This window comes from Paraburkholderia sp. 2C, from assembly GCF_054589215.1.
The window spans coordinates 529,814-578,380 of the sequence record NZ_BAAILL010000032.1 but is presented as its reverse complement, the minus strand read 5'-3'; the positions used below and the strand labels follow the sequence as shown (position 1 = coordinate 578,380).

Sequence of the window (48,567 nt, the reverse complement as noted above, 5' to 3'; positions counted from 1 at the left end):
ATTCAGGGACATCACGCAGACACGGCAGGATATTGAGCGGCTGGCGCTGACGCGTGCAATGCGTCGCCGGGACGTAGAGTGGGAAGGAGAACTGCTTGCGGCGCATCACCGGTTACAGCAATTGCCGATATTCGAGTCTGCAAACCCGGTGCGTCTCAACGCGGAGTGGGAACTGGCGCATAGCCGCTTTCATGACAAGCTGATCTCGGGCTGCCAGTCGCAAAGCCTGATTCAATTTGCAGCCGCGCTGCGGGACCGCGGCTCGCGTTACAGGCATCTTATGGTTGCGACGCTGGAAGGAGACCTTCAGGATGCCGCGCGGGAAGCCACGCGCGAACACGAGGCAATACTCCATGCCGTGCTGTCGCATGACGTCGAACTGGCCGTTTCGCTTCTAATCAACCATCTCGGCGCAACCGCAAGCACACTGGCCGATCCCGCTTACCGCCTTTCGGAGAAACAAGAAGGAAACCGAATGATCTCTCAATTTTCGGTTTCACATTAAAAATTGCTGACTGAAATCGAATGCAAATAGCTTTCTTTCGGGGGCTCAGAGCCGACAGATGTGCAAAACCGTTTTACCGCCGATCGGCGTCGCATTCGGTTGCGCAGCGGTGAGCATGCAAGACCAGGTCGCCGGGGTTCCATGGGCGTTGCTGCCCAGCGGCCCGGAATGATGTCATCGGAGCGCTCACGGGGATACGAGGAGCTTCGCATGGTGAAGCGCTTGCGCAAGCACTGCTCATCGCCCCGTGTTGCTGTCGCGCGGCATCACCCGCGCGACGGGGACCTATGAATCGAGGTGAATCGACGCAGTTCCATTCGCATAGACAGGCCGGTCCAGGTCGAAGGCGTGATGGCCGGAAACGAACCGACCGCGGGCGCCGTGACACCTGCGTCGACAATTTCCGTCAGTGGATGCCAGAGATCGAGAAAGCGCGACGCGAGGCGCACACCAGCGTTGGTGTCCAATGTTGCAAAGCGGGCGTCGCCGCGTTGATTAGTCGCAATGTTATCGACGAACGCAGGCACATCCGGAACGGGCGCGCTATCGACGACGTTCCGGTTCGCCGGCGGCGCGGGCGGCACCGACGTATTTGTAACGACACTGTGATCGTCGCCCCCACCGTTGCAAGCAACGAGCGCCATGGCGAGCAGTGTTAGCGACGCATATATCGTAGGGCGTGGCTTGAATAAGAACATGTAGTGCGACTCCCGTTCCAGTGAGGACGTTAAAAGAGAACCCGGAGTCTATGAATGCCACATGACCGCTACGTTACCGAATTAACCAGGTTAATCGGATTTAATGTTTATTCTCTATTTATAAATATGAGAAACATGCCTGTTTCAATGTTAAAGATCGTACGTAATTTATATGACAAGATTCGAGAATAGTCCATGCAGCCGATAGCGGGCTTGGGGAGGCCTCAGAACGGGAAGTATTGCGGGCCAAGGCTTGCTGGACGTGGTGCCGGTCGACCTCCGCAGGCATCACTGCCGCGTGTGTTCCTTCTCGACGTTACAAGCTAAAAAAATTGCAGCAAACAACGAATTGTCAATATTTGCTGTATACCGACAGTAGTGAAGAACAGGCTCGGACGAATACGACCTGTAGTTCGAAAGATCCAGCTCGTGGAATAAGCCAATCTCGTGATTGAGTAAGCCCACAAAAGAAACACGTCGAACGCACGAGGCTCACCGGCTATCGCGAGCACTAAAGACAGCACATAAAAGAGCACAGGAGCCTCAAGGGAGCGGCTGAAATCATGTCCTGCCCACGACGCATCTTTGCGCGCGCCCGTCATCATGGACGAAACAGCGGTCCAGTTCACTACCCTTCTCAAGGGAACGCCGATGATGACGGAAAGCAAAAATTGGAGGAGCGCCGGCCCCCAAAATAAGAAGGAGGTACATGATGCGAGGAAGACCGCTGGTGCCAGGATGCTGTTTTTCATCGTAATTGGTAAATGAGTAGCTCCTATTTACCGGATTGTCTGCAACGAAGGCGAAGCCTAATCGCTAGTCGCGCCCTACCGTTGTCGTCCCTCACCGTTTGCCAGTCCGAAAAGTGGGCGGGGCAGCACGATTCGAACTCACGTCAGGCCGGCAGGCGTGGAGCTTGCAGCCGTCTTAGCACCTTAGCGTTGACGAAAATGGTGAGGCGCCGGTGCGCGAAGTCCATGACGATTTGGCGAACAAATCGACACCTTTAAACGTGCATGACAAGGGTTAAGGCTGCCGCTTCATCGACGGATGAGCGCGAGCAGATGCATTCGCGACGATGTCCTGGCCGCTTGCGTCAGCATCACGACTGCGATAACCGGGTTGAACCGCTAATCGCAGACGACTTGTTGCAATTTCCGCTCATTTACTACGAGTGGACGAATGGCGATCCTGAAGCGCCATCGTGGTCTCACTGGTTCGCCGCTGCTGGCATCGCAACCGCGGGAAGCGCGCCGCTTTGCATCAAGCATGAACTGATTTTTCGGGAAGAGCTTCAGGCGAGCGATGCCGCACTCGCTGGTCCAGGCATCGCCTTATGCAGCGACATCGTGTTCGACAAGTTCTGCTCGACGGAAAGCGCCTGAAGGTGGTTCGTTCGCATTTGCGGCGCTACGGGCTCCATATCGCACATGGGCATGCGCCATCCGCGCGTCGGCGCGGTGCGGACCTTCGCCCAGTGGCTGTTGGCCCGCTCCCATTCCCGAATCGTTACGCCAGGCGTAACGATTCGCCATCCGCTTGATTGATCGCCGCTGGCCGCCGCCCTAATGTGCGTGACATACACCAGCCAGCCCGTACGCGACGTCGATTTCCTGCGAAGCAGAACGGGGTGGGGGGCCAGGCAACCACTTCTCTGAAAGGCAAGGAAAATGACGCTCCGCAAGCTGATACCCGACAAATTCACGTTGGCGCTGGTATGTACCGTTGTGTTCGCTACGCTACTTCCGTGTCGAGGCTCCGCGGCCACGGCTTTCAACTGGCTGACGGATGCCGCGATCGCTGTGCTGTTCTTTCTGCACGGCGCGAAGCTTTCCCGCGAGGCGATCTTTGCCGGCGCGACAAACTGGAAGCTTCACGCGGCAGTGTTTTGCAGCACCTTTGTACTTTTTCCGCTTCTTGGCGTCGCGCTGCATCCGGTGCTCGGCGAATTTGTTAAGCCCTGGCTGTACCTCGGGGTGCTGTTTCTGTGCACACTGCCGTCCACTGTGCAATCTTCGATTGCGTTCACGTCGATGGCAAAGGGAAACGTTCCAGCGGCGGTCTGCAGTGCCTCCGCGTCGAGCCTGATCGGCATCTTCCTGACGCCTGCGCTCATTAGCCTGATTGTGAGCAATCACGCGAGCGGCGGCGCTTCGGCGTTTAGCACGGTGGGCGATATTGTGCTGCAGCTCTTTGTGCCGTTTGTTGCCGGCCAGCTGTTGCGCCCCGTTATCGGTCGCTGGATTGATGCGCGCAAGGAATTATTGCGCTTTGTCGATCAGGGCTCGATCGTTCTGATCGTCTATGTCGCATTCAGCGAAGCAGTGAACGAGGGTATCTGGCATCAGGTTTCCGTGAGCTCTCTGCTTGGCGTCGTCATCGTCAATATGATCCTGCTTGCTATCGCGCTTGTATTGACGACCTATGCGAGCAAGTGGCTGGGCTTTTCAGACGAGGACCGGGTGACGATCATCTTCTGCGGTTCCAAGAAAAGCATGGCATCGGGTATTGCCATGGCAAAGATCCTGTTTGGCACCCATGCCGGACTGATTGTGCTTCCCGTCATGCTGTTTCATCAGATCCAGTTGATGACCTGTTCCGTCCTGGCGCAACGCTGGGCTTCACGCGCGCAGATTGAGCCGCTTCGCCATGGCCCGGCAAACCACGCCAAGCTTCAGTAAGGCCGGGTCCCGTTCGCGAATGCTCAGGAAGGTCAACCCGATCTGCTGTTTCATCTGGAAGCGCGAATCGAGAGGAATGAAGTGAACCCGGTCTTTCAGAAACCCGCGGATTCGTCCCGGTAAAAGCGTGTACCCGACGCCGCCGCTCACCAGACTGGTCAAGGAGAATACGTCGCCGACCGTCATCGCGACGGTCGGCGTCGTGCCGGCCAGACGAAACGCGCGTTGGAATCCGTGATACGTGGCGAACCCTTCATGCAGCGAGACAAACGGTTCGTGCGAACAGGCTTGCAGATCGATGGTCTTGTGTTGCGCGTACTTCGAGCCGGCGGGCGCGGCAAAGAAGATTTCGTCTTCGAACAGTTCAATGGTCTGGAACTCCGCACCAAGCTCGGAGACGGCCAGCAGCGCCGCGTCCAGCGCGCCGTTCGACAACCGTTCGAGCAGTTCCGTATTGGAACCGAGCGTAAGGTCGACATCGAGCGCCATCTCGCGCGCCTTCAGTTCGCCGATCATTGCCGGGACGGTTTCGAGCGTGAGCGAGTAAAGAGAGCCTAACCGAAGCACGGACGAGCCGTAGCCAGCTACCTCGCGAGTCGTGCGAATTCCGGTGGACAGGCTCGACAAGACTTCGCGCGCGGTCGCGGCCAGCGTTCTCGCGGCTTTGGTCGGAATCAGTTGTCTGCCTTGATGCAGGAACAGTTTGCAGCGCACGCCTTCTTCGAGAGCGTGCAATGCGCGGTGAACACTGACGGTGCTGGTGTCGAGCATCTCCGCGGCTTTCGCTAGGCTGCCGCCTTCCATGAAGGCGAGGAGAACTTCAAGCCGGCGGAAAGTGATTTGCTCGTCGATTCGCTCGTCCATGGGGGCGGCAATGGGTGGGCACCGCTTCGATCATACCTTTTCGCGAGCTTTACCGGATAGCTGCAGCCGGTGACGCTTGACTATCAAGCGCTCGAGGCGTGCGACGGGAGGCGCAAACCCGATTCACTGAAACGAGGCATCGGTTGGCGGTAACGGCGGAAGCGCCGCTGCCGCAAGCGCGCCCGCGCCCTTGCCCACGATAAAAATGCGCTCGGGCATCCGGAAGCCGCGCAGCTTCAACAGTTCGAGCGGTCCTGCGCCCACCTGCGTACGCATCACATAGCGCAGCGGCGCGGCATTCGGCTCGTTCCATGTCAATTCGTAGCGCGTGCTGTCGAGCGGTTTGATTTGCGCCTGCGCGAGCAGCCGCAGGAAAGCCCAGTCGCCGGTTGCGTCGAATGCCTGACGCAACCCCGCGTTGACCATCTCCCACATCAAGCCTGCGCGGCCGTTCAGGCCGTTGCCGGGCCATGTCAGGGCGGTCCACGATTCCTTCTGGTTGAAATAGGCGATCGGCTTGCCGTCGATAGTCAATTCTGTACGCGTCACATTGGCTGTTGGCAGCGCCATGATTTCGAAGTGGTAACCGGCGTCGCCCTGCGTGTAGGCAAGTGCGCCGAGGCTCGATAACTGACGGATCGCCGCGAGAAACGCGGGATCGAATCGCAGCGCCTGCGGCGCGAGCGGGTCCGGCCCCCACTGGTCGCCCTGACGTTTGAGCACGCCGGCCAGTTCGATTGTCAGAAAGCGCGTGATTAGGCCGGTGTCGGGGCGCACATAGCGGCCCAGTTCCGCAAACGATGCATCGGCGTTCGTATCGAAGAACGGATAGCGGCCATCGAACGAGGTCTTGAACGGCAGCGCAATGCTTGTCCGCCAGGCCTCGTTCAGGCTTGCCGCTGCCGGCTGAAGAATGGTTTGCCAGGCGGTGTCGAGCGGTCGGGCAAAGAGCGCGTCGCCGAAACCTGACCATTGCTTACCAAGGCTTGCGGCGATCAATGCCGCATCGTCGCGTGCCTGAGTGAGTTCGGAAAGCTTGCCTTGAAACACGGCCTGCGCGAGCGAGCGGGCCATCGCCTGCGCATCGGGACTCGCGGCGATCTGCTGCAGCTTTAAACGCATGGTCGTGGTTACGGTCAGGTAATGTGCGAGGCTTATGCCGCCCTGGATGATTGGTGCGGCTGTCCCATGGTCGCCGCTGTTCGCGCCTGAATTTACGCTGTTATCGCCCATCAATGCGAGCAATGGACCGAATGGTTTGTCGAGCGGGTTGGTGACGGATGTCTGCGTGTCGGCGCTGTTGCCGATCAGGCTTTGCGCATTGCGCACGAGCGTGTCGCCGAGCGCCGCCGAAGGACGGCCCGCCTGCGCCTCGTATTGAACGGACTTCATCAACGCGATTAGCGGTGACGTTTGCGCGTCGGCCAATCGCGCGAGCTGGTCGATCGCGTCGGTCAGATTCGCGGCCGGTTGCCATTGGATGCTGTTGAGCATGCGTTGCCATGCCGCCGTGTATTCGGCGAAGTAGCGCGCGGCGAGACGCTGTTTGAGGGCTTCGCTGGCGTGTTTTTCATCGGTTGCTGTTAGGGCGGTTGCGGTCTGGAGCGCGAAGGCTTTCGCGGATCGTGTCGGGGTGTCGCCGCTTAGCACCCAGTCGCCGCTCGTGCGCCGCTCGCTGGCCGCTTGCTCGATCGCGCCAGCGATCTTGCCGTCCCACGCGGCGCGCGTGTAGATGCCGGGGACCGTCTGCGTCGCCGTGAAAAGGCCGCGTGCGTCCGCGCCATCCAGCAGGGTGGCAAACGAGGCATCCGCGTATTTGCCATTTGCGTCGTCGAGAATCGAGCGGTACACGGTGTCGTCATCGTTTGCCAGGCCGATCTGGTTGATGAGCGTGTTGCGCGACGCGGCGATGATGGAGTCTTGTGAATGGATGCGCCATTCAGGATGCTCCTTCAAATGCGCTGCGTAAAAGCGGGCGAGATGTGGTGCAAGGTCGACGCGCTCGCCGGCGGACATGCCGGGAGGCAAGGCCCACGTTAACACCAGCATCTTCTCGAGAAAGCGCGCATCGGTACGCGGCGGATGCGAAAGCATCAGGTACGTCTTGAGCGTGTCGTAGCCGTTTTGCCTCGCGTGCTCGGATTGCAACGCATCGGCGCGCGTGCGATTCATGTCGTTCAGGCGGGCTTCGAGCGATGCGACGACCGGACGCTGCAGATTGCGTGCGGCTACTGTCGCGTAGGGGCGCCACAGTGCTTCGAGCAAGGCGTCGTTGCGGCTCAGGCCTGCGCGCAGGTACCACGGCGCGCCGTGTTGCCGGCGATATTCAAGGGTGTCGATCCGCAGTTGCAGTGCCCGTTGTGCGCGCAACGCGGCAGGTGTGGCGGGCGGTGCGTTGAGGGCGGTGCTGGCTATGGCTTGCGCGTCGCGAGTCAATTGCTGGTTGCCGATAAATGAAACGGTCATCGCGATGCACCAGGCTATCGACGCAAACATGACGCTTGCGGCCAATGCGTTCGGCCAGTGGAGACCCATGCGCCGGCCGCTGCGATGACGCAGGCGCTTACCGATTTCCTGCCATGTGGATTCGAGTGCGATTGGCTGCTTGCCCGATGCGACGGCGGTGGCGGTGTCTATCCCGATCGGCACTGGGGCGGTGTGCGTGCCACCGTCGAACACCGGAGCGAACATCACGCCCGCCAGCGGTGCGCGCAGCCATCCCGACGAGACGAGCGAGTGCCAGCTTTCCACGATCTTTTCGCGCTGGCCGGTGATGTACTCCGATACCTGCGCGAGATAGAAAAGCTGCTCAGGCGCACAACATAGCGGGACGCCGGCCTTTGCCGTACGGACTTCGAGTTCGGCAAGCTCATCTGGAAGCGCCTCTGCTGCGCGTTGCATCGCTCGATGCGATCTACCGGGAAGAAACGCGCCGACGGGCGCGTACTGTGTTGGCTGCGTGCCCGTGGCTTTGACCGCATGCAAAAGCGTGATCGGCGCGGCCCAGCCGAGATCCGCGGCGATTGTGGCGAGTGTGCGCGGTCTTTCGGGGTCGCGCGGCTCGTCTTTTCCGAGGCGCGTGATGTGCACAAGGCTATCGACGGGGCGTCGGCGACGCAGGCGCTTGATCTGGCGGCGCCAGTGGGCGGGGGCAATGCCGTCGGGCGCTGCGTGAAGCAGCACGGTGCCGGCAACCAGGATTGCGCCGGCCTGTTTGAGACCGGGTGCGACTTCGTCGATATGTTTGTCGTTGCCGGTGAGTATCAGCCATGGAAGGCGGTAGCGCCAGCGTATGCCGCGGGTGTGGCGGAGTTCGTCGCGGAGGTGTTGGAGGCGGGGGTCGCGTATTTGAGGCCGGGAGGTCAGTGGTTTATCGCCGGTTTGGCGAAAAATGAATCGTGCGGCGATGCTGTACGTACCGACCGCCAAGGCGACGAAATGAGTCACGACGATGATCGCCAGTGCGAAGCTGGTCCACAGGATCGCCGAGATGCGCATCTCTTTGGAGGGCAGGTCGAACAGTTCCCCTTTCGACCAGATCAACGCGGTTAGAAGTAGTGCGATGCTGAGAGCGGCGAACGGAAAGCCCCATGCGGCGATAAGTCGTTGACGTGAGGCGGCCGGTGTTTGTGAATGGGGCATCGACATGTTACTCGTTGGAGATGTCATGAGCGGAATGAGGGAAGACGTGAAGGACCGCTGCCCGGTCGCGGTCGACAATCAGGTGAGGGCCGTGCTCTGCGGACTCGATGGCCGCTGCGATTGAAAGCCAGCCATTGACTGCGCCGGCATCGCCGATAATCCGGTCGGGGCGGTGGCGCGCCTCTTGACTTTCAACCTCGGAAAGCGATGCTTCGTGCAGACCGGCAAGTAATGTGTTGTCCTGTTCCGTGGGTAGGCGCGTGATCCAGGCGTGCTTGATTTCGGGGCCTGTGACCTTGCCCCACATCATCGCGTTTGCGAAAAGGTCGCTCAATGTCGCGAGTTCTGCGACAGGGCGGTGCAGTGCGCCCATCACCTTTACCGCATCTGGAAGACGGTAAAAGCCGGGATTGAGGAGAATCGCAACGCAGCCTTCAGTGCTGCCAACGGGAGGATTGACGTCATGCCATGCGGTGGCGACGACTAGTAATGGTCGTTGCTCCTGCGCGTCAAGCCATGCGTCGACAATAAGAAGGCCATCGTTCGCAGGAATGGCGAGGCACGCGAGCTCGGGGAGACCTGCGATACGCAGTGCGTCGGAAACTTGCGATTCACATAGTGTCGCTTCTTGGCCTGCAGCAAGCACACGCACTCGCGGCCAGTATGCGGGTTCGTATTGCGTTAGTGCGTGGAGGCTAACGGCTAGCGGTTCGAGTGCCTTCGCGATTTTCAGTGTCAAGGGTGCGACGCTTCTGCGTTCGTCCAGCGGAAGATCATCTTCGACTTCAACGTCGACTGGTGGAATATTAGACGGATCGTCGACAGGCGCGTTTGCTTCTTCAAAGCGGCCGTGAACGATTACGCTTGAACCTTTGCGCGGAGCCTGCGGTTTCGGAAGTGTTTTTCCGTCGGCTATTGCAGCGATAAGGGTTGGGTTGCCGATCGGCAAAGCGTAGCCGATGGCTAGTACCTGCAAAGGCCGCTGCGCTGCGCAAACTTTCTCTTGTACCCATTTGTCTCGAAACTGATTCCGATAGTGCGCACGGAACCAAAACACTTCGTATGCGGAACGGTCCAGGCCGAGAAGGACGGCAAATACGAGGTTGGGAATGCCGAGCACGTATCCCCAAAACTCGATGCCGTGCGTAGGGGAACCCGCGGGCCACAGCAATACCACTAGCGGTGCGCCCACTATGTTGCATACGCAACAGATGCCCAGCCACGGCCAGAAGCGAGGACCATATTCCGGGTATGCGATCGATTGTCCCGCAGGAGAAAGATCGATTGGCATCACGCAATGCTGACGTTGAGCAGCGAGGAGATGAGGCGGCAACCACACGCACACCGGTGCTGATGCATTGCGACCAGTTTGCCGTCCCGGTCGGGGAACCGTTCGTGGCCTTCGCTGATGGTCGTTGGACCATGTAGCGCGCAGGTGGCGGCGTCGCCTTGGCGTGCGAGAGAGCGGTTCATGAAGACCATGAACGGGGAGCCCCCGGTTACTTCGCCGCCGCTTTCGAGGGTGTCGCCTTGTCGGATGGGGCAGGTCATGTTTAAGAGGTGAGTAGGATTATCTGGGATTGCATTGCTGCTTTGAGATTTTTGGTTCGGATTGCCATTAGAAGTGCCGAGTCTTTTTGTTTCAATACCCAAAACGTCAAGGCCATATTGAAACCTGACGACCAACAATTTCTGATCGGCGCTAAAGGGTCTCTACTTACGACTATGGTTGCGAGAGCGGTGGTGTGTGCGGATAATGCCCGGCCGCATGACCTGATGATCGATTTCTTGCACATGCGAATTTTATTGAAGTGATGCAAATGACCATGCAAAATATTTAAATTAATATAATTCGTGATCATTTTTGATAAAACAGTTCTCGACATGATTGCTCACTTGTAAGAACGATTTTATTCTTTTCTATATCCCATACACCTGGCGAGGCATAATCGCTGCAATCGATCTGTCCCGCAGGTGCCACGTAGCGACCGTCCGGGGATATGAGTGCTGACCCGGCATTGCCTAGACTCATAAAGCCAGATTCTCTCAATTTAGAAAATTTTCGCCCCGGGATATATGCACCGGGTAGCGTGACAAGGTTGCGAGTGCTATTTAGTCGTGCGACGGTCGCCAAGTAAGACATTGGGTTGACGGAAATAAAATCAACCGCTACATAAAGTCTTTTGTTCAAATTTATATCGGCTAACTGACCAACTCGGGCCGGGATCATTGAGACGTGGACAACCTTGTTCGGTACACATTCCTTTAAGCTATTGACCGGGACGTATCCTCGCTCAGATATAATCACAGCGCTTTTATCAAAGCTTTCTACCGCAAAGAATGCTTCCTTGTCTAGCAGGCAAGCATGAAGCGTATCTCTGTTCAAAACTTCAACGGAACGCCCGCGTGCGGAGTATGTTACGTCGGATGATGACGCAAATGAAGTCGAACAGGTTATCGTAAAAATTAACCATAAGATCATATGTTTCATGTCAAATTAATACCTTTTTTGCTATTCTCGTATAGTTGAATCGATTATCGGCATCGGTAAGGCCGCCATTAATTGCCTGGGTTACCTGTCGTGAGATTTTTTGCTGTGCAGTGCTCGCCATTGACGAGGCTGAAAGCGGTACATCATCATCCTTATCAATTTCTCTTACAACTTTTGGGCGCTCAAAGCGTAAGTAGAAGCCAGCACTGTCGATACAATTTTCCGCTAATGCGATTCGGTGCGGGTCATCAATTTGTGCCGGTCTTTTGATCATTCCATTAACGTTGTGCGCTATAAACGCTGGATCTGTCCACCAGTTTTCGGAAAACTCTGCTTTCGAAAGCCAGCCACGAAAGACCCAGTATTTTGCATAGTTACTCCGGCCGGTAAGTTGTTTAAATCCACGGCCTCGGAATTTTTGAGCATCGATTTGATCGCAGTTTCCATTGATCCAATCATAAGATCCGGCAATTCGTGCGCCTCTGCTACTAAATTTGACTGATCGAAACCATGCATCATCTTCCGACCGAAGCTCACCATACCAATGTCCAAGATCTGATTCGGATATCGTAGATGCTGGATTTTCTTTTTGACCGTGCATTCCTTTAGCATCCAGATTTCCCAGCATGCTCCTTTCCTGCATCAACTGTAGCCATGTGCTTTCCACGGCCCCTTGTCCAAGAAAATGCGCCTGTCTTATAGCTGTTAACATTCCAAATTTACGTAATGAAAAATTCAACGGCTTCAAATACAAATTTCTGACCGATTGCGCTTTTTCTTGCTGATTATTGCCGTACCATTTGTCATGGTAAATTTGCTTGAATTCGTCGGAGCTCAACCAGCCACATTTTCGGAAATGCCGAATAAACGCCAGCGCATGAAAAAACCAAAGCTTCTGCCCAGCCGGTAAGCCAGTTTTTTCCCAGAACTGAAACGACGTCAGCAGCTTGATAAACTCGACATACCCAGCTTCGTTCCCACAATAGAATTCACCTTCATTCTTCAGCTTCTGGTAACGCTCCTCGTTGTGCGTACTGTCCCATTCGGTCGGCGCCTCGCAAATAAAGCCCCGCAGTTGTTGGCGCACAGCATCGTTCGACTTCACATAGCGTGCGAGTACATCTTCCTTCTCATGTTCCTTCTTCAGCGCCACATCGTTCGGCGTTTGATGGTCGGCGGTGTCTTTGACAATCTTCTTCAGCGCGTCGATGTCGCACAACCCATCTGCATTGAACGGACTATTGCCTTCACTGATCTTTTGCCAGCCGGTAAAGTGCGGAAAATCCGCGTCAGATAGCTTGAGCACGGCTGGATCGTTCACATCGATGTAGCCCTCGCTGCCCTTGTCAAACGCGATGCGCATCCACGTCGTGCGTTGGCTCGATCGCTTGGTGGGTTTAGGATTGCCCTCAATCGCGGGATCGAATGACGGAGGCGTACTGCCTGAGGCCGACGTAAGCGCTACCGGTGTAGATAGAATCCGCCCGAAACGAAGCAGTTCATAGCCATCACTCGGGCAGTCCGGGTAAAGCTTGTCTGCGCGCTTATACATGTCGTACTCGTAGTCCACTTCGCAGATCGGCGGTGAGGTGAGCAACGTTCTGCTGCCATCGTTCGCCACGCTCCACACATTCGTGTACTTGCTTCCCTTGTGGAAATACATCTCAACAACGAGTGGCAGTGCGTTCTGCCCGGTCTGTAGCCGGTCAAATGCGATGCTGGAAAGCTTGCCGTGATCATCTGCATCCCGCGGCAGCGCGCGAAACCAGCTGTCCTTCGGGATCTTGTAATAGGAGTGCCCCCAGCAGTCGTTACCCGTCGCCGAACTCAACTCGGTTCGACCAAGCTGCGTTTTCCCAAAGTAGGCATCGAAATCCCCCTTCGTCATGAAAATCTCGAAGTGCAGGTGCCGCTGCCCCTGGCAGCCTCCCGTCCAACCCAGCACATCTTTGCGATATACATTGAGGCCGTCACCTGACTGTGCGGTAGGCACCGCCGAATCATCCCCGGCAGCGGGCATACGCAAGAACTCAGGCAAAAGTTTTGCGTCCGCGCCAACAGACTGATAGCTGGCCAAATCCAGCAAATGCATATAGAGCGAATAGAAGATCAACATGCGGCCATCGCCGGTCTCTGTCGTATGACGCAGCAACACGAACCCGGCGCAACTATCGTGGTGCCCGCTTCCGCCGTCGTACGCATGCTGACAAACGCGATAAGCCACCACAGCGCCGTCCGCAATTGCATGAATCGCCTCGTTTTGCATAGAAGGCATCAGATGCACGCCGCAATGCCACCTCCTGTCGAATGAGATCGGATAAATGCCATGCGCAAGCTCGTACGTGTCCACTAGATCCATCAGGGGATCGCATGTCGGCGGATTCGCGTGCGTATCGACGGAATTCAAACCTGCAACAGGCAGGTACGGAGGGCTGATGATCATGGTTCTAACGTGTGAAGGGATAATGGCCGCTCGGTTTGACGTTGCTCTTGGGCAGAAATGGGAGTGGCGTACTCGTGTTCTCCGGACCTTCGAACACAAATGAGGCAGCCTTGATACGAAATTCGCCGGGGCAGCGAACGACCACATTGCCGTTCTCAATCGTGATCGACGCGCCACCGCTCATCACCACGACCTTTTCCTTCCCGGCTATGAGTACATCTCCGCTAGCGCTGGCTATATGCAACTGTTTGTCCGAGAACAGATCGAGCGCATCGCTTTGTGCCTGAATTTCCACCTTGCCTTTCGCGGCAAACAGTTTCAGACCGAACTTGTGCGCGCACAGTGAGATCAATTCACCGGCCGCGACGGTAAAGCGCTTTATCACGCTGATATCCGCGTGCCGTCCCGCCGTTACGATCACGTTTTTTCCGGCCGCGTGCGCGATCGACTTCGGCGTCACGAGCGCAATACCGGCTGGTGCACTAGCGAGCAGGCTGGGTTCTTTCAGTTCGTCCAGCGCATCGGTGAGACGTGCGTGTGTATCCGCGTCCGCAGGCATAGCCTTGGCGCCTTCGGTGGCCTCTGCAAGCGAGGAAACCCGCTGCAATGACGACTGCAATTCACTGCGAGCCCCCGTCATCTCCCTTTGCGGCGCATCCTTCCCTGACAACCCATCAGCCGACAGGAACAGCCCCTTCGGCGCATGCAAGGTACCGAACCCCTGGGTATTGATCTCAAACCCTTCACCGCGCGGCCGCCGATTGCTATCCACCAGGAAACCAAGACTGACCGACGTCTGCATATAAACCGTCGACGCCTTAAATCCCTCTTGCCCCTTCTCATCCTCGAGGCGGACCTTCGCACCCCGCAACGGACTACGCCACATCGAGCGGCTATACCACCTTCGCAAGCCGTGCACGACGTCCGGATGCGCATAGTCATGGAGCGCCCCCGCGATAAACAGCCGGTCGATATCCCCATTGGTTGCGACGAGCCGTACCTCCGTATCCGGCAACAGCGGCGTGTGAAATCCGCCTTCATACGACGCAGACGGACGCAACAACCGCAGCGCCATCAAATGCGTACCGCGCGTGCCGCTCCGTCTGCTAAAGAGCGGCTCGACTTCGTAGCGGCCGTGCTCGTCGATGGAGGCATACGGTCCGTTGGAACCCGGCTTGATGACGCCGGTCAGCGCGCCCGTCACTCTGCGCCAATGCTGCGCGGCATCGTATTGCGGACGCCATGTCAAATGAGCGGGCGTCGCTTCGAACTCGTTGAACACCGGCACGCTGCGGCTACCCTTTGTCTTGAGCCGCGTGACGAGCAAGCCGTAGGGCGCCTCGGCCAGCTGACGATTGCTCAAGCGCACGACGAGCCCCGGCATCATCGCGATCGCGTTGCTCGTGCCATACAGCGTCTGTTGCTTCGCGACCAGCTCGTCGCGTCGCGCGTCAGCCAGCATCTGGCCGATTTCGACCGTGTGATGGTGCTCGGCGCTGCACTTGACGCTACCGAACACCGACCGGTCGTCGTCAGCCACCACCGTGCTTGCCTTCAGCGGGTCGGCAGGCGTACGGTAATCGCGGTCCCATAGCTCGACCGCGGCCGGCACCAGTTCGCGCACGCTGCCGATCGACAGCACGGCCTCATGCCAATTGGAATTCAGCCCCGCGTCGGGCATGAGCGGTAATTCCAGCGCACGCACATAGCCGCGCGGGTTATTGCCGAACACCAGTATGTCGCGCCAGGCTTTTTCACCCTGCTTGAAGTAGTAGTAGATTCCCGCGCGCCGGCAATGGCGTTCGATAAAAGCTTTGACCGTCTCCTCGTACATCACCGTCTGTTCGAATTTCTCTTCGAGGCCTTCGAGATGACACTCGATGTCGTGCGGATCGAACAGATTGCGATCGACGATGCATTCGCTGATCAGATCACTTACCGTCTTGTCGCGGAATACGCCCGAATCGTGCATATGCGCGAGCAGCGCGAAACGCGGTTCGATGCGCAGGGTGTAGGTCGTTTCATCGCGGCTCGACGAGCGGCGTTCCCAGCGTGTCACGACACCGTGTATGCGTCGCGCCGGTTCAATCACCGGTTCCATCACATCGGCCAGTGAAGGCACCGAACCCTCTTCGATAATCGTGAAAGTCGCACGCCGTCCGACGCAGGCGCCACCGTCTATTGCGTGATCGGACGATGTGGCAACGAGATCGAGCTTATACGTCGTGTTCAGTGCTTCTTCAAGCTCGAAGCGGACGACAGATAAGGATTGGTTGACTGTGGCAATCGATAATTCGAACTGTTGTCTTAAGCGTGCGCTTGGATATTGCAGAATGTCCTGGATCTTTCGCATAAAGGCGGAGATTGCGTGTGCTTTTCTTAGAGCGATTTAAGGAGCGCACGATATATGGTCGTGCACTGCTATTAGCCCGGAAAAACTAATCTCCGAATTACGCGGTGTCCATCGTATTTCTCGATGTTTGACAATTCTTTTCGATTGAGGCTATCGCATGATGATTGCTTAAATCAGCAAGGGGCATCAGATATTCGTCGATCCCTTCCTGATGCCCGACGCTATCATCGTCGCGATGTCTTCGCTGACGGCCGCGAGCGCCCTGCTATGCGCATCCACCAGCGCCTCGTAACCGTCGCGGTCGACTTGTTCAATGACGACGGATTTTCCGTTGAGCGCCCGATTCGAACCAGGCGTCAGCATTGACCAGAACACGACAAGCACGGTACCCGAGCCAGGCACTGAGTCGAACTTTTGCACGTTGATGGCCAGTCGGACCTTTAGCCGGTCGGTCGACTGCGAAGAGGTGGAAACGGAAGAGGTGGAAACGATGGCATCGCGAAAAAGCTGCCCGAGATCTGCCGCAATAACAGTCGCGATCTGGCTTTTCAAAGGAACACGCCATCGTGCAGCGTCGTCGACCCGAACCTGCGACTGCCCGACACGAAGCACGAACTGCGGTCGGTCGACCAGTTTGGGGATCGTCACATCATCGATAACGATGGCGAGCGGCATGCCGGCATCCGTGTTCTGGCGCAGGCTCTGTGCGTTCAAACTGTAGTGGCCCGTGCGTGGCGTGTTGGTGCATGCGCATACGAACATCCATAGCAGCATCGCGACAATGGGCAGCAAAAGGCGCTTCATCTTTCAACCTCCGTTTTGCCTCCACCGTCAAAAGCAGAGCAGGCTCATTCCTCATTGGCGCATTAAATATTCCTGGTTATCCGCACCTTTCCAGTTAAGTGCAACACGAGTAGTTATCCGAATTATTCGGAAACCAAGTACAAAATGACATAACCATCATATTTTTAGGTCTTTGGTCCAATAGCGAAAGCCACTTTCGCGTGCAATTCTGATCAGGTATTCACCCACGCGCGGGAGGTCAGGATGATAAAGGGAACGCACGCCAGTGTCTCCGCCATCGCGGTCGTTGTTCTGTTCGTCGCCGGATGCGCGAGCAGCAGCAACGCGCCGACGCAGTCGGAATACTCTGGCTTTCTGCCGAACTACTCGGACCTGCAGCAGACCACCGGTCCGGACGGGCAAACATTCTTGAGGTACATCAATCCGAAGCTCACCCCGGCGAACTACAACGCCGTCATCGTCGAGCCTCTTACGATGTATCCCAAAGCCGAGCCGACGGAGCAGTTGAGTCAGGCGACGATCGATCAGATACGCAACTACGGCACCACCTGCCTGAAACAGGCGATCGGTTCGAGAGTCAAGGTCGTGGACACCCCCGGGCCGGGCGTAATCAAGCTTCAAGTGGCGCTCACCGGGGTGGCCAGCACGCCGGAAGGACTCAAGCCCTGGCAGATCGTGCCGACGGCCTTTGTCGTCTCGATGGCGGTCGATAAGGTAGCCGGTGCGCAGCAGCAGGCGAAGCTGCTGGTCGAGGGGCTGGGTACCGATAGCGTCTCCGGAGAGGTGCTGTCCAAAGTGGTGCGCGCGCATACCGGCGAGAGGCTGGCCCGTGTTGCATCGAATGAGCCCGTTATTACGTTCGCTTCGGTCAAGCCGATCATGGACGAATGGTGCGACTCCGTTTCCAAAACGGTGGTGCAGTACGTCAAACCTAAATAAGCGGCCAAATAGGCGGCTAAAGATAAGCTGAATGGCAAAGCACCGGGGTGCGCAACGGGGAAAACTGGAAAACGCGAAAAAATTAACGCACTTAGACCAATTCAATCCGGTTCGCGCACCTTGCAAGTCCGATCGCTCGAAAATTCCTTGACGAAACGAGGGCAAATCATGATCAGGCGCATATTGCGGTTCGCGATAGTGCCCGCATTGCTGTTCGCCACTATCGCCACCGCACAGCAGTATCCGATGCTCGATGCCGTAGCGAACCGGCTTGTGCAGAAGTACCAGCAATCGAGCTGCGAACAGTTGTGGCAGGAGCGGGCGGCGAAAAAGGGCCAGCCGAAGCCGCAGGGCGAGCAGAACGCGATGGAGATGCTGAAAAGCGACCCGCAGATGCGCGCCGAGTTCATCAATCGGGTGGCCGCGCCGATCGCCAACAAGATGTTCGAATGCGGGATGATCCCCTGATCGTCGCGAAGGCTTGCCGCGACATTGGGTTCAACGCGTGAGGCTGCGATGATTTCCTGGAAACTGGTCGGGCGCGCAACAGTGTTCGTGGTGGCTGTGTGCCTCGCTTCCGGCGGCGGCGCACAGCAAACGAAAGCGCCGTCGAAAGCCGCGGCGAAACATGCGCAGTCCGCGGCCGTGCCCGATTACCAGCCAGGACTCGATCCGCACGCGCTTGCGATTATCAAGGCCGCGTGCGACCGCCTTGCCGCGGCCAGGTCGATGACCTTCACAGCGATCGTTTCGTATGAGAATCCGAGCCGTCTCGGTCCACCGCTCATCTACTCGACCCGGTCCGACGTCACGATGCAGAGGCCGGACAAGCTCAGGGTGATCACACCCGGCGACGGCCCGCGCACGGAGTTCTACTACGACGGCAAGACGATGACGGCGTTCGCTCCCGCGGAGAAGCTCGTCGCCGTCGCCGAGGCACCGCCCACGATCGACGCGACGGTCCGGAAAGCCTATGACGTCGGCGCGATCTATTTTCCGTTTACCGACGTGATCGTCGCGGACCCATATAAGGACATCGCCCACGGTCTGAAGATTGCCTTCTATATCGGCCAGTCGGTCGTGGTCGACAACACGACGACGGACATGGTCGCGTACGTGACCGGCGACGTGTTCGTGCAGGCCTGGATCGGCGCGGAGGACAAGTTGCCGCGCCGCATCTACGCGGTCTATATGAACGATCCGGCCCGGCTGCGCCATGTGCTGGCGCTGTCGAACTGGGTGCTGGATCCGCCCATTGCGGCGGACGCCTTCGTGCCGTCCGACACGGCCGGCGCGGCGCGCATCGCGTTCGAGCGTCCCGACGCCGCCAACGCGCCGGGACTGAAGCCGCCGCCAAAAGCCGCACAAGCCCGGCCTCAATGACGAGGAGGCGCATCGTGAGGACAATGTCGATCTATCTGGCCGGTTTGCTGATTCCGGCGTTCGCATCGGGACTTGCCGCCGCGTGGGAACACGCGGGCAGCTGGTCGCACGAGGACCTGCGCGGCGGGACGGCGTCGCACACGGCCGGTTCCGATTCGACGACCCGCACCAATGCGTGGGGCGGCAGCGAAACGCATACGTACGGACAGGGCACCACCGCGACCGGCCGCTATGGCGGCACGGCCACGCACACGGAAGGCTCGGGGCAGACCAGCTACTCCAATCCCGCTGGCGGCAGCGCCACGCGCACCTATGGGCAGGGCACCACCGCGACCAACCGCTACGGCGACACGGCCACGCACCAGGCCGGCTCCGGACAGACGACTTACACCAATCCCTACGGCGGCAGCGCGACCCACACGTACGGGCAGGGCACCACCGCGACCAATGCTTATGGAGGAACCGCTACGCATGTCGAAGGATCGGGCTACACGACCTACACGAATTCGTCGGGTGCGACCGCCTATCACAGCACCTACTACGGCGCGACGTACAACACGTACCATCCGCCCACCACCGTGAACGTCTACGGCTCGGGCTGCTACAACTGCGGCGGCTGGTCCACTGCAGGTGCGGCTGCCGCGGGCGCGGTCGTCGGCGCGGCGGCCGGCGCGGCGGTGGCCTCGGCCAACACGCAGGCGACCGCCGCGAATGCCTACAACGCCGGTTACGTTGCGGGCGCAACGACAGCCGCGCCTGTGCCGGTCAGCGCGAGCTACACGATGGGTGCGATCTACGCGACGCTGCCCGCCGGCTGCATCAAGCCCACGGTTCAGGGCGGCACCTACTACCTGTGCGGCAATACGTGGTTCAAGCCGTCCTATGGGGCGAACGGCGTCTACTACCACGTGGTGCCGGCCCCTTGAGGGACGTGTCGCGCGGCGACGGAGGATTGACCCATGCATCATCTGAGCGTCGCATTGATCGCGTTTGGCTGCGTCTTCGGGAGTGCGCTGCTCGGCTTGCATATCCGTACCTTGCTGCCGGGTCAGCATCTGTCCGACGACTCGATCGAAGTGGTTAAACTCGCGACCGGCCTGATCGCGACGATCGCCGCACTGGTGCTTGGTTTGTTGATCTCGTCGGCGAAGACCTCGTTCGACACCGTGAGCGCCGAGGTGACGCACGCCGCCGCCAATATCATCATCCTCGATCGGGTGCTGGCCCGATACGGGCCGGAAACGCAGGAAATCCGTGGCTCGCTCAAGCAGGTTCTCACTACCGGGGTGCAGAAGATAACGTCAGGCGATCCGGCACAGCTGAAAGATATGTATAGCGCGGAGGCTCACCAACGCGGCGAATACATCGAGCGCAGACTGTCGGAACTCTCACCGCAAAACGACTCGCAACGACGCCTTCAGGCGCGCGCAATCGAGATGGCCGACACCGTGCTGGCCGTGCGCGAGCTTGGCCTGCTGCAAGCAGTGAGTGCGACTCCGCCACTGCTGCTGGCCGCTCTCGTGCTGTGGCTGTGCATTATCTTCGGGACGTTCGGCCTGTTTACGCAGCTCAATGGGACAGTCGTGACCGCGCTGTGTCTAGGCGCGCTATCGACTTCCGTTGCCATTTTCCTGATCCTCGAGATGAATTCGCCGCTCGAGGGAATGATTACGGTGTCGTTTGCACCGATGCGCGCAGCAATTGCAATTCTGGGGCAGTAGGACTCTCGAAATGCTGTCTTGTGCGTGCGCCTGGAGTATTCAAAGTATTCGCAGCAATCCCCGCAACCTCCCCCGAAGCTTCACGCCTGTCGATTGAACCCGGCGTTTCCCTCGTATTCGACAGCGCCTCCTCATTCTGGCCTCACTCACACTCGATACGATGCCTCATCGACTTACGGCGCGGCTTTTCAGCATGACCACGTTGCGCCGACCCGCGTCACATTGAAACGGGGAGTCGATGTCCGTGGCCGGGCTGCTGGTGATCGGTCGATTGCCGGTACTGCAAGTAACCACGACGACTCGTCTAACTCTTCTCAAGGAAATGCCATGCAAGAATCGCAAATTGAACTGACCGAATGGTTCGACCAGACCACGCACCCGGAAGCGGTTGAAATGATGCAGGACGACAGCATCGTACCTTTCGGCACGGCGCTCTGGGCCGTTTAAAGTCATTTAGGAACGCTAAAGCGAGCATTCACGGCTACGTGAATGCTCGCATGGATCTTGACATGAAAAATCTTCACGACGCACTGGGCTTTCACCCGGCGGTTCGCGAGAAGGTCGCGAACGCTGAGCGGGTCCAAACGGTGATCGGCTATGACGATCTCAACCGCGAAACCGCGTTCGCGAGCCTTGCCGATCTGCCATCGCCGTTCGCCCCGGAGATGCTGTCGCTGGAACATGCGGACGCACGAACACTGATTGACCGCATTGACGGTTCGGATATTTTTATTTTGCTTTACGCCTCGTCCACGCTGCCATGCCCAAAACCTGAAGGCCCCGCGTTTCTCGATCCTATTAGATCGTCGATTGTTCAGCACTGGAAGAAATCCGTCCTGTTCAAGGACTACGGCATCCATCTGGACGAGGCCTTTTCCGAGCCGCTACACGAGATTGCCGCTCGCAACGCCTGTCTGATCGACATCGCGAGTGCATCGTCGGAAGTACGCTTCGAAGATGGATTGGGCAATTGCCTTGCCGGAACGCTCTCCCAGAACCAGCGGTGGACGAGCATCGATGGTATGGGCAACCTCGACCTGGTACCCGGAGAAATCGCCACGCACATTGAGGATCTCAGCGGAACCGTTGTTTTGGGCGGCACCTTTCTCAGTACCATTCCATTTGCGTCAAAGTACAAGGTCGTCGATGAAGGCTTTCTTGCGCTTCATGTCGACAGGAGCCGCATCGTGGGCTTTGAATGCGCGGATGTCGGGTTTTGCAGGGACTTTGAAGCATACCTGAATGCGCATCCGAACAACCGCCATGTGCAGGAGTTCGGCATTGGCACGAACCTCGGTGTCAAGGGCCTTTACGGGCGCAACGCCGGATTCGAAGAGCGCCATCCGGGATTGCACCTCGGTCTTGGCGGCGGCCAACTCGGCAGCCATCACCTCGACCTGATCTTTCGAAGCGGGCGCATTACGTTCGACGACAAGGTCGTGTTCGACAGGGTGTTCCTCGTTGGATAGCCAACGTGAACCCTATCGGCAATCCACCCCCATCGCAGATCAGTGAACGAGGTACAGCTATGAATCCACGTGCATCCATGGAGCGTTTCTTTCAGTCTCCTCTATTTTCGACAACCGAAGCCAACCCGGAGCAACTGAAGCAGTACGCCCGGGTCTTCTGGCCAATACAGGTCAATTTTATCGTCGGCTTGCCGGCGCTTACGAGCACGATCTGCGAACAGATCGGGAAGCTCGCGCTCGAGGGTTCGAATACCGGAGAAGAAAAGCGCCTTAAGGCGATCTTGCGTCACATGTTCCCGCCGACCGTCGACGAACTGGGCCACGGACGCGATCAGCCGCAATGCATGCATCACGACCTCTTTGCCGCCCAGGTGCAGGCGTGCACCGGACTTGCACAAAAGACGCTACGCGAAGACTGGATCCGCGGAACCGCGAATCAGCAACTCGCAAATACGATCAGAGAGTCGGTCCGTTCCGTCAGCGACGGTTTGCACATGATGTATGTGGTGGAATCGCTGGCGCCGAGGTTCTTTGTGCATCAGGAAGCACTCTTTCTGAGCTGCTCCGATCCACGCAAGGTCATTCATTCCACGATGCACAAGACGACGGAACTCGAGCATGCGGACGACGCGCAAAAATTCATGAGTTATGTCGACATGGACGACAATCTGATCGACATGCACTTCATGCTTTGGCGCGACGTCGCCGACCAGATGCATGCAGCAATGTATGCTTCTCCTTGCTCTGCTAACCCGACGCAGAGCGGCGTAGCGCTCCGTTCCGGAGATGCCTTGTCTGGCGCGCAAAGAATCGCGGCTGGGGCGTCAGCTGTTTAGCGGTAGTTCTTTTCCATGAGCGCGCTCAGCAGCGAATTCGCCAATCCTGGCCATGAGTGACGGGCGAATTGTCGACGATTTTTGGTTCGTCATCGAAAGACCGCTGCTGGGCGAACGCCGCGAAGCCTATTCTATTTGTCGATGCCTGCCCATTCGATCGATTTCGATCCGCGTGCCTGACGCTAACGATATATCGGCGGCGAACGAGCACGACTCAGCGTTCGACACCCGATCCCATCTTCCTGGTACCTCCAGCTGTTTGAGCCTCTTCCCACTCGTGGAGGAGGCTCCCCGACATCGACAGCAAGCTATCTGAACACTAATGCATCGCTAATTTTCAAATGCCTTAATGGTAATCGTGGTGGCGATGCTCACACTGACGTGAGCACCGCTTGAACCTACCTCGAGATCACTTAAGGAGTTTGAAAATGAAGCTGCTTGCCATGCTGACGATGTCTGCGGCCGTCCTTGCTTCAACGACGGTATTCACCAACGCGTTTGCGCAGGACGCGACGCGCATGAACGTCGATCCGACCCATCAGGAACAGGTTGTACGCAATAACACACAGCCCCAGGACAGCGGGGAAGGCGCCGACATGTCGGGCGCGAGCCAGAGCGGTCATCGCGCGATAACACGCGGCACTATGTCGAACAAACCGGCGCCATGTGTCGGTCCGGCCAGCTTTTGCAATATCTATTTCGGCAGCTGACGCCAGGCGATCAAGGACTTCAGCTTAAAAAGGCGGGTGGTTCGCGGGTCGGAGCAACGACGGTGTGAGTTTGCTGCTCCGATTGGCGAGCCGCCACAAATCGGCCGGATATTTCAAAGTCCACAGACGGAAGGCGGCGACGGTCAACACCTCACCCCTTCTTCCGCGTACTCCCCGGCGCATGCCAAGCCATGAGATCCTTCTCCACCCGATCCACCGCACACCCCCAATCCAGCCTCTCATCCTGATCAAACCGCTTCCCCAACTGCCAGGCGATTTCCGCGCGCGCAAGCTGCACGCCAAGGTAAAACGCATGCCCCCCATCATGTTCGACCTTCAACCGCGGATAAAACTCAAACGGATCGATACCCGTCAAATGGCCATCGCGGTTATAAACATGAATCCCATCGCTTGAAACCTGCACGCGAAAATTTGGATCACGCACACCTGCGGCGAATTCAGCGATTTCGCCTGCGTCATAAGGAAACGGCCGCTTCGAATGCAAGGCAGCGAGATCGCCTGTAATACCTTTAGGCAGCACCTGAGCCTGCTCAGCCGCATGCATGACACGCCGCGCGATATCCGCTTCACGCACTGCGCGCCGCGCATGCAGACTAACCGAAGTGGTGAGCACAGCAGACACATGCAACTCAGCCGCGATGCCCATCAACAGCGCGTTGATTCCGGTCGTATCCGCTTCAGTCAGCTCGGTGACATTGCCAATCCCCAGCATGATCGCAACATCCGGATAATGCTCGCGCAGCGCGACATAACGTGCGACTGAAGCCGCAAATCCAAACGGAATCGGATCGAGAATCGGATCGGCGAGAAACGGCTTGCCGCGCGCAAGCAATGTATCGATGGCCTGATGCAGCGATGCGGTATCGCGCGGCTCGCGCGCAACGACGATCGGCGTCGCGGGCACTTGGTCGGCAATCCACAGCGTATCGACGTTGAGGCTCATCAGATAATCCGCGCCCGCTCGCCCGCCACGCAGCAATTCATCGGTAACCATTGAATCGACGCTGACGCGGTATCCCGCATCCTTCAGCATGCGCACCGCGTCTTCCAAGTGAGGAAACGGCGTATCGGGCAAGCAGCCGATATCGATCACATCGGCGCCTTCATCCGCATAGCGCCGCGCGCGCGCAGCGATGCCCGCGAGATCGAGCCGCGGGGCATCGACAATCTCCGCGAAGATCTCCGTCTCGTATCGAGACAAATCGAGCTTACGCGCCGCCTGCCCAAAGAACTGCGGCAAGTCTTTAATCTCCTCAGGCCCACGCTCAACCGGCACGCCAAAGTGCGCGGTCAACGCTTCCATATCGCCACGGCAGCGTCCAGGCACAATCATCCGATCCGCGTTCACCGGCACAGCCACACGCCGCCGGATCATATCGGCCGTCATCAGCCCCGCGACCTGCAGGCCGATTTCGCGCACCTCCCACGTAAACGTCGGATTCGCCAAACCTTCGAGCACGTGCACGACGCTTTTTTCGGCGAGCCTGCCGGTCAGGAAGACGATGTGTTCCATGCGAGCCCGAGTGTCGACAGCCGTTGCGTGAGCGCGGCGCGCAGTTCGTCGAGCGAGCGCGCGACCGTCGTGTATTCGATCCGCGCGAGCCGCTCGACGTTTTCGAGCTCGATCGCGCGCGGACGCAATTCGACCCAGTCGTGCGGACTCTGCGTAATCACGGTCGGCTGGGTGTCGCACGCGAAAACGATGCCGGGCACGCATTGCTTGCCCGCCTGCGCATACAGGTTGGTCGGCAGCGTATCGGAGATGCCGAACGCGCACTTCGCAACCGTATTACTCGTTGCGGGCGCAATCACTACCGTGTGATAAAGGCCCTCGTACAGCATGCCGACCGGCACGCTGCTCGCGCTGTTGTCGCGTATGACGCGAAAGTGCTCGCGCAGCCTGGCGACAGGCCAGCCGTAAAGCGGCAACACTTCTTCGCCGGCCGCCGATAGAAACATATCGACGCCGGGCAATTGCAGCGCCAAGTCGACCGACTCTTCGATCATATGACCGGAGCCCGTCACGCACCATGCAAAGCGCGCGTCGGGCCTGAATTCGCCGGGGCGGCGGGCGGGCGACGGCGCGCTCATCGACCCTCACGCATCGCTAAGGGGCGGCGGTGTGTCGTGCGACAGCCGGATATACAGTCTGTGCATCTTCCGGTACAACGTGTTGCGGCTGATGCCGAGCGTCTTCGCGACATTGCTCACGTTCCAGCGGTGTTCGTCGAGCATCGCGAGCACCGTTTCGCGCTCCTTGATCTGTATTGCGTTCAAGCTCGACACGTCGCAATCGTCGGGCAACGCGAGCATGTCGTTCATCGAGGAAGGCGAAGCCTGCGCGGCGGCTCGCGCCGCAATGGTTGCAGGCACAACGTTGCCCTGCGTGATTTCCGGCGGCAAGTGCGCGCAGCGAATCTCCGGCCCATCGCAGAGCGCGATCGCCATTTGCAGCACATGTCGCAGCTGGCGAATATTGCCGGGCCACGCATAGTTGAGCAGCGCCTGGCGCGCTTCGGCGCTAAGCGGTGGCGCATCTTCCGTTTCGCTATCGAGCAGATGCTGGATCAGCGCACCGATATCGGCGCGTTCATGCAGCGCCGGCAGATTAATCTCGATGCCGCTTAGCCGGTAATACAGGTCTTCGCGGAACATCCCGCGTTGCACGAGATCGAGCAGATTGCGGTGGCTCGCGCTGATCAGCTGGAAATCCACCTTCAAGGTGGTTTCGGTGCCAAGCGGCGTGACCTCGTGTTCTTCGAGCACGCGCAACAGACGCGCTTGCAGCGCCATCGGCATATCGCCGATTTCGTCGAGAAACAGCGTGCCGTTATTCGCCTGCACGATCTTGCCGCGCCGTCCTTCGCGTTGCGCACCCGTAAACGCGCCCGCGCGATAGCCGAACAGTTCGCTCTCGATCAGATTTTCCGGCAGCGATGCGCAATTCACCGCGACAAAGCTGCCGCCGCTATTCGGGCTGATGCTATGCAACGCATTCGCGAACACTTCCTTGCCGGTGCCGGTTTGCCCGCGCAGGATGATCGGAATCTTGCGTTGAATGGCGCGCGCCGCTAGCTGGATCTGCGACGCCATGCGCGGATCGCCGAATTCGAGTTGCGACAGCTTGTCGAGGCGTCCGCTTGCCGGTGCCCGCGCTTCCTTCGCTTTGACCGCGGGGCGGGCGCGCGGCGCAGCATCGCCGGTGGCTGCCGCGCGCGGGGCCGGCAATGTCGAGAACGCGCTCGCGAATGTGGTCGCATCGCGCGGCGTTTGTGCGACGAGGAAGAAGCGATTGTTCGTATGCGCGCCGTAGACGGTAACCGGATGGAACGAGCCGCGGATGCTGCGCGCGATCATGTCTTCGAGGCTCGCGTTGAACGCCTCTTCAATACGTTTGCCGCATAACTGCTCCGGCGAGCGCAGATCGAGCTGGAACAGCGCGCTGCGGCTCGCTGCGAGCACGATTCCTTCGTCGTCCACCGCGAGTTTGCCTGCGTGCAGTGTGCCGACGAACTCGGGCCGGCTATGAAAATGAATCATGTTGGCGCGCCGGTAGCGCGAATCGATCAGCCGGTTTTCGATCATCTGCCGCGACATGCCGACGAGCACCAGCGAATGCTGCTGCAAGAGCCGCGAGCGGCTCGTCACATCGAGCACGCCGGCCACGGTGCCGCGGTCGTCGAAAATCGGCGCGGCCGAACAGGTGAGGGACGTATAGCGCGGATAGAAATGTTCGTGCTGATAGACCGCGAGACATTCGCGTTCGGCAAGACAGGTGCCCATGCCGTTCGTGCCCGCGGTGCGCTCGCTCCACACCGCGCCGACGCGCAGGCCGTCCGCCGCGACCGCTTCGCCGAACGGCACCGACGACACCTGATGCACGATCACGCCGTCCGCATCGGTCAGTACCACCGCGAGGCTCGGGTCGGCGAGTTGCTGGTAGAGCGTCGTCATTTCGAGCTTCGAGCACGCGATCAGATCGGTCGCGGCTTCGCGGCGCGCGGCGAGTTCATGCTGCGTAAGCACGGGCGGCATGATGAAGTGGCCCGGATCGAGGCCGAACTCGTTCAGGCAGCGCGTCCACGATTGAGCGACCGAGTCGCTCGTCTGTCGAGTGGGCGACTGGTTGTGGACCGTGTTCAATACATCACGGACATGCGAGTTGGTGTCAGCGAGCGTTGACATATTGGGGCGTCTCCATTGCGTTCGGCTTATCCGCACCGTTTGAGCGGCGCGCCGACGCCTTTATACGTGTGTACCTCTTCCCCTGTGCGTCACGCGATTCTATGCCGCGTATCCGCAAAGCCTCAGCAGACGATTGTAGGCACCTGCTTCATTGCCCGTCGCAAACACTCTACAACCGTTAGCGCGCGTCATCAATAAGTAGTCTTATAAGGTCCGCATTTTGCGCGCGCTTTTTGCTTATTGTGGCGGGCTTGCTGTTTGCGCTTTTTCATTCATAGGTGTTCATTCATATGCATGGCGCAAAAGCAGAGCCTTTCCTTCAACCAGAAGCCCGACAGGCGGCGGAGTCACCTATGGAGCGTTTCGATGCAATTCGCGCGACCCGGCAACCGATCGACGTACCGCTCGGCGATATGAACGAGCGGCTTGCGGCAGGCAACGCGATGACCGACGCGCCGCAGCGCGTTCCGCTGGACATCGTTTATATCGAAGGCTTCACGGGCCAGACCGTGATCGGCATCGATGCGCCGGAACTGCACACGGCGCAGCCGGTGCGGCTCGATCTTGCGATCGGCGTCCCGTCGCTGCGTGCGTGCCATACCGATCGCATTGGCGATACCGTCGACTATTCAGCGGTGCGCACCGCGCTGCATACGCTTCTTGCAACGCACAAAGTCCAGTTGCTCGAAGCGCTGGCCGAGCAGATCGCGCAACTGGCAATCGGCTCGTTCGGCGCGCATTGGGTTCGCGTATCGCTCTCGAAGCCCGCGAAATTCGACGACGTTTCCGCGGTCGGCGTGCTGATCGAACGCAGACGCAGCCAGACACGTAGCGCCTGGGGCGCATGCGGGTCGCTCGGGGAAGGGCTGATTCCCGACTGATATCGCAAGCCTGAAGGCTCAAAGCGCGTCGAATTCGAGCGCGCTTTGAGCTTGAGCCTTAGCGCACCACCCGACGCTATTTGGCCGACGCGGAAGCCGCGGGTTTACCCAACCCGCACTGATCGTACGCAGTCTGCTGCAACGCGCGGAATTTCTTCGTTTGTGCGCGCGCCTTGTCCATGCGGAACTCAGCCCCGCCTTCGCCGCCCATCGTCGCGTACTTCGAGAACGTCGACTGCTCGACATATTCGTCGTACGGCAGCGCTGCCGCGATCTTGTCGATCGTGCACGAGCATTTATAGACGTTCGCGAAATCGTGTCCGTTTTCGTCCATGCAGCCGAGCACGTACTCGACACGCCCCTCGGTCGGGTAGCTATAGCCATGCGCCGGCGCCGCCTTGCCGGGCGCCGCCGGCGATGCCGATGCGCCTTGCTGGGCCAGCGCAGCGAGCGGCAGGCACGCGGCGAGTGCGAGCGAGACAATCGCGAGCCGCGTGCGACAACATGAAGTCATGCGAGACCTCTTATCGAAACACCATGATCATCTGCCGATGCAAGCCGCGCGCCGGGCCATCGCCCGCCGCGCGGATCGTCACACCGGCAACCCGGCATCGAGCGTCAGTTCGGCGCGAACGGGTGCGCGACCGAACTCTTCTTCGACACCACCTCTGCCGCGCTCGGCTCGCCCGCTACGGCGCGTTGCAACGCTTCGCGCGTCGCCTTGTAGTTGAACTCCTGAATCTTCTTGTCGTCATCGGCCTGCCAGTGAATAAAGACACCGACGCAAATAAAGAGGTCGTCGGCTTCGTCTTTCGGAATCGTGCCGTCCTCGACGGAATCGGCGACCGCTAGCGCAACCGCATGCTGCGCGGGGCCGAACATCTGGACCGCCTGTTTGGCGCCCTTGATGGTCACCTTGTTGAACAGGATGGTGTTCGGCTTGGTAAGCAGATTCGGTGCGACCACTGCCAATAGCGAAGTGAATCCGTCCTTGTTGTTCGTCAGCGCGTTGCAGAAGGCGGTCTCGGCTGCCGAGCCGCGCGGTCCGATGATCAGATCGATGTGAGCGACCTCGTTGCCATCGCCGACTAGCGACTCGCCTACCAGGACGCGGTTAATCTTGGCCATGCTGTTCCTCCGTTGAAATTAGAGCGGTCGACGCGGGGGTCGCTCGCGGCGCGCGGCATATTGCCGTGAGAGGCGAGCGGAGAAGGCACCATCGCTTGGTCTAACAGGAAGCGTGCCAATTCGAGGCGTGTTTACGCGCTGGCCGCGCTCTGCGGGTAACGCTGCGGTGCAAGACAGATCGCCGCGAACAGCGTCGCGACCGTCAGGTCAGCGCTCGTGCCCGGATTGATGCCTTCGCGCTTTAATTCGGCATCCCATGCATCGAGCCGCGCCGCCTGCGGGCCGTGCGGCGCAAGACGCCATTGGGCGTGGCGCTTGGCCGCCTCGCGCGTGACACTTTGCGCCACCGTCACGCCCTGCTTGCGCACAATGTGCGAGTCGGGCCACGAGGACAGATATGTGAGGAACACCTCGAGCGTGATCGTCCCGGGTGTCGCATCAGGGTTTGTCTGGAGCAGGTTCGCGATCGCGCCGAGGCCGGCTGTGAAGACGTCGGCAAAACCGTTTTCGTACTGGCGCGCGATGCTGTCGCGCGCCGCGGCGAGCTGCATGGCAGCGCGCAGGCCGATAGTCGGTTGCGCGTGCACCGATTGTTCGGATGCGTCGCCGAGGCCGCCGGGGTTTGCCGCGCGGATCGCGAGATAGGCCGCTTGCGCGTCGTCGACTGAGAGACGCGCGAGCACGCGTTCGGTGGCGTCGCGCCATTGCGCCGCGCCCTGCAGGCTGCCCGGTTCTTCGAGCGCGGCGGCAAGCGGCGCGACGAGCAGCACGATGCCGAGGTTCGTGTTGCAGCCGACTGCCTGCTGCGTGCTCATTACCGCATCGAGGATGCGCGAACCGACGGGTGTGCCGCGCGCGAATAACGCCGGGACGCACGCGGCGGCGCTGGCGATGAACTGTTGCGCATCCATCCGGTGGCCGGCGCTCCGGATGCTGACGTTGCCGGGCTTCGGTGTTTCGACGTCGAGACCGCATGCGCGCAGGAAGGCGTGACGGGCGAGCACAAGCGGATCGTCAGACGCTGGCATGGCGCAGCGTCATCGGTTCGACCGGCGTGGCGCCTGCTGCCGCGAGCTTGCGGCCGAGCAGGTCGTCGACGAGCGCGGCGGCAATATCGAACGGTGTCACCGATTGCAGGCCGCGCCACGCGGCGACGCCGTTGACTTCGAGCACGACGGGACCGGCGGGCGCGCTTGTGGGCGGCGTATCGAGTTCATGCGCGCAAGAGGGCGATTCGCGCCGCTCGTTCGATTCGCGCTGTTGCGGCTGCGGCGCCGGAATCAGGTCGACGCCCGCATAGTCGAGTCCGAGCGCCTGCGTTGCGCGCACGGCGATTCCGGCCAGCGTGTCGTCGAGCTCCGCGGGCTCGCAATGCGCGCCGCGCGCCACGTTGTGAATCCAGCCGCGGCCGCCGGTGCGCCGCATCGCCGCGACCGCGCGGCCGCCGATCACGAGCACGCGCCAGTCGAATGCGGGCTCGGCGCGTTTTCGCGTCTGCGCGCAGTCATTGCCGACAAAGCGCTGCAAATACGCGACCTGCCGATACGGCTCGAGCGGCGGTAACGGTACCAGCGTACCGTCGCGTCGCGCACTCGCGCCAAGCCTTCGCAAGCCTTTCCCCTGCGAACCGAACAGCGGTTTCAGCACCACCTGGTGTCCAGCCGCGGTCTCTCGCATCAGCACACGCTGCGCAAACGCAGCCGATTCGCCGGCCCACGTCGCGGGCGTCGGCACGCCGTTGCGGTGCAGCAGAAAGCTCGTCATCGACTTATCGACGCTGCGTTCGATCGCGCGCGCATCGTTGTAGACCGGCACGCCGCATTCGCGCAGCGCGTGCAGGATGCCGAGGCGCAGCGTCACCTGCTCGAACGTGCCGCCCGCGATGCCGCGCACGAACACGGCATCGGGCAGCGTGTGGCCGAAGCCGGGCAATGCGAGGCCGTACGGTTCCCATGTCGTATCGATGCGGCAGGCGGCGAGGTCGATGCAGCGTGCGTCGACGCCACGCGCGCGAAACGCCTTTTTCAGGCGCGCGGTGTGCCAGCCGGTTTCGTCGGTCATGATCGCGACGCGCAGGCCCGCGACGGTCAGGGCATCGCTCATTGAGCACCTGTATCGGTATCGGCAGCGGTGCGGCCCTCGTCCTGCGTACCAGCCGAAGAAGCGGAAGAAGCCGAAGAAGCGGATGCCGACGCACCCTCCGCAAGCGGATCCACCGCGCCATTCCACTGGCGATGCAGCAGCGCACCATCAAGCCGCCCGCCGTAGTAAGTGGCGCCGCTTTCGAGGCTCGCGACCCATACCTCGGCCGGCGCGAACAGCGCAGGGTCGATCTGATAGAAGTCGTGGTTGAACGACGCGAACACATCCGCGAACGGCCGGCCGTAATCGCGCGAGTTCCACGACGGCAGTTCGGCGGCGAGCTTGCGCGCGAGCGCATCGTCGGTCACGGTCAGATGCACGCGGCCGCCGTACAGGATCGCGTCGTTGGTGCGGCCCATCGCGGCGAGCGCATCGGGCGCGGGCGGCGGCAGCGGCGCGACGCCGCTTGCCTCGACGATATCGGCCAGATGCGCGCCGAGCACATGCGCCTTGTGCAGCGCGACTTCGACGACACGCGAAACGACCTGCACCGTGCCCGCCACCGACTCTGTCGGCGTGACGACGATCGTCAGCCGCCCGGGCGCGAGGCCGCAGTCGTTGAGCACTTTGTCGATCACCGCTTGCGGGGGCAACTGGTGCACTTCCATCACCAGCACGCCGCTGTCGTGACGATCGCGATAGCCGAGTTCGTCGAAGAGCGGCTCCTTGCATGCAAGCGCGCGCGCCGGGCCCGAGCCGAGCGAAAAGAACTTCTTGCCGTTGTTCTGCTCTTTCGTCGCGGACAGGCTCCAGCCTGCGTACTGGCTGCCGAGGCAGGCGATCACCGGCGTCGACGTATGCACTTCGATCAGCGCCGGCCATAGCGGCTCGCGTTCGACCGCGACGCGCGGTGCGACATGCCCCAGCCCGCCCATGCAGATGCGCGCGACCTGCACGCCCGCTTCGATGCTGCCGCGCACGGCGACGCCGGCGTCGACGATGGTCGTGCCCGAGGCGGTGCGGGACACGCCGATACGCAGCCGCGCCGCATCGGCGACCAGTTGCGCCACGAGCGGTTCGGCGAGCCTGTTGACGCTGATCGCGCAGTTGTGCGCTTGCAGCGGGTCAGCCGGTTCGTGTGTGGAGGCCATCGTGGAACTCCTGGCAGGTGTCGATCAGTTCGAGAAGGCGCGCGCGCTGGCGCTCAAGTTCGTCGCGCAGGCGAGCGGGCGCCGCGGCGGTAGCAATCAGCGTGCAGACCGGTTCGCCGGCCGCGATGCGCACGCCCGGTTGCGGTACGTCGCGGCACCACGGCGCCGCGAATAGCGTGTCGCTCAAGCGCTGCGTGACGGTGAAGCCATGCGCAGCGAAGGCGACGCGCTGGGCCGCGTAGCGTTGCGGCGCCGCAGCGGTTGCCGAGGCGGCCAGAGGCTGCGGCAAGCGGCCTTTCAGACACGCATCGATATGACAGGCGAGCAAACCGTGCGGCCACGCCGCGGGCGATGCCATTTCATAGAGCGCGGCTGTCGACGAAGGGCGCGCGTTGATTTCGAGCACGCTGATCGTGTCATCGCCGTCGAGCAGGAAGTCGATGCTGTTTATGCCGACAAGGCCGGTCTTCGCGACGATCGCGCGCACGATTTCGTCGATGCGCGACGCAATGGGCGGCGGCAAATCGATTGGCCCGAGCGAGCCGGTGTGGATGAACGGCAGCGCACCGTGCGAGACGGTCAACTGTTCGGCGAAGCCGATGATGACCGCGTTGCCGCCGGCGGCGATAAAGAGCGCGGACATCGAGCGGCCGGGGGCGAGGCGCTGGAAGTAGACCGGCGGCGGGGCGGCGGCACCGGATTCACCTGACGCCCATTCACTCGCCGCTCGAATATGCGTTCCGCCACACCCGTCGGCGCGCTTGCCGAGCCAACCACGCGTATCCATCGGCGGCACAAACGAAACCTCCGGATGCTCAACTCCCAACTCATCGAGCAATGCAAAAAAACTCTGCGGCTCACGCACTGCGCAAATCGCGCGCATACCGTTACCGATGAACCGCGGCACATCGGTCCGCTCATGCAACTCGCGCGCAAACGGTTCGAGCCCGCTGCCCGCAATCAGCCCAAGCATGCGCGGCAGCCGTGCCATACGCGCAAGCGCATCGAAAAGCTTCGCGCGATCGATAGAGAGACCCGCGCCGCCCACATCGAGCCAAACCTTCGCACGCTGCCGCGTATCGCGATCGCCGAACAGATCGAGCGCGGCGATATTGAGCCGCGCCTGCGCCGCCGACTCGGTAAAAAGCCGTGCGGACAAACCCGCAATCGCCACAAACGGCACACGGATGTCGTACGCACGCGCATACGGCCGCGCCGCCGCGCGCGCGGAAGAAGGTCGGGCGGGAAGCCTTGCCTGCATGACGATTAGCGAACGGTGTCGGTCAATCGCGGCCCGCGACGATCGCGCGCGCCTCGTCGAACGCTTCCGCGAAGCCGAAGTACACAGGCTTGCCGCCCGTGCGCATCCGCAGAAACAGCCGATGCTCGACCTGATATTTGACGTTGCCGATCGCCAGCGCGCCGATGCCGACCGCATCGGGCCGCGTGGCGCCGGCGAGCGGCTTGCCGTTATCCATCACATTGACGCCCGCGATGCCTTCGGGCGGCACCGCGTTGACGTCGGCGGCGACACGCATCTGTTGCGCATGCGCGAGGTCCGCGTTGGTGACGACCTGCACGCCGGCCGCAGCGGAGCCGATCACGACATCCGCTTTGGCGAGCGCGGCATGCAGCGTGTCGGGCGTGCCGGCGCCGATGCCTTGGGTCGCGATGCTGAACCGCTTGTTCACTTCGTCGCTGACGCGCTGCGCGCGCGCCGCATCGGAGTGACTCGCGATCGATACGTCCGCGCCCAGCGACGCAAAGAGCGCGGCCGAGACGCGACCGACCGCGCCGGTGCCGCCGAGAATCAGCACCTGCTTGCCGCCGAGATCTTCGCCGTGCTCGGTTTTCAGGGTCCGCTCGACGAGCGCGACCAATGCGGCCGACGTCGTATAGGCGCCGCTCGGGTCCGCGAAGACCGACACCTCGAACGGCGGCACCATCGCCTGGCGCGCGAGGTCGAGCATATCGGCGGCGAGCATCACATCGCGTCCGCCGATAAAGATGCCGGTGCGCGATACGCCTTTCGGCCCGCGCGAGAAGATCGCGTCTTGCGTAAGCTGCACGACGTTGCTCGCGTCGACGTTGCTGTACGGCACGACGATCTGATAGCCCGCATCGGCCGCCATGTTGACGTCGAATGGGCTCATCTGCGGCGTGGCCGTGAACATATGCAGGATGTATGGCCTTTCAGTAGCTTCGGACATGGCAGTGGCTGATATTTAAGGATCAAGGATCGTTTCGGGACTGCCGGTTGACGCGAGGCACGTGAGGCGGTTTGTGCAACGGCAACGGCAACCATGATGTCGATGTGGCGACGCACCGTCGATGCGTGCATATGAGGCTCGCTCTATCCAACGTCGACCCTGCAGTTGCGCGTGCGCTCCACGCTAAACGTCGCGCCGCGATTGCGCGCGACCGTCACCGCGCACGTGACGGACGCCTCGTCGCATGTCGCCGCGCGCGCGGCCGCGAGCGCACGTTCCGCCGCCTCCGCGCTGCGCACGAACGCGAAGCCGGTCGGCCCCCACGACGTCTGGCCGATGCCGGCTTTCTGCTCGTGCGCGATCGCCTGCAAGGCGCGGCCGACGGCGGGGCTCGTGCATACGCCGCCCTGCACGGGCGCGAAATATTCGCCGATTGTTTGCTGCACTGCGCTGATGCCGTCCGCGAATGCGTCGAAGTCCTGCTCGGCGATGCCGGGTAAAACCCGCATCATCACCAGATGGCACAGGTGCGCGGCAAGCGGCTGCGGAAACGGCGGCAGCGCTGCCAGGCCGCGTCGTTCCGCGTCGCCGTGCAGCCCTTCGACATCGGTGTCGTCAATCAGTACGACGCGCCATGCATCGGGAAACGCCTGGCGAAACAGCAGCGGCGGCATGCGCCTATCGTGCGGTTGCGCGCCACGCGCCGGGCCGCCATCGACAATCAACCCGCCATGATCGAAGCCGAGCGCGCCGATGCCTGAGCGCGCGCCGCGCCCGAGCAGCCGCGCGATTTCATCGCTCGAAGCAGGCACGCCGGCGAGCCGCGCGAACGCGGTGCCGATGGCCAGCGCGAGTTGCGTGCCCGAACCGAGACCGCAATGCGCGCGCGAGGCCTGATCGATATCGACGACGATCGAAGGACCGCCCCATGCATCGCGCAAACGGTCGAGATAGAGCGCGGCCCGCGCGCGCAGCGCATCGTTGGGTGCGCGCGCAACATACGAGCGGTCCGCGAGACGCGCGGCGACACGCGTGCCGCGTCCTTCGATGACGAGGCCGATGCTGCCGAACGCGCGCCCGAGCGACGCGCTCGGATCGAGAAAGCCCAGATGCAAGCGGGCGGGCGCGTCGACGGTGACCGCCGATAGCGGAGCGATGTGGTCAGAGTCAATCGGCATGGCAAGCGTGTCCTTGTCGCGTCGTGGTTCGGACCGGGCCGCACGCCTGTACCGCGCACGAGCCAGAAGGAGCGAAACAGAAGCTGCAAGGCAAAAGCCATACCACGCACGCGAAGCCATCGCGTGCCTGACGTCTAGCTCTTCGGCGCGTCGTACTTGATATAGCGGAAACGCTGATCGTCGGCGGGCGTGCCTTCGAGCGGCCCGCCTTCCTTGCCGGGCTGCCACTGGATCACCTCTTCGATCCTGTTCGCGAGCGCGAAGTCTTTATCGGTGATGCCTTTGGCTGTATGCGTTTTAAGCTTGACGATCACGAACGCATACGACACCGTCAGGTCCGGGTGATGCCACGCGGCTTCGGCGAGATGGCCGACCGTGTTGACCACCATCAGCGTGCCTTTCCAGCTTTCGGTTTTGTACTTGCGCCTGAGCCATCCATCTTCCAGATACCAGTGCTGCAATGCACCCACGAGACGCTCTGCGACTTCCTGATCTGAATACACTCGCTCGGCTTGTGCCATGACTGACCTCGATTGAAGGTGAAGCGGACGCCTTCAATGTATCGCGTATTTGACACAGTATGTATCGTCATCCGAAGCGAAGCGGCACACCTTGACGCCCATATGCGCGGTACACCGAATAAAGCTCGCGGTCGGCATGGAATATGCGATCAGCCTCTTTACGCATGAGCCGGGCAAAGTATCCGGCTTGAATCTGGCTCGTTACCCGCATCCGGACGGCGCGGCTGGTGTAGCGCGGTAGCGTTTCATCGTGAGGTGGACGGTTTACCCAATCTGGAGGAGACACATGAACGTACGCACCCTGGTTCTCGGACTGGCGGTGGCTGCGGCAACGGCACTGAGTTCATTCTTCGCACACGCCGATCCGCAGCTCGATTCGCTGCTGAAGAACCCATCCAACTGGGCTGCACAGGCGGGCGACTATGCCAATCATCGCTACAGTCCGCTCAAGCAGATCAACGAGAGCAACGTAGGCAAGCTGCAAGTCGCCTGGACGATGTCGACCGGCGTGCTGCGCGGTCACGAAGGCTCGCCGCTCGTGATCGGCGACACGATGTACATCCATTCGCCGTTCCCTAACAAGGTGATCGCGATCAATCTGAAGGACAAGACCTTCATCTGGCAATACGAGCCGAAGCAGGACACGCAGGTCATTTCCGTGATGTGCTGCGACACGGTGAACCGCGGTCTCGCGTATGGCGACGGCAAGATCTTCCTGCAGCAGGCCGACACGACGCTCGTCGCGCTCAATGCGAAGACCGGCGACGTGGTCTGGACCGCGAAGAACGGCGATCCGAAAGCGGGTGAAACCAACACCAATGCGCCGCACGTGTTCGGCGACAAGGTGTTGACCGGCATTTCGGGCGGCGAGTTCGGCGTGCGCGGCCGCCTCGTGGCGTACGACATCAAGACCGGCAAGGAGGTGTGGAAAGCGTACAGTACGGGTCCCGACAACGAGATGCTGCTCGACCCCAACAGTACGATGACATGGGCAGACGGGAAGATGCAGCCGGTCGGCGCGGATTCGTCGGTGAAGAGCTGGAAGGGCGATCAGTGGAAGCTCGGCGGCGGCACCACGTGGGGCTGGTATGCGTGGGATCCGAAGCTCAATCTCGTCTACTACGGCACCGGCAACCCCGGTACGTGGAACCCGACGCAACGGCCGGGCGACAACAAGTGGTCGATGTCGATCTTCGCTCGCGACCTGAACACCGGCAAGGCGAAGTGGGTGTATCAGATGACGCCGCACGACGAGTGGGACTACGACGGCGTCAACGAGATGATCCTTGCGGACCTTCCGGTTAACGGCAAGAACGTGCCGGCCATCGTGCACTTCGACCGCAACGGCTTCGGCTATACGCTGAACCGCGAAACGGGCCAACTGCTGGTCGCGAACAAGTACGACCCGGCGGTGAACTGGGCGGAAAGCGTCGATCTGAAGAGCGGCCTGCCGATTCGCAATGCGAGCTACTCGACGCAAAAGGCCGGTCCCGACCACAACGTGAAGGGCATTTGCCCGGCGGCGCTCGGTTCGAAAGACCAGCAGCCTGCCGCGTTCGATCCGAAGTCGAAGCTGTTCCTCGTGCCGACCAATCACGTCTGTATGGACTATGAGCCGTTCGACGTCGACTACGTGTCCGGCCAGCCGTATGTCGGTGCGACGCTGTCGATGTTCCCGGGTCCGAACGAGAACGGCGCGATGGGCAATTTCATCGCGTGGGACGCGTCGAAGGGCAAGATCGTCTGGTCGAAGCCCGAGAAGTTCTCGGTATGGTCCGGCGCGCTCGCGACGGCCGGCGGCATCGTGTTCTACGGCACGCTCGAGGGCTACATCAAGGCGGTGCGGATCAGCGACGGCAAGGAGCTGTGGAAGTTCAAGACGCCGTCTGGAATTATCGGCAACGTGTTCACGTACACCTATGACGGCAAGCAGTTCGTCGGCGTGTATTCGGGCATCGGCGGCTGGGCCGGCATCGGCATGGCCGCGGGTCTGCAGAAGTCGACCGAAGGTCTCGGCGCGGTCGGCGGCTATCGCGAACTCGCGAAGTACACGGCGCTCGGCGGCACGCTGTTCGTCTTCGCCATTCCGAGCTGATGGCACTGAAGCTGCGGGCTTCCCTGAGGAACGGGGAAGTCTGCGCTTAACGAGTCGTGATACGAAATATCGGGGGCGCGCATGCCGCACCGCGAGGGCATGCGGTATGCGCGCCGTCCGGCGGCGCGGCAAGGAAACCGGCCTGCCGGAAGTGCAAGCAGACACACAGTGTGGATGGGAGACGAACGCATGAAAGGCCGTTTGATGTGGTTGCCGTTTGCAGTAGCTGTATTCGCGTGGCCAGTCGCATATGGACAGACCAGCGCCTCGCAGATGAAACCTGTTGCCTATAAGGTCGTGGACGGCAACAAGGTCGATGGCGATACCTACCTCGGCTGGAAAACGTGGCGCGCGCTAGCCTGCGAACGCTGTCACGGCGCCAAGCAGGAAGGTCTGGTCGGTCCGTCGCTTATCGACGCATTCAAAACGATCGACAAGAACGAATTTCATCGCACCGTATTCGGCGGACGCATCGACAAGGGTATGCCCGACTTCAGTTCGAGCCAGATGATGCAAAAGAATTGGGAAAACCTTTATTCGTACCTGAAAGGGCGTTCCGACGGAAAGATCAATCCGGGCGATCTGCAACCGATCGACAAATGACCTGACTGCGGACCACCCCCGTCGGCCCTATCGGTTTCCCGATGTTTCCCGTTCCGGAGATAGTCATGTCCGCTCGCAGAATCCGCTTCGCTTTTATCCTGCGCGCCGCGCTCGTGCTTTCGAGTGCGGGTTGCGCGGTGCCGTTCGCGCATGCGCAGAACGCGCCGTCGCTGCCGAATAACGACGGCGCCGACAAGGTGCTGCGCGTGTGCGCGGACCCGAATAACCTGCCGTTGTCGAACGACAAGGGCGAGGGCTACGAGAACAAGATCGCCGAAGCCATGGCGAGCGATTTCGGCTACAAGGTCGAGTACACGTACTTTCCGCAGCGCATGGGTTTTGTGCGGAACACGCTGCGCGACAAGGAGCCGAATACCGAGCGCTACAAGTGCGATCTGATTGTCGGCGTGCCGCGCGGCTACGACATGACGGCCACGACGCGGTCGTATCTGCATTCGACTTACGCGATGGTGTTCAACAAGAAGCCCGAGTTCGCGAGTATCAATACGCCGAACGATCTGTTGAAGCTGCCGCCCGATCAGCTCAAAAAACTGCGCCTCGGCATTTTCGCGCAGACCCCCGCGGTGGACTGGCTGCTCGCCAACAACCTGATCGACCAGGCGGTGTCGTATCAGGCGCAAAGCGGCGACCCGCAGGCGTTTCCGGGCGAGATGATCCAGCATGACCTGAAGCAGGGCAATGTCGACGTCGTGTTTGTCTGGGGGCCGATTGCCGGTTACTTCGTGAAGCGCTCGGGCGACACCGCGAAGCTCGTGCCGTTCCCGCCGCAGCCCGGCATCCGCTTCGACTTCGAGATTGCAATGGGGACGCGCCACGGCGAAAAGGCGTGGCACGACAAGGTCGACCAGTGGATCGCGACGCATCAGGACAAGATCAATACGATTCTCACGAGTTACGACGTGCCGCAGTTGCCGATTGCCAGCGCGCCCGTCGCGTCGAATGCGCCGCAATGATGGACAGGCCTGCGACATTCGTGCGGCGCGAGGCCGCGAGGCGCGCCATGCAGCCGGCGACGGCGCGCTTGTCGTTGTCGGCGTCGCGGTGGGCCGTGGGCTGCCTGCTCGCAGCGGCGTCATTTGCCGTGGCGCCGGTTGTGTCCCACGCCGCCGCGCCGGCCGCATCCGGCGCGTCCGCTACGTCGCCGGCGTCGGAAGTGCAAGCCGATATCGCGCCGGCCGAGCGGCTGCTGTTCATGACGCCGCATTTGCGCGGCGTCGCGGCGCAAACCGAACTCGACTATGCGATGACGCTGTCGCATCCGCCTGAAAAGGCCAGCGACACCGTGCGCGTGCTCGTGAAAAGCGCCAACAATTCGGCCGACGATGCGAGCATCAGCGACCGCACCGGCAAGGTCTCGGTGCCGTCGGGCGGGCTGCCGTGCAATCCGGTAATCGTCTATTTCCTCGAACACGATATTGCCGAGATGGAGCAGCTGACGGGCGGCCAGCGCCGCTATTTCCAGAAGCGCGTGCGGCTCGCGCTGGCGGCGAATCCGCCTATCACGCCCGTCACGAGCAACGCGAACGGCAAGCCTGTGAAGGCGCGCAAGATCGAGATCCAGCCGTATCTGAACGACCCGAATGCGCAGCGTTTTCCCGATTTCGTCGGCAAGCGCTATACATTCGTGTTTGCCGACGACATACCCGGCGGCGTGTCGCTGATTCGCACCGAAGTGCCCGGCGAGAACAACGATTTCGCGCATCCGAAGCTCATCGAGACGCTGAGTTTCACGGGCGCTGTGCGCAAGCTCGTGCCGCCACCGCCGGCCCATGGCACGCCGGTGCCGCCGAACGGACCGCGCGCGAGCCGTTGAAAATCCAATGCGCGGACCGCTTCTGCCAGCGCTGAGGGAACGAACGCAGGCAAGCCGCTGACCGACCGCACGCCAGCCGCCGGGGAACGGCGGAAGAACCCTTCACCGCGGGAGGCAACGTGAATCTGATTCGGGCGCTGACGCTGCGGCAATTGCAGATTTTCGTGATCGCGAGCCGTCTGCCGAGCTTCGCGCGCGCGGCCGAAGAGCTTCACCTGTCGCAGCCCGCGGTATCGATGCAGATTCGTCAGCTCGAAGAGGCACTCGGCCTGCCCTTGTTCGAGCGCGTCTCGCGGCGGCTCACGCTGACCGAGGCGGGCGAGCGTTTGTCGCACCACGCAAGCCGCATCATCGGCGAGATCAAGGACATCGAAGACACGATGACCTCGCTTGCGCAGGCCGATAGCGGCACGATCGCGGTCAGCATCGTCAGTTCGGCTACGCACTTCGCGCCGAAGCTGCTCGCGCTCTATTCCCAGCAATTCCCGAAGGTGGATGTGCATTTCTCGGTCGGCAATCGCGAGACGCTGTTGCGTCTGTTGCAGGACAACGCGACCGACCTGGCGATCATGGGGCGCCCGCCGCCCGAGCTCGGCACGACGGCTGAGCCGCTCGCGCGGCATCCGCACGTGATCATCGCGCCGCTCGATCATCCGTTGCGCGAGGCGCGGCGTTTCGATCTGCAGGAACTGGCGGGCGACACGTTTTTATTGCGCGAACCCGGCTCGGGCACGCGCGCGGTGGTCGAGCATATGTTCCGGCAGCATCTTTTCACGCCGGCGCGCTGCGTGACGCTCGGCAGCAACGAAACGATCAAGCAGGCCGTGATGGCCGGCATGGGCGTGAGCCTGTTGTCGCTGCATACGCTGTCGCTCGAATTGCGCGCGGGCGCGCTTGCGGTGCTCGACGTGAACGGCACGCCGCTCGAGCGGACCTGGCAGATCGTGCATCTGACGTCGAAGCAGCTTTCGCCGACGTGCGTCGCGTTCCGGCGCTTCATGCTCCAACAGGCGGAGCCGTTCCTCGAGCGCGAATATGCGGACTTTTTGCGGCGCTTGTCGCCGGCCGCTGCGCGGCGTGCGGCGGCCGGGGCCGACGGGGCTGCAAACGGCAGTGACGATGACCGCGGTGCGCAGGATCGGACGGTGGCGCGGTAATGCAGCGTGTCCGCTTCGCGTTTTTTGCGTGTGCTGCATACCTCGCTTTGGTGGGCTGCAGCGGCCCGGCCGCAGCCGAGGATGCCGCCCAGCCGCTTGCGGTCGTGCAACTCGAACCCGGCCTTTACTTCCACCGCGGCCAGGACAACGTCGCGACGCGTGAAAACGGCGGTGATATCGCAAACGTCGGCTTTATCGTCGGTTCGCGTTGCGTTGCGGTAATCGACACCGGCGGCACGGCGGCCGAAGGCCACGCCTTGCGCGCGGCTATCCGCGCGGTCACGCCGTTGCCCGTTTGCTACGTGATCAACACGCATATGCATCCGGACCATATCTTCGGCAATGTCGCGTTTACCGCCGATCATCCGCAATTCGTCGGCAGCGCGACGCTTGCGGAAGCGGAGGCGTCGCACGAAGACAGCTATATGCGCGCGCTCAAGCGCGAACTCGGCGACCTCGCGGACGGCAGCATCATCGTGCCGCCGACGCGGGCCGTGGCGGGCAGCATGAAACTCGATCTGGGTAGACGCGTGTTGCGGCTGCGGACCTGGAAAACAGCCCATACAAACAACGATCTGACCGTCTACGATGAAGCTAGCGGCACTCTGATCGCAGGCGATCTGCTGTTCGCCGGATGCATTCCGGTGATCGACGGCGCCGTGCTCGGCTGGCTCGAGGATATCGCGGCGATTCGCACCATGAATCCGCGGCGCATCGTGCCGGGCCACGGTCCGCTCGACGCGCCGTGGCGCGCGGCGCTCGCCGCCGAGGAGGCTTACCTGTCGCGTCTCGTGCGCGATGTGCGCGCGGCGCTCAAACAGGGCAAGACGATGCAGCAGGCGGTCGATACGATCGGCGAGGATGAACGCGGCAAGTGGCGGCTATTCGATCTCTACCATCGCCGCAATGTGACGGCTGCGTATGCGGAGCTCGAATGGGAGCAGTGATGGGCGCGTGCGCGTGCTCGCCACCCGCCGGTGCATCCGTTGTAGTCCGGAAGGATGGAGGAGCTTGAAATGAACAACATGGCGAAAAGTGCATCGATGGGCTTCATCGTGGCGGGTGTGGCGCTTGCCGCGACGTTTGCCGTCAGTGCCGCGTATGCGGAAGAACATCCGGAAGACAACCCGGATACGCCCGCGCGCTGGGTCGATTTCAAGGACGGCACGTTCAAGGGCCGCACGATCGATACGCATGCGGACGCGGTGATCAAGCTCGACGCGCCGGTGCGCGCGGCGGACGGCGCCGTGGTGCCGATTGCGATTGCCGCGCAGTTTCCGCAGACGCCTGCCCGTTACATCAAGAAGGTGTACCTGTATATCGACGAGAATCCGGAGCCGTATGCGGGCTCGTTCTCGTTCACGCCCGAATCGGGCTTCGCGACGATCGAAACGCGCGTGCGCGTCGAAGACTATACGTTCATGCGCGCGATCGCCGAAACGAACGACGGCAAGCTCTATAGCTCCGTGCGCTTCGTCAAGGCATCGGGTGGCTGCTCGGCCCCCGCGGGCAAGGACGATGCGGCAGCCGAAGCGGGTGCGGGCCAGGTGCGCCTGACGCTGCAAGGCCAGACGGTGGCCGGTAAGCCGCAGCTCGCGCAGCTGATGGTCAGGCATCCGAATCGAACCGGTATGGCGATGAACCAGGTCACGCGCAATTATGCGACCGCGTATTTCGTGCGCAAAGTGACGGTCAGTTACGGCGACAAACCGGTGATGGTCGCGGACGTCAATTTCTCGATCAGCGAGAATCCGAACTTCCGCTTCTGGTTCGTGCCGCACGGCGACGGCGAACTGAAGGCCCATGTCGAAGATTCGAAGAGCAAGCAGTTCGAGGCCGGGGTCGCGGTCAGCCCGCAAGCGGTCGCGCAGCAGAATGCGTCGTCGAAACTGTGATGCGGGCGGCGCGAGACCGGTGGATGGGCGTGCGTGAGGGGAGCGCCGGGCGTGCGGCCTATCGCGTATCGATCGCGTGGCGGGCAGGTTTGATGATCGTCGCGGCGTCGGTAACGGCTGCCATGTTCGCGCCGGCGGCGCGTGCCGAGCCGGTGCCGGCATTTCGCGCGCCTGAGCCGATTGAAATCGCATCCGGTGTCTACGTGATGATGGGCAGCGGCGATGCGGTCACGCCCGCCAACCACGGCATCGTGGCGAACAACGGGTTTATCGTCGGTGCGAGCGGCGTTACGGTGGTCGATACCGGCTCGTCGTACCGCTATGGCCGCGCCATGCTCGACGCGATTCGCAAGATCACGCCGTTACCGGTGCAACTCGTCGTTATCACGCATCAAGGGCCCGAATTTGTATTCGGCGCGTCGGCATTTCGCGATCAGGGCGTGCCGATACTGGCGCAGCGCCGCACCGCGGAGCTGATTCGCGAGCGCTGCGCGATTTGCCTGAAGAATCTGAATCGCACGCTCGGTGAAGACGAGATGGCCGGTTCGCGCGTCACCGTGCCGGACCGCACCGTCGACGGCAATACGCAGATCGAAAGCGGCGGCCGCACGCTGCGGCTGCTGCATTTCGGCCCGGCCAGTACGCCCGGCGATCTCGCGGTGCTCGATACGTCGACCGGCGTGTTGTTCGCGGGCGGGCTCGTCAGCGTCGGGCGCATTCCCGAACTGCGCAACGAGCGCATTCCGGGCTGGCTCGATGCGCTCGACAAGATCAAGACACTCGACACGAAAGCGATCGTGCCTGCGTTCGGCCGCCTCGCGAAGCCGGCCGATCTCGATCTGCTTGCCGAATATCTGCGCGAACTCGATGCCGCGGTACGCCATGCGTTCGCGTCCGGTGTCGGGCTCACGCAAGCGATGCATACCGTGCAAGTGCCCGCGTTCCGGCACGACAAGCTGTATGCGGTCGCGCAGCCGCAAAACGTCGAGCATCTGTATCTGCAGCTCGAGAAAGAAAAAGATCAGGCCGGACAATGAGGCGCTCAGCTCTGCGCGATCCGCTGTTCATCCGCCGGCGTCAACCCGTCGACGCGTGCCGACAGACCACATGTGCCAACCCGATTGCGCAAGCTCAGTTCGATCCCTAACCGCTTCGCGATGCGCGCGGCAATCGCGAGCCCGAGTCCGCTGCCCTGTACCTGGGTGCCGGCGCCGCGATAGAAGCGATCGAATACGCGCTCGAGTTCATCGTCCGGAATGCCGGGGCCCGTATCGCGCACTTCGATGCCGATGCGGCCGCCCATGCGTTCGAGCAGCAGGTCGACGGTGCCGCCTGCCGGCGTGTAGCGGATGGCGTTATCGATCAGCGTCGACAGCAGCAGAAACAGCGCATGCTGATCGGTCAGCGCGACATAAGAGTCCGCCGCGCTGTGTGCGGCGCTCGTCTCGAGCCCGAGGTCGATCTGTTTCGCTTCGGCGAGCAGCGAAAACTCGCCGACCACCTGCTCGCCCACGCGTCGCAGGCTGACCGGCGCGATTGGCGTCGCGGCGGCCGCATCTTCGCGCGCGAGCGTCAGCAGTTGCTGGACGAGGTGAATCAGCCGCTTCAGGCGGCCCTGGATGCGTTCGAGCGTTGCATTGGAACCGGTCAAGGTGCCGTCGCGCGCGGCGGCTTGCAGTTGCAATTGCAGCGCGGCCAATGGCGAGCGCAACTCGTGCGCGGCGTCGGAGACGAACATACGCTGTGCCTGCGAAGCGACATGCAGGCGCGTCAACAGATCGTTCAATGCGACCATCAGCGGCCGCACTTCGACAGGTGTGCGCGCATCGATCGTGAGCGGTTCGAGCGCGTCGAGCGAGCGGCTTGCAAGCGAACTCGACAGCCCGCCGATCGGCGCGAGCCCGCGCGTGACGACGAACAGCACGAGCACGATGGCGACAGGCACCATCACGCCGAGCGGCCATAGCGTGTGCAAGGCAAGCGTCAGCGCAAGATCGTTACGCACCGAAAGCGGCTGCGCGACCTGCACGAAGCGCGCGGCCTGCTGCACGCCGAATACGCGCCAGTGCGTTTCATTGTCTTCGATGGTGCGCAGCCCTGCCGGAAAGCGGCCGAGCGTCTGCGTTAGCTGCGAGCGATAGGCGGTATTGCCGGACGCATCCCAGATCTCGATGACGATGCGATCGTCGGCGATATCGCCGAGCATGGTGTTCGACTGCTGGGTGGTCATCGTCGCGTGCAGGTTCGACGGCAGCGACAGCGCGACGGTGCGCAGCTCGTAGTCGAACAGCTCGCCGGCTTCGGTGCGCGCCGTGTGAAAGATGCCATACGCGGCCGCGGCCGATGCCGCACCGAAACCGAAGATCAGCCATCCAAGCAGCTTGCGCCGGATGGACGTCATTCGATTCTCTTCAAGCGGTAACCGACGCCTCGCACCGTGACGATCTGATCGGCGCCGAGCTTGCGCCGCAAGCTATGCACATGCACCTCGATCGTATTGCTGCCGACTTCCTCGCCCCAGCCGTACAGCTTTTCCTCGAGCTCGGTGCGCGTGAAGACGCGCGTCGGTACTTCGATCAGCGCATGCAACAGCGCGAACTCGCGCGGAATCAGCCCAATCGGTTCGCCATCCTTGAGAACTTCGTGTGCGGCCGGGTCGAGGCTCAACGCGCCGTGCGAGAAGACCGGCTGTGTGCGGCCTGCGCGACGCCGCAACAGCGCGCGGGCGCGGGCGGCCAGTTCGTCGAGATCGAACGGCTTGACGAGATAGTCGTCGGCGCCGGCATCGAGGCCGCGTACGCGGTCTTCCACCGCATCGCGCGCGGTCAGGATGATCACCGGCGCGTCGCCGCCCGCGCCGCGCCAGGTCTTCAGCAATTCGATACCGTCGCCTTTGGGCAGGCTCAGATCGAGCAGCACGAGATCGTAGACATCGTTGCCAAGCGACAGCGCCGCGGCGCGCGCGTCGCGTGCCCAGTCGATCGCATGGCCGGCGCGGCGCATCGATTCGAGCACGGTTTCGCCGATCATCTCGTCGTCTTCGATCAACAGCAGGCGCATCGGTCAGCTCCATTCAAAACTGGGGTCGATGTTACCGCGGTGGCGCGGCACGCGGGCCACGCGGGCGGGCGAGTAACGATGACCTGGTACGACGGCGCCATCGGTCAATGATGACCGAAGGTCGGCTCGGTGAAGCCGCCTTGATTGATCGGACGGCCGGATTGGTAGGTGCCGTTTGCGGGCATGCCGTAATCGACGTCGGCGCTGGCCCGCGAGTTCTGATAGTTCATGGCCGGCTGGCGCTGCCAGTTCTGCTGATCCGCGCTGGTCGCGGCAGGCGGGTTCGTCGTCGCGGCGCCGCCCATTCCGTCCGAGGTCTGCGCGAACGAAGCCGCGGAAGCGAGCAATAAAAGTGCCGAAGCAGTGGCGGTTAAAAGGGCCTTCATGTGGTTTCTCCTGTGAGGTTGAATGAGAGCGGCACGCAATGCACACTCATCAACAAGCTTAGTTCTCCGGCCTTATACAGGGCTTAAAAAATCTTACGGAACTGTCAGTTGGACCGATTGAGTCAAGTTATCGATCGGGATTCGATAAAGCCTGCGTCCTGCGTCGTAGTCCACGGCGCAGTCATCTTGCGGATCCCGATGCAACCTCGCGCGTGCCGCGTCCGAGCCTGTGCTGCAGCACGACCACAGCAGCCAGCGTGCCCAGGATGACGAGCGACGCCGGGATGCGCTCGAGTGCAAGGCCGCCTTCGGCAAGCGGCTTGGTCAGCGTGTCGCCTAGCGTTGCGCCGAGCGGCCGCGTCAACACGTAAGCCGCCCAGAACAGCACGCTGACCGGAATCCGTTTGCCGACCCGCCATGCAGTCGCCACGACCACGAGCAGCCCTGCAAACACGAGCGAACCGTGCTCGAAGCCGAGACCGAGGCTGGTCGCGGTGAAATCGCCGAGCGCGGTGCCGAGCGTGTTCGAGACGAGGATCGTGAGCCAGTAGAACACCTCGTCGCGCGAGTGCACGATATGCTGGTATTCGATGCGGCCCGCCACCGCGCGCCAGCTCGCGAGAATGAGCAGCACGGCCGCG

The 48,567-nt window shown here is 61.2% G+C and carries 46 protein-coding genes and 1 pseudogene; 21 read left to right on the top strand and 26 right to left on the bottom strand.

The window, feature by feature from the left end; all coding sequences use genetic code 11:
- A partial coding sequence (locus ACYPXD_RS10810) for an FCD domain-containing protein (protein WP_459710679.1) occupies positions 1 to 505 on the top strand: 505 nt, incomplete at its 5' end.
- A 326-nt stretch (positions 506 to 831) separates the two neighbouring features.
- On the opposite strand, the pseudogene ACYPXD_RS10805 reads toward ACYPXD_RS10810, so the two are convergent.
- Both ACYPXD_RS10805 and ACYPXD_RS10800 read right to left on the bottom strand, forming a co-directional pair.
- A pseudogene (locus ACYPXD_RS10805) lies at positions 832 to 1,203 on the bottom strand (hypothetical protein); the annotation flags it as partial.
- A 323-nt stretch (positions 1,204 to 1,526) separates the two neighbouring features.
- On the bottom strand, positions 1,527 to 1,955 hold the full coding sequence (locus tag ACYPXD_RS10800) for an MAPEG family protein (protein WP_459710677.1): 429 nt from the start codon (positions 1,953 to 1,955) through the stop codon (positions 1,527 to 1,529).
- A 339-nt stretch (positions 1,956 to 2,294) separates the two neighbouring features.
- Between ACYPXD_RS10800 and ACYPXD_RS10795 the strand changes: the two genes are divergently transcribed.
- Positions 2,295 to 2,588, top strand: coding sequence for a hypothetical protein (locus ACYPXD_RS10795; protein ID WP_459710675.1), 294 nt, complete (start codon positions 2,295 to 2,297; stop codon positions 2,586 to 2,588).
- Positions 2,589 to 2,873: 285 nt separating this feature from the next.
- Positions 2,874 to 3,884: a bile acid:sodium symporter family protein gene (locus ACYPXD_RS10790; RefSeq protein ID WP_459710673.1), complete on the top strand. Its 1,011-nt coding sequence runs from the start codon at positions 2,874 to 2,876 to the stop codon at positions 3,882 to 3,884.
- On the opposite strand, the gene ACYPXD_RS10785 is transcribed toward ACYPXD_RS10790, so the two are convergent.
- Complete coding sequence (locus tag ACYPXD_RS10785) at positions 3,825 to 4,748, bottom strand: LysR family transcriptional regulator (protein ID WP_459710671.1); 924 nt, start codon at positions 4,746 to 4,748, stop codon at positions 3,825 to 3,827. The genes ACYPXD_RS10790 and ACYPXD_RS10785 overlap by 60 nt on opposite strands.
- 123 nt (positions 4,749 to 4,871) lie before the next feature.
- Entirely contained in the window at positions 4,872 to 7,649 is a 2,778-nt protein-coding gene (locus ACYPXD_RS10780; protein ID WP_459710669.1) for an ImcF-related family protein, read from the bottom strand.
- Positions 7,650 to 7,727: 78 nt separating this feature from the next.
- Here ACYPXD_RS10780 and ACYPXD_RS10775 point away from each other — a divergent pair, with 78 nt between their 5' ends.
- Positions 7,728 to 8,300: a hypothetical protein gene (locus ACYPXD_RS10775; RefSeq protein WP_459710667.1), complete on the top strand. Its 573-nt coding sequence runs from the start codon at positions 7,728 to 7,730 to the stop codon at positions 8,298 to 8,300.
- 97 nt (positions 8,301 to 8,397) lie between these two features.
- On the opposite strand, the gene ACYPXD_RS10770 is transcribed toward ACYPXD_RS10775, so the two are convergent.
- The 6 genes from ACYPXD_RS10770 to ACYPXD_RS10745 all read right to left on the bottom strand — a co-directional run bounded on the left by ACYPXD_RS10770 (position 8,398) and on the right by ACYPXD_RS10745 (position 16,481).
- On the bottom strand, positions 8,398 to 9,681 hold the full coding sequence (locus tag ACYPXD_RS10770) for a hypothetical protein (RefSeq protein WP_459710665.1): 1,284 nt from the start codon (positions 9,679 to 9,681) through the stop codon (positions 8,398 to 8,400).
- Positions 9,681 to 10,079 carry a PAAR domain-containing protein gene (locus ACYPXD_RS10765; RefSeq protein ID WP_459710663.1) on the bottom strand — a complete coding sequence of 133 codons (399 nt, stop codon included), beginning with the start codon at positions 10,077 to 10,079 and terminating at the stop codon, positions 9,681 to 9,683. The genes ACYPXD_RS10770 and ACYPXD_RS10765 overlap by 1 nt, the downstream gene beginning before the upstream one ends.
- A 169-nt stretch (positions 10,080 to 10,248) precedes the next feature.
- Complete coding sequence (locus tag ACYPXD_RS10760; RefSeq protein WP_459710661.1) at positions 10,249 to 10,881, bottom strand: hypothetical protein; 633 nt, start codon at positions 10,879 to 10,881, stop codon at positions 10,249 to 10,251.
- A gap of 1 nt (position 10,882) precedes the next feature.
- Positions 10,883 to 13,324, bottom strand: a complete 2,442-nt coding sequence (locus ACYPXD_RS10755; RefSeq protein WP_459710659.1) for a peptidase M23 — start codon at positions 13,322 to 13,324, stop codon at positions 10,883 to 10,885.
- 4 nt (positions 13,325 to 13,328) lie between these two features.
- Positions 13,329 to 15,677: a type VI secretion system Vgr family protein gene (locus ACYPXD_RS10750; protein ID WP_459710657.1), complete on the bottom strand. Its 2,349-nt coding sequence runs from the start codon at positions 15,675 to 15,677 to the stop codon at positions 13,329 to 13,331.
- A 186-nt stretch (positions 15,678 to 15,863) separates the two neighbouring features.
- Entirely contained in the window at positions 15,864 to 16,481 is a 618-nt protein-coding gene (locus tag ACYPXD_RS10745; protein ID WP_459710655.1) for a PqiC family protein, read from the bottom strand.
- A gap of 243 nt (positions 16,482 to 16,724) precedes the next feature.
- Here ACYPXD_RS10745 and ACYPXD_RS10740 point away from each other — a divergent pair, with 243 nt between their 5' ends.
- From ACYPXD_RS10740 to ACYPXD_RS10705, 8 genes are all read left to right on the top strand, one after another.
- Complete coding sequence (locus ACYPXD_RS10740; RefSeq protein WP_459710653.1) at positions 16,725 to 17,420, top strand: DUF3313 domain-containing protein; 696 nt, start codon at positions 16,725 to 16,727, stop codon at positions 17,418 to 17,420.
- A 168-nt stretch (positions 17,421 to 17,588) separates the two neighbouring features.
- On the top strand, positions 17,589 to 17,888 hold the full coding sequence (locus tag ACYPXD_RS10735; protein WP_459710651.1) for a hypothetical protein: 300 nt from the start codon (positions 17,589 to 17,591) through the stop codon (positions 17,886 to 17,888).
- 48 nt (positions 17,889 to 17,936) lie between these two features.
- Positions 17,937 to 18,803, top strand: a complete 867-nt coding sequence (locus tag ACYPXD_RS10730) for a DUF2092 domain-containing protein (RefSeq protein WP_459710649.1) — start codon at positions 17,937 to 17,939, stop codon at positions 18,801 to 18,803.
- A gap of 23 nt (positions 18,804 to 18,826) precedes the next feature.
- Complete coding sequence (locus ACYPXD_RS10725; RefSeq protein ID WP_459711446.1) at positions 18,827 to 19,729, top strand: hypothetical protein; 903 nt, start codon at positions 18,827 to 18,829, stop codon at positions 19,727 to 19,729.
- 54 nt (positions 19,730 to 19,783) lie between these two features.
- The gene (locus ACYPXD_RS10720; protein WP_459710647.1) at positions 19,784 to 20,524 is read left to right on the top strand and encodes a bestrophin-like domain; all 741 of its coding nucleotides are present in this window, start codon (positions 19,784 to 19,786) and stop codon (positions 20,522 to 20,524) included.
- 509 nt (positions 20,525 to 21,033) lie between these two features.
- Positions 21,034 to 21,993 (top strand): leucyl aminopeptidase, encoded by a 960-nt coding sequence (locus ACYPXD_RS10715; protein ID WP_459710644.1) that lies wholly within the window; start codon positions 21,034 to 21,036, stop codon positions 21,991 to 21,993.
- A 59-nt stretch (positions 21,994 to 22,052) separates the two neighbouring features.
- The gene (locus ACYPXD_RS10710) at positions 22,053 to 22,829 is read left to right on the top strand and encodes a hypothetical protein (protein WP_459710641.1); all 777 of its coding nucleotides are present in this window, start codon (positions 22,053 to 22,055) and stop codon (positions 22,827 to 22,829) included.
- Positions 22,830 to 23,257: 428 nt separating this feature from the next.
- Positions 23,258 to 23,539: a hypothetical protein gene (locus ACYPXD_RS10705; RefSeq protein WP_459710639.1), complete on the top strand. Its 282-nt coding sequence runs from the start codon at positions 23,258 to 23,260 to the stop codon at positions 23,537 to 23,539.
- A 151-nt stretch (positions 23,540 to 23,690) separates the two neighbouring features.
- Here ACYPXD_RS10705 and ACYPXD_RS10700 read toward each other — a convergent pair whose 3' ends face one another.
- The 3 genes from ACYPXD_RS10700 to ACYPXD_RS10690 are packed head-to-tail and all read right to left on the bottom strand — an operon-like array spanning position 23,691 to position 27,745.
- Positions 23,691 to 25,073 (bottom strand): DUF6513 domain-containing protein, encoded by a 1,383-nt coding sequence (locus ACYPXD_RS10700; RefSeq protein ID WP_459711443.1) that lies wholly within the window; start codon positions 25,071 to 25,073, stop codon positions 23,691 to 23,693.
- A complete protein-coding gene (locus ACYPXD_RS10695; protein ID WP_459710637.1) occupies positions 25,052 to 25,651 on the bottom strand; it encodes a flavoprotein in 600 nt (199 codons plus the stop codon). The genes ACYPXD_RS10700 and ACYPXD_RS10695 overlap by 22 nt, the downstream gene beginning before the upstream one ends.
- Before the next feature lie 6 nt (positions 25,652 to 25,657).
- The gene (locus ACYPXD_RS10690; RefSeq protein WP_459710635.1) at positions 25,658 to 27,745 is read right to left on the bottom strand and encodes a sigma-54-dependent Fis family transcriptional regulator; all 2,088 of its coding nucleotides are present in this window, start codon (positions 27,743 to 27,745) and stop codon (positions 25,658 to 25,660) included.
- 353 nt (positions 27,746 to 28,098) lie between these two features.
- On the opposite strand from ACYPXD_RS10690, the gene ACYPXD_RS10685 reads away from it, so the two are divergent.
- Positions 28,099 to 28,626, top strand: a complete 528-nt coding sequence (locus tag ACYPXD_RS10685) for a dihydroneopterin aldolase (protein WP_459710633.1) — start codon at positions 28,099 to 28,101, stop codon at positions 28,624 to 28,626.
- Positions 28,627 to 28,702: 76 nt separating this feature from the next.
- Here the strand turns inward: ACYPXD_RS10685 and ACYPXD_RS10680 are convergent, their stop codons facing one another.
- From ACYPXD_RS10680 to ACYPXD_RS10640, 9 genes are all read right to left on the bottom strand, one after another.
- Positions 28,703 to 29,140, bottom strand: a complete 438-nt coding sequence (locus ACYPXD_RS10680) for a hypothetical protein (RefSeq protein ID WP_459710631.1) — start codon at positions 29,138 to 29,140, stop codon at positions 28,703 to 28,705.
- Positions 29,141 to 29,244: 104 nt separating this feature from the next.
- On the bottom strand, positions 29,245 to 29,754 hold the full coding sequence (gene fae / locus ACYPXD_RS10675; protein WP_219802672.1) for a formaldehyde-activating enzyme: 510 nt from the start codon (positions 29,752 to 29,754) through the stop codon (positions 29,245 to 29,247).
- A 131-nt stretch (positions 29,755 to 29,885) separates the two neighbouring features.
- Positions 29,886 to 30,782 carry a triphosphoribosyl-dephospho-CoA synthase gene (locus ACYPXD_RS10670; RefSeq protein WP_459710628.1) on the bottom strand — a complete coding sequence of 299 codons (897 nt, stop codon included), beginning with the start codon at positions 30,780 to 30,782 and terminating at the stop codon, positions 29,886 to 29,888.
- Positions 30,769 to 31,857, bottom strand: coding sequence for an ATP-grasp domain-containing protein (locus ACYPXD_RS10665; protein ID WP_459710625.1), 1,089 nt, complete (start codon positions 31,855 to 31,857; stop codon positions 30,769 to 30,771). The genes ACYPXD_RS10670 and ACYPXD_RS10665 overlap by 14 nt, the downstream gene beginning before the upstream one ends.
- Positions 31,854 to 32,987, bottom strand: coding sequence for a methenyltetrahydromethanopterin cyclohydrolase (mch, locus tag ACYPXD_RS10660; RefSeq protein ID WP_459710623.1), 1,134 nt, complete (start codon positions 32,985 to 32,987; stop codon positions 31,854 to 31,856). Before mch ends, ACYPXD_RS10665 begins: the two co-directional genes overlap by 4 nt.
- Positions 32,962 to 34,248, bottom strand: coding sequence for an ATP-grasp domain-containing protein (locus ACYPXD_RS10655; protein ID WP_459710621.1), 1,287 nt, complete (start codon positions 34,246 to 34,248; stop codon positions 32,962 to 32,964). The genes mch and ACYPXD_RS10655 overlap by 26 nt, the downstream gene beginning before the upstream one ends.
- A 22-nt stretch (positions 34,249 to 34,270) precedes the next feature.
- The gene (locus tag ACYPXD_RS10650) at positions 34,271 to 35,197 is read right to left on the bottom strand and encodes an NAD(P)-dependent methylenetetrahydromethanopterin dehydrogenase (RefSeq protein WP_459710618.1); all 927 of its coding nucleotides are present in this window, start codon (positions 35,195 to 35,197) and stop codon (positions 34,271 to 34,273) included.
- Between the two features lie 143 nt (positions 35,198 to 35,340).
- Complete coding sequence (locus ACYPXD_RS10645; protein WP_459710616.1) at positions 35,341 to 36,375, bottom strand: beta-ribofuranosylaminobenzene 5'-phosphate synthase family protein; 1,035 nt, start codon at positions 36,373 to 36,375, stop codon at positions 35,341 to 35,343.
- Between the two features lie 134 nt (positions 36,376 to 36,509).
- Entirely contained in the window at positions 36,510 to 36,896 is a 387-nt protein-coding gene (locus tag ACYPXD_RS10640; RefSeq protein WP_459710614.1) for a 4a-hydroxytetrahydrobiopterin dehydratase, read from the bottom strand.
- A gap of 286 nt (positions 36,897 to 37,182) precedes the next feature.
- Between ACYPXD_RS10640 and ACYPXD_RS10635 the strand changes: the two genes are divergently transcribed.
- The 8 genes from ACYPXD_RS10635 (at position 37,183) to ACYPXD_RS10600 (ending at position 45,517) form a co-directional block, all read left to right on the top strand.
- The gene (locus ACYPXD_RS10635) at positions 37,183 to 38,991 is read left to right on the top strand and encodes a methanol/ethanol family PQQ-dependent dehydrogenase (protein WP_459710612.1); all 1,809 of its coding nucleotides are present in this window, start codon (positions 37,183 to 37,185) and stop codon (positions 38,989 to 38,991) included.
- Between the two features lie 189 nt (positions 38,992 to 39,180).
- On the top strand, positions 39,181 to 39,594 hold the full coding sequence (locus tag ACYPXD_RS10630; protein WP_459710610.1) for a c-type cytochrome: 414 nt from the start codon (positions 39,181 to 39,183) through the stop codon (positions 39,592 to 39,594).
- 65 nt (positions 39,595 to 39,659) lie between these two features.
- On the top strand, positions 39,660 to 40,568 hold the full coding sequence (locus ACYPXD_RS10625) for a substrate-binding domain-containing protein (protein ID WP_459710608.1): 909 nt from the start codon (positions 39,660 to 39,662) through the stop codon (positions 40,566 to 40,568).
- Positions 40,565 to 41,428 (top strand): hypothetical protein, encoded by an 864-nt coding sequence (locus ACYPXD_RS10620; RefSeq protein WP_459710606.1) that lies wholly within the window; start codon positions 40,565 to 40,567, stop codon positions 41,426 to 41,428. Before ACYPXD_RS10625 ends, ACYPXD_RS10620 begins: the two co-directional genes overlap by 4 nt.
- 119 nt (positions 41,429 to 41,547) lie before the next feature.
- Positions 41,548 to 42,585 carry a LysR family transcriptional regulator gene (locus ACYPXD_RS10615; protein WP_459710604.1) on the top strand — a complete coding sequence of 346 codons (1,038 nt, stop codon included), beginning with the start codon at positions 41,548 to 41,550 and terminating at the stop codon, positions 42,583 to 42,585.
- Positions 42,585 to 43,532, top strand: a complete 948-nt coding sequence (locus tag ACYPXD_RS10610; protein WP_459710602.1) for a quinoprotein relay system zinc metallohydrolase 2 — start codon at positions 42,585 to 42,587, stop codon at positions 43,530 to 43,532. The genes ACYPXD_RS10615 and ACYPXD_RS10610 overlap by 1 nt, the downstream gene beginning before the upstream one ends.
- A gap of 69 nt (positions 43,533 to 43,601) precedes the next feature.
- Positions 43,602 to 44,480, top strand: coding sequence for a quinoprotein dehydrogenase-associated SoxYZ-like carrier (locus ACYPXD_RS10605; RefSeq protein WP_459710600.1), 879 nt, complete (start codon positions 43,602 to 43,604; stop codon positions 44,478 to 44,480).
- Complete coding sequence (locus ACYPXD_RS10600) at positions 44,480 to 45,517, top strand: MBL fold metallo-hydrolase (RefSeq protein ID WP_459710598.1); 1,038 nt, start codon at positions 44,480 to 44,482, stop codon at positions 45,515 to 45,517. The genes ACYPXD_RS10605 and ACYPXD_RS10600 overlap by 1 nt, the downstream gene beginning before the upstream one ends.
- A 5-nt stretch (positions 45,518 to 45,522) precedes the next feature.
- Here ACYPXD_RS10600 and ACYPXD_RS10595 read toward each other — a convergent pair whose 3' ends face one another.
- The 4 genes from ACYPXD_RS10595 to ACYPXD_RS10580 all read right to left on the bottom strand — a co-directional run.
- Positions 45,523 to 46,881: a sensor histidine kinase gene (locus ACYPXD_RS10595; RefSeq protein ID WP_459710595.1), complete on the bottom strand. Its 1,359-nt coding sequence runs from the start codon at positions 46,879 to 46,881 to the stop codon at positions 45,523 to 45,525.
- On the bottom strand, positions 46,878 to 47,540 hold the full coding sequence (locus tag ACYPXD_RS10590) for a response regulator (RefSeq protein WP_459710593.1): 663 nt from the start codon (positions 47,538 to 47,540) through the stop codon (positions 46,878 to 46,880). The genes ACYPXD_RS10595 and ACYPXD_RS10590 overlap by 4 nt, the downstream gene beginning before the upstream one ends.
- Positions 47,541 to 47,644: 104 nt before the next feature.
- On the bottom strand, positions 47,645 to 47,926 hold the full coding sequence (locus ACYPXD_RS10585; RefSeq protein ID WP_459710591.1) for a hypothetical protein: 282 nt from the start codon (positions 47,924 to 47,926) through the stop codon (positions 47,645 to 47,647).
- Positions 47,927 to 48,107: 181 nt separating this feature from the next.
- A partial coding sequence (locus ACYPXD_RS10580; protein WP_459710589.1) for a COG4705 family protein occupies positions 48,108 to 48,567 on the bottom strand: 460 nt, incomplete at its 5' end.

Bases quoted from the DNA above. Each gene is read 5' to 3' on its own strand.
- ACYPXD_RS10585 (WP_459710591.1), bottom strand. From the start codon at position 47,926: ATGAAGGCCCTTTTAACCGCCACTGCTTCGGCACTTTTATTGCTCGCT.
- ACYPXD_RS10650 (WP_459710618.1), bottom strand. From the start codon at position 35,197: ATGTCCGAAGCTACTGAAAGGCCATACATCCTGCATATGTTCACGGCC.
- ACYPXD_RS10705 (WP_459710639.1), top strand. From the start codon at position 23,258: ATGAAGCTGCTTGCCATGCTGACGATGTCTGCGGCCGTCCTTGCTTCA.
- ACYPXD_RS10640 (WP_459710614.1), bottom strand. From the start codon at position 36,896: ATGGCACAAGCCGAGCGAGTGTATTCAGATCAGGAAGTCGCAGAGCGT.
- ACYPXD_RS10680 (WP_459710631.1), bottom strand. From the start codon at position 29,140: ATGACTTCATGTTGTCGCACGCGGCTCGCGATTGTCTCGCTCGCACTC.
- ACYPXD_RS10770 (WP_459710665.1), bottom strand. From the start codon at position 9,681: ATGCCAATCGATCTTTCTCCTGCGGGACAATCGATCGCATACCCGGAA.
- ACYPXD_RS10690 (WP_459710635.1), bottom strand. From the start codon at position 27,745: ATGTCAACGCTCGCTGACACCAACTCGCATGTCCGTGATGTATTGAAC.
- ACYPXD_RS10685 (WP_459710633.1), top strand. From the start codon at position 28,099: ATGGAGCGTTTCGATGCAATTCGCGCGACCCGGCAACCGATCGACGTA.
- ACYPXD_RS10755 (WP_459710659.1), bottom strand. From the start codon at position 13,324: ATGATCATCAGCCCTCCGTACCTGCCTGTTGCAGGTTTGAATTCCGTC.
- ACYPXD_RS10775 (WP_459710667.1), top strand. From the start codon at position 7,728: ATGCAAAAGCGTGATCGGCGCGGCCCAGCCGAGATCCGCGGCGATTGT.
- ACYPXD_RS10620 (WP_459710606.1), top strand. From the start codon at position 40,565: ATGATGGACAGGCCTGCGACATTCGTGCGGCGCGAGGCCGCGAGGCGC.
- ACYPXD_RS10630 (WP_459710610.1), top strand. From the start codon at position 39,181: ATGAAAGGCCGTTTGATGTGGTTGCCGTTTGCAGTAGCTGTATTCGCG.
- fae (WP_219802672.1), bottom strand. From the start codon at position 29,754: ATGGCCAAGATTAACCGCGTCCTGGTAGGCGAGTCGCTAGTCGGCGAT.
- ACYPXD_RS10665 (WP_459710625.1), bottom strand. From the start codon at position 31,857: ATGAGCGATGCCCTGACCGTCGCGGGCCTGCGCGTCGCGATCATGACC.
- ACYPXD_RS10600 (WP_459710598.1), top strand. From the start codon at position 44,480: ATGCGGGCGGCGCGAGACCGGTGGATGGGCGTGCGTGAGGGGAGCGCC.
- ACYPXD_RS10635 (WP_459710612.1), top strand. From the start codon at position 37,183: ATGAACGTACGCACCCTGGTTCTCGGACTGGCGGTGGCTGCGGCAACG.
- ACYPXD_RS10790 (WP_459710673.1), top strand. From the start codon at position 2,874: ATGACGCTCCGCAAGCTGATACCCGACAAATTCACGTTGGCGCTGGTA.
- ACYPXD_RS10655 (WP_459710621.1), bottom strand. From the start codon at position 34,248: ATGCAGGCAAGGCTTCCCGCCCGACCTTCTTCCGCGCGCGCGGCGGCG.
- ACYPXD_RS10590 (WP_459710593.1), bottom strand. From the start codon at position 47,540: ATGCGCCTGCTGTTGATCGAAGACGACGAGATGATCGGCGAAACCGTG.
- ACYPXD_RS10710 (WP_459710641.1), top strand. From the start codon at position 22,053: ATGAATCCACGTGCATCCATGGAGCGTTTCTTTCAGTCTCCTCTATTT.
- ACYPXD_RS10625 (WP_459710608.1), top strand. From the start codon at position 39,660: ATGTCCGCTCGCAGAATCCGCTTCGCTTTTATCCTGCGCGCCGCGCTC.
- ACYPXD_RS10610 (WP_459710602.1), top strand. From the start codon at position 42,585: ATGCAGCGTGTCCGCTTCGCGTTTTTTGCGTGTGCTGCATACCTCGCT.
- ACYPXD_RS10730 (WP_459710649.1), top strand. From the start codon at position 17,937: ATGATTTCCTGGAAACTGGTCGGGCGCGCAACAGTGTTCGTGGTGGCT.
- ACYPXD_RS10725 (WP_459711446.1), top strand. From the start codon at position 18,827: ATGTCGATCTATCTGGCCGGTTTGCTGATTCCGGCGTTCGCATCGGGA.
- ACYPXD_RS10750 (WP_459710657.1), bottom strand. From the start codon at position 15,677: ATGCGAAAGATCCAGGACATTCTGCAATATCCAAGCGCACGCTTAAGA.
- ACYPXD_RS10715 (WP_459710644.1), top strand. From the start codon at position 21,034: ATGAAAAATCTTCACGACGCACTGGGCTTTCACCCGGCGGTTCGCGAG.
- ACYPXD_RS10800 (WP_459710677.1), bottom strand. From the start codon at position 1,955: ATGAAAAACAGCATCCTGGCACCAGCGGTCTTCCTCGCATCATGTACC.
- ACYPXD_RS10735 (WP_459710651.1), top strand. From the start codon at position 17,589: ATGATCAGGCGCATATTGCGGTTCGCGATAGTGCCCGCATTGCTGTTC.
- ACYPXD_RS10780 (WP_459710669.1), bottom strand. From the start codon at position 7,649: ATGCAACGCGCAGCAGAGGCGCTTCCAGATGAGCTTGCCGAACTCGAA.
- mch (WP_459710623.1), bottom strand. From the start codon at position 32,987: ATGGCCTCCACACACGAACCGGCTGACCCGCTGCAAGCGCACAACTGC.
- ACYPXD_RS10695 (WP_459710637.1), bottom strand. From the start codon at position 25,651: ATGAGCGCGCCGTCGCCCGCCCGCCGCCCCGGCGAATTCAGGCCCGAC.
- ACYPXD_RS10785 (WP_459710671.1), bottom strand. From the start codon at position 4,748: ATGGACGAGCGAATCGACGAGCAAATCACTTTCCGCCGGCTTGAAGTT.
- ACYPXD_RS10740 (WP_459710653.1), top strand. From the start codon at position 16,725: ATGATAAAGGGAACGCACGCCAGTGTCTCCGCCATCGCGGTCGTTGTT.
- ACYPXD_RS10670 (WP_459710628.1), bottom strand. From the start codon at position 30,782: ATGCCAGCGTCTGACGATCCGCTTGTGCTCGCCCGTCACGCCTTCCTG.
- ACYPXD_RS10700 (WP_459711443.1), bottom strand. From the start codon at position 25,073: ATGGAACACATCGTCTTCCTGACCGGCAGGCTCGCCGAAAAAAGCGTC.
- ACYPXD_RS10605 (WP_459710600.1), top strand. From the start codon at position 43,602: ATGAACAACATGGCGAAAAGTGCATCGATGGGCTTCATCGTGGCGGGT.
- ACYPXD_RS10595 (WP_459710595.1), bottom strand. From the start codon at position 46,881: ATGACGTCCATCCGGCGCAAGCTGCTTGGATGGCTGATCTTCGGTTTC.
- ACYPXD_RS10745 (WP_459710655.1), bottom strand. From the start codon at position 16,481: ATGAAGCGCCTTTTGCTGCCCATTGTCGCGATGCTGCTATGGATGTTC.
- ACYPXD_RS10760 (WP_459710661.1), bottom strand. From the start codon at position 10,881: ATGAAACATATGATCTTATGGTTAATTTTTACGATAACCTGTTCGACT.
- ACYPXD_RS10645 (WP_459710616.1), bottom strand. From the start codon at position 36,375: ATGCCGATTGACTCTGACCACATCGCTCCGCTATCGGCGGTCACCGTC.